The organism is Vibrio cortegadensis (assembly GCF_024347395.1).
GTDB lineage: Bacteria > Pseudomonadota > Gammaproteobacteria > Enterobacterales > Vibrionaceae > Vibrio > Vibrio cortegadensis.
The window spans coordinates 1,436,539-1,494,209 of record NZ_AP025472.1 but is presented as its reverse complement, the minus strand read 5'-3'; the positions used below and the strand labels follow the sequence as shown (position 1 = coordinate 1,494,209).

57 protein-coding genes and 1 tRNA gene (2 of these 58 only partly in view) are annotated in these 57,671 nt (G+C 41.3%); 18 read left to right on the top strand and 40 right to left on the bottom strand.

Annotation, left to right across the window (positions count from 1 at the left end; translation table 11 throughout):
* Positions 1-265: the end of a glycerophosphoryl diester phosphodiesterase gene (locus tag OCV39_RS07200; RefSeq protein WP_261889427.1), read on the top strand. The gene continues 446 nt to the left of window position 1, outside the view; 265 of the gene's 711 nt are visible here — the last part of the coding sequence; its start codon lies off the left edge, out of view; it ends in the stop codon at positions 263-265.
* A gap of 109 nt (positions 266-374) precedes the next feature.
* Here the strand turns inward: OCV39_RS07200 and OCV39_RS07195 are convergent, their stop codons facing one another.
* A complete protein-coding gene (locus tag OCV39_RS07195; protein WP_113795603.1) occupies positions 375-1,676 on the bottom strand; it encodes a dicarboxylate/amino acid:cation symporter in 1,302 nt (433 codons plus the stop codon).
* Positions 1,677-2,059: 383 nt separating this feature from the next.
* Entirely contained in the window at positions 2,060-4,315 is a 2,256-nt protein-coding gene (locus OCV39_RS07190) for a peptidase U32 family protein (RefSeq protein WP_261889426.1), read from the bottom strand.
* A gap of 215 nt (positions 4,316-4,530) precedes the next feature.
* On the opposite strand from OCV39_RS07190, the gene OCV39_RS07185 reads away from it, so the two are divergent.
* From OCV39_RS07185 to OCV39_RS07175, 3 genes are all read left to right on the top strand, one after another.
* Positions 4,531-5,187, top strand: coding sequence for a glutathione S-transferase (locus OCV39_RS07185; RefSeq protein ID WP_390903243.1), 657 nt, complete (start codon positions 4,531-4,533; stop codon positions 5,185-5,187).
* Between the two features lie 377 nt (positions 5,188-5,564).
* On the top strand, positions 5,565-7,574 hold the full coding sequence (locus OCV39_RS07180; RefSeq protein ID WP_113795609.1) for a DUF885 domain-containing protein: 2,010 nt from the start codon (positions 5,565-5,567) through the stop codon (positions 7,572-7,574).
* Between the two features lie 152 nt (positions 7,575-7,726).
* Positions 7,727-8,671 (top strand): DUF3187 family protein, encoded by a 945-nt coding sequence (locus OCV39_RS07175; protein ID WP_261889424.1) that lies wholly within the window; start codon positions 7,727-7,729, stop codon positions 8,669-8,671.
* Between the two features lie 205 nt (positions 8,672-8,876).
* Here the strand turns inward: OCV39_RS07175 and OCV39_RS07170 are convergent, their stop codons facing one another.
* Together OCV39_RS07170 and OCV39_RS07165 are read right to left on the bottom strand one after the other, a co-directional pair.
* Complete coding sequence (locus tag OCV39_RS07170) at positions 8,877-9,638, bottom strand: RecX family transcriptional regulator (protein ID WP_261889489.1); 762 nt, start codon at positions 9,636-9,638, stop codon at positions 8,877-8,879.
* A gap of 229 nt (positions 9,639-9,867) precedes the next feature.
* Positions 9,868-11,652 carry a sensor domain-containing protein gene (locus tag OCV39_RS07165; RefSeq protein ID WP_261889423.1) on the bottom strand — a complete coding sequence of 595 codons (1,785 nt, stop codon included), beginning with the start codon at positions 11,650-11,652 and terminating at the stop codon, positions 9,868-9,870.
* Between the two features lie 486 nt (positions 11,653-12,138).
* Here OCV39_RS07165 and OCV39_RS07160 point away from each other — a divergent pair, with 486 nt between their 5' ends.
* On the top strand, positions 12,139-14,331 hold the full coding sequence (locus OCV39_RS07160; RefSeq protein WP_261889422.1) for a TonB-dependent hemoglobin/transferrin/lactoferrin family receptor: 2,193 nt from the start codon (positions 12,139-12,141) through the stop codon (positions 14,329-14,331).
* Positions 14,332-14,570: 239 nt separating this feature from the next.
* Here the strand turns inward: OCV39_RS07160 and hutZ are convergent, their stop codons facing one another.
* Genes hutZ through hutW form a run of 3 tightly spaced genes read right to left on the bottom strand, consistent with a single transcriptional unit; the run spans position 14,571 to position 16,996 of the window.
* Positions 14,571-15,098, bottom strand: a complete 528-nt coding sequence (hutZ, locus tag OCV39_RS07155; RefSeq protein ID WP_017051621.1) for a heme utilization protein HutZ — start codon at positions 15,096-15,098, stop codon at positions 14,571-14,573.
* 26 nt (positions 15,099-15,124) lie between these two features.
* Complete coding sequence (hutX, locus tag OCV39_RS07150; protein ID WP_261889421.1) at positions 15,125-15,616, bottom strand: heme utilization cystosolic carrier protein HutX; 492 nt, start codon at positions 15,614-15,616, stop codon at positions 15,125-15,127.
* Between the two features lie 21 nt (positions 15,617-15,637).
* Positions 15,638-16,996 carry a heme anaerobic degradation radical SAM methyltransferase ChuW/HutW gene (gene hutW / locus OCV39_RS07145; protein ID WP_261889420.1) on the bottom strand — a complete coding sequence of 453 codons (1,359 nt, stop codon included), beginning with the start codon at positions 16,994-16,996 and terminating at the stop codon, positions 15,638-15,640.
* A gap of 159 nt (positions 16,997-17,155) precedes the next feature.
* On the opposite strand from hutW, the gene OCV39_RS07140 reads away from it, so the two are divergent.
* The 7 genes from OCV39_RS07140 to OCV39_RS07110 all read left to right on the top strand — a co-directional run bounded on the left by OCV39_RS07140 (position 17,156) and on the right by OCV39_RS07110 (position 22,544).
* Positions 17,156-17,905, top strand: coding sequence for an energy transducer TonB (locus OCV39_RS07140; protein ID WP_261889419.1), 750 nt, complete (start codon positions 17,156-17,158; stop codon positions 17,903-17,905).
* Between the two features lie 13 nt (positions 17,906-17,918).
* Positions 17,919-18,599 (top strand): MotA/TolQ/ExbB proton channel family protein, encoded by a 681-nt coding sequence (locus OCV39_RS07135; RefSeq protein WP_261889418.1) that lies wholly within the window; start codon positions 17,919-17,921, stop codon positions 18,597-18,599.
* Complete coding sequence (locus tag OCV39_RS07130) at positions 18,596-19,009, top strand: ExbD/TolR family protein (RefSeq protein ID WP_017051626.1); 414 nt, start codon at positions 18,596-18,598, stop codon at positions 19,007-19,009. Before OCV39_RS07135 ends, OCV39_RS07130 begins: the two co-directional genes overlap by 4 nt.
* Position 19,010: 1 nt before the next feature.
* Complete coding sequence (locus OCV39_RS07125; RefSeq protein WP_113795628.1) at positions 19,011-19,874, top strand: heme/hemin ABC transporter substrate-binding protein; 864 nt, start codon at positions 19,011-19,013, stop codon at positions 19,872-19,874.
* A 9-nt stretch (positions 19,875-19,883) separates the two neighbouring features.
* On the top strand, positions 19,884-20,918 hold the full coding sequence (locus OCV39_RS07120) for a FecCD family ABC transporter permease (protein ID WP_136994595.1): 1,035 nt from the start codon (positions 19,884-19,886) through the stop codon (positions 20,916-20,918).
* Complete coding sequence (locus OCV39_RS07115) at positions 20,918-21,697, top strand: heme ABC transporter ATP-binding protein (protein WP_261889417.1); 780 nt, start codon at positions 20,918-20,920, stop codon at positions 21,695-21,697. The genes OCV39_RS07120 and OCV39_RS07115 overlap by 1 nt, the downstream gene beginning before the upstream one ends.
* Positions 21,698-21,824: 127 nt before the next feature.
* Positions 21,825-22,544, top strand: a complete 720-nt coding sequence (locus OCV39_RS07110) for an HAD family hydrolase (RefSeq protein ID WP_261889416.1) — start codon at positions 21,825-21,827, stop codon at positions 22,542-22,544.
* Between the two features lie 113 nt (positions 22,545-22,657).
* Here OCV39_RS07110 and OCV39_RS07105 read toward each other — a convergent pair whose 3' ends face one another.
* From OCV39_RS07105 to OCV39_RS06990, 24 genes are all read right to left on the bottom strand, one after another.
* Complete coding sequence (locus OCV39_RS07105) at positions 22,658-22,918, bottom strand: YdcH family protein (RefSeq protein ID WP_017051631.1); 261 nt, start codon at positions 22,916-22,918, stop codon at positions 22,658-22,660.
* A gap of 92 nt (positions 22,919-23,010) precedes the next feature.
* Complete coding sequence (locus OCV39_RS07100) at positions 23,011-24,138, bottom strand: HNH endonuclease (RefSeq protein WP_261889415.1); 1,128 nt, start codon at positions 24,136-24,138, stop codon at positions 23,011-23,013.
* A complete protein-coding gene (locus OCV39_RS07095; protein ID WP_261889414.1) occupies positions 24,138-24,755 on the bottom strand; it encodes a class I SAM-dependent methyltransferase in 618 nt (205 codons plus the stop codon). The genes OCV39_RS07100 and OCV39_RS07095 overlap by 1 nt, the downstream gene beginning before the upstream one ends.
* 245 nt (positions 24,756-25,000) lie before the next feature.
* Positions 25,001-25,077, bottom strand: a tRNA-Val gene (locus tag OCV39_RS07090).
* A gap of 253 nt (positions 25,078-25,330) precedes the next feature.
* Complete coding sequence (locus OCV39_RS07085; protein WP_261889488.1) at positions 25,331-26,218, bottom strand: metal ABC transporter substrate-binding protein; 888 nt, start codon at positions 26,216-26,218, stop codon at positions 25,331-25,333.
* Between the two features lie 2 nt (positions 26,219-26,220).
* Positions 26,221-27,096: a metal ABC transporter permease gene (locus OCV39_RS07080; RefSeq protein WP_113795655.1), complete on the bottom strand. Its 876-nt coding sequence runs from the start codon at positions 27,094-27,096 to the stop codon at positions 26,221-26,223.
* Positions 27,096-27,890, bottom strand: coding sequence for a metal ABC transporter ATP-binding protein (locus OCV39_RS07075; RefSeq protein WP_261889413.1), 795 nt, complete (start codon positions 27,888-27,890; stop codon positions 27,096-27,098). Before OCV39_RS07075 ends, OCV39_RS07080 begins: the two co-directional genes overlap by 1 nt.
* Positions 27,887-28,855, bottom strand: a complete 969-nt coding sequence (locus OCV39_RS07070; protein ID WP_261889412.1) for a metal ABC transporter solute-binding protein, Zn/Mn family — start codon at positions 28,853-28,855, stop codon at positions 27,887-27,889. The genes OCV39_RS07075 and OCV39_RS07070 overlap by 4 nt, the downstream gene beginning before the upstream one ends.
* An 8-nt stretch (positions 28,856-28,863) precedes the next feature.
* Positions 28,864-29,514: a DUF6162 family protein gene (locus tag OCV39_RS07065; protein WP_261889411.1), complete on the bottom strand. Its 651-nt coding sequence runs from the start codon at positions 29,512-29,514 to the stop codon at positions 28,864-28,866.
* Complete coding sequence (locus OCV39_RS07060; protein ID WP_136994578.1) at positions 29,511-29,828, bottom strand: hypothetical protein; 318 nt, start codon at positions 29,826-29,828, stop codon at positions 29,511-29,513. Before OCV39_RS07060 ends, OCV39_RS07065 begins: the two co-directional genes overlap by 4 nt.
* An 82-nt stretch (positions 29,829-29,910) precedes the next feature.
* A complete protein-coding gene (locus OCV39_RS07055) occupies positions 29,911-30,744 on the bottom strand; it encodes a DUF4198 domain-containing protein (protein WP_261889410.1) in 834 nt (277 codons plus the stop codon).
* Positions 30,745-30,845: 101 nt separating this feature from the next.
* Entirely contained in the window at positions 30,846-31,406 is a 561-nt protein-coding gene (locus OCV39_RS07050; RefSeq protein ID WP_261889409.1) for a DUF2271 domain-containing protein, read from the bottom strand.
* Positions 31,407-31,490: 84 nt separating this feature from the next.
* The gene (locus OCV39_RS07045) at positions 31,491-32,120 is read right to left on the bottom strand and encodes a PepSY-associated TM helix domain-containing protein (RefSeq protein ID WP_171756689.1); all 630 of its coding nucleotides are present in this window, start codon (positions 32,118-32,120) and stop codon (positions 31,491-31,493) included.
* A gap of 273 nt (positions 32,121-32,393) precedes the next feature.
* Complete coding sequence (locus tag OCV39_RS07040; protein WP_261889408.1) at positions 32,394-33,647, bottom strand: tetratricopeptide repeat protein; 1,254 nt, start codon at positions 33,645-33,647, stop codon at positions 32,394-32,396.
* On the bottom strand, positions 33,647-34,267 hold the full coding sequence (locus OCV39_RS07035; protein WP_261889407.1) for an energy transducer TonB: 621 nt from the start codon (positions 34,265-34,267) through the stop codon (positions 33,647-33,649). The genes OCV39_RS07040 and OCV39_RS07035 overlap by 1 nt, the downstream gene beginning before the upstream one ends.
* A complete protein-coding gene (locus OCV39_RS07030; protein WP_017052261.1) occupies positions 34,267-34,671 on the bottom strand; it encodes an ExbD/TolR family protein in 405 nt (134 codons plus the stop codon). Before OCV39_RS07030 ends, OCV39_RS07035 begins: the two co-directional genes overlap by 1 nt.
* Positions 34,668-35,219: a MotA/TolQ/ExbB proton channel family protein gene (locus OCV39_RS07025; RefSeq protein WP_261889406.1), complete on the bottom strand. Its 552-nt coding sequence runs from the start codon at positions 35,217-35,219 to the stop codon at positions 34,668-34,670. Before OCV39_RS07025 ends, OCV39_RS07030 begins: the two co-directional genes overlap by 4 nt.
* Complete coding sequence (locus OCV39_RS07020; RefSeq protein WP_390903239.1) at positions 35,219-36,607, bottom strand: MotA/TolQ/ExbB proton channel family protein; 1,389 nt, start codon at positions 36,605-36,607, stop codon at positions 35,219-35,221. The genes OCV39_RS07025 and OCV39_RS07020 overlap by 1 nt, the downstream gene beginning before the upstream one ends.
* Before the next feature lies 1 nt (position 36,608).
* A complete protein-coding gene (locus OCV39_RS07015; protein WP_261889405.1) occupies positions 36,609-37,472 on the bottom strand; it encodes a DUF3450 domain-containing protein in 864 nt (287 codons plus the stop codon).
* Between the two features lie 226 nt (positions 37,473-37,698).
* A complete protein-coding gene (locus OCV39_RS07010) occupies positions 37,699-39,828 on the bottom strand; it encodes a TonB-dependent siderophore receptor (protein ID WP_261889404.1) in 2,130 nt (709 codons plus the stop codon).
* 177 nt (positions 39,829-40,005) lie between these two features.
* Entirely contained in the window at positions 40,006-41,415 is a 1,410-nt protein-coding gene (locus OCV39_RS07005; protein ID WP_261889403.1) for a sensor histidine kinase, read from the bottom strand.
* Positions 41,412-42,077: a response regulator transcription factor gene (locus tag OCV39_RS07000; protein WP_261889402.1), complete on the bottom strand. Its 666-nt coding sequence runs from the start codon at positions 42,075-42,077 to the stop codon at positions 41,412-41,414. Before OCV39_RS07000 ends, OCV39_RS07005 begins: the two co-directional genes overlap by 4 nt.
* A 105-nt stretch (positions 42,078-42,182) precedes the next feature.
* Positions 42,183-42,989 carry a hypothetical protein gene (locus OCV39_RS06995; RefSeq protein WP_017052268.1) on the bottom strand — a complete coding sequence of 269 codons (807 nt, stop codon included), beginning with the start codon at positions 42,987-42,989 and terminating at the stop codon, positions 42,183-42,185.
* Between the two features lie 394 nt (positions 42,990-43,383).
* Positions 43,384-44,049 (bottom strand): DUF2726 domain-containing protein, encoded by a 666-nt coding sequence (locus tag OCV39_RS06990; RefSeq protein WP_017052269.1) that lies wholly within the window; start codon positions 44,047-44,049, stop codon positions 43,384-43,386.
* 368 nt (positions 44,050-44,417) lie between these two features.
* Between OCV39_RS06990 and OCV39_RS06985 the strand changes: the two genes are divergently transcribed.
* Both OCV39_RS06985 and OCV39_RS06980 read left to right on the top strand, forming a co-directional pair.
* Entirely contained in the window at positions 44,418-44,609 is a 192-nt protein-coding gene (locus OCV39_RS06985; protein WP_017052270.1) for a hypothetical protein, read from the top strand.
* A gap of 169 nt (positions 44,610-44,778) precedes the next feature.
* A complete protein-coding gene (locus OCV39_RS06980) occupies positions 44,779-45,069 on the top strand; it encodes a hypothetical protein (RefSeq protein WP_017052271.1) in 291 nt (96 codons plus the stop codon).
* Here the strand turns inward: OCV39_RS06980 and OCV39_RS06975 are convergent, their stop codons facing one another.
* From OCV39_RS06975 to hppD, 5 genes are all read right to left on the bottom strand, one after another.
* The gene (locus tag OCV39_RS06975) at positions 45,070-45,894 is read right to left on the bottom strand and encodes a substrate-binding periplasmic protein (protein WP_017052272.1); all 825 of its coding nucleotides are present in this window, start codon (positions 45,892-45,894) and stop codon (positions 45,070-45,072) included.
* A 153-nt stretch (positions 45,895-46,047) separates the two neighbouring features.
* The gene (maiA, locus tag OCV39_RS06970) at positions 46,048-46,710 is read right to left on the bottom strand and encodes a maleylacetoacetate isomerase (protein ID WP_261889401.1); all 663 of its coding nucleotides are present in this window, start codon (positions 46,708-46,710) and stop codon (positions 46,048-46,050) included.
* Positions 46,711-46,755: 45 nt separating this feature from the next.
* Positions 46,756-47,778, bottom strand: a complete 1,023-nt coding sequence (locus OCV39_RS06965; RefSeq protein ID WP_261889400.1) for a fumarylacetoacetate hydrolase family protein — start codon at positions 47,776-47,778, stop codon at positions 46,756-46,758.
* 12 nt (positions 47,779-47,790) lie between these two features.
* Positions 47,791-48,915 (bottom strand): homogentisate 1,2-dioxygenase, encoded by a 1,125-nt coding sequence (locus OCV39_RS06960; RefSeq protein WP_261889399.1) that lies wholly within the window; start codon positions 48,913-48,915, stop codon positions 47,791-47,793.
* Positions 48,908-49,981: a 4-hydroxyphenylpyruvate dioxygenase gene (hppD, locus tag OCV39_RS06955; protein WP_017052276.1), complete on the bottom strand. Its 1,074-nt coding sequence runs from the start codon at positions 49,979-49,981 to the stop codon at positions 48,908-48,910. Before hppD ends, OCV39_RS06960 begins: the two co-directional genes overlap by 8 nt.
* A 586-nt stretch (positions 49,982-50,567) precedes the next feature.
* Here hppD and OCV39_RS06950 point away from each other — a divergent pair.
* Positions 50,568-51,677: a M20/M25/M40 family metallo-hydrolase gene (locus OCV39_RS06950; RefSeq protein WP_113795681.1), complete on the top strand. Its 1,110-nt coding sequence runs from the start codon at positions 50,568-50,570 to the stop codon at positions 51,675-51,677.
* 570 nt (positions 51,678-52,247) lie between these two features.
* Entirely contained in the window at positions 52,248-54,023 is a 1,776-nt protein-coding gene (locus OCV39_RS06945) for an EAL domain-containing protein (protein WP_261889398.1), read from the top strand.
* A 57-nt stretch (positions 54,024-54,080) separates the two neighbouring features.
* Here OCV39_RS06945 and OCV39_RS06940 read toward each other — a convergent pair whose 3' ends face one another.
* Both OCV39_RS06940 and OCV39_RS06935 read right to left on the bottom strand, forming a co-directional pair.
* Positions 54,081-54,503, bottom strand: a complete 423-nt coding sequence (locus tag OCV39_RS06940; RefSeq protein WP_017052280.1) for a DUF3859 domain-containing protein — start codon at positions 54,501-54,503, stop codon at positions 54,081-54,083.
* Positions 54,504-54,551: 48 nt separating this feature from the next.
* Positions 54,552-54,977, bottom strand: a complete 426-nt coding sequence (locus OCV39_RS06935) for an AAA family ATPase (protein ID WP_261889397.1) — start codon at positions 54,975-54,977, stop codon at positions 54,552-54,554.
* Between the two features lie 188 nt (positions 54,978-55,165).
* Here OCV39_RS06935 and metA point away from each other — a divergent pair, with 188 nt between their 5' ends.
* The gene (gene metA / locus OCV39_RS06930) at positions 55,166-56,107 is read left to right on the top strand and encodes a homoserine O-acetyltransferase MetA (RefSeq protein WP_017052282.1); all 942 of its coding nucleotides are present in this window, start codon (positions 55,166-55,168) and stop codon (positions 56,105-56,107) included.
* Between the two features lie 215 nt (positions 56,108-56,322).
* Positions 56,323-57,051: a type IV pilus biogenesis/stability protein PilW gene (pilW, locus tag OCV39_RS06925; protein ID WP_261889396.1), complete on the top strand. Its 729-nt coding sequence runs from the start codon at positions 56,323-56,325 to the stop codon at positions 57,049-57,051.
* Positions 57,052-57,156: 105 nt separating this feature from the next.
* On the opposite strand, the gene OCV39_RS06920 is transcribed toward pilW, so the two are convergent.
* Both OCV39_RS06920 and rlmF read right to left on the bottom strand, forming a co-directional pair.
* Positions 57,157-57,360: a hypothetical protein gene (locus tag OCV39_RS06920; RefSeq protein ID WP_084654949.1), complete on the bottom strand. Its 204-nt coding sequence runs from the start codon at positions 57,358-57,360 to the stop codon at positions 57,157-57,159.
* Positions 57,361-57,460: 100 nt separating this feature from the next.
* Positions 57,461-57,671, bottom strand: partial view of a 23S rRNA (adenine(1618)-N(6))-methyltransferase RlmF gene (rlmF, locus tag OCV39_RS06915; protein ID WP_261889395.1) — the final stretch only. 1,160 nt of this gene lie beyond the right edge of the window; 211 of the gene's 1,371 nt are visible here — the last part of the coding sequence; its start codon lies off the right edge, out of view; it ends in the stop codon at positions 57,461-57,463.

Below are 57,671 nucleotides of genomic sequence, written 5' to 3'. Positions count from 1 at the left end.
GCGTGAGCTGCACCAGCATTGCGGGGCTTATCGATTAGCCGTTATCAGTGAAAGGTTGAACGATAGCGTGCGTTTGTTACTGTCTGAAATCAATGCTTTTAGCTGTAACCTTAACTATTTCTGGTTAGCAGAATCTCATATTAAAGAGCTTCAAGACAATGGTTATCAAGTCTGGTGTTTTACGGTTAATACACCGGAGTCATTCCCTCTCCTAGAGAATGTCGATGCTATCTTTAGTGACTTTCCTAGTCGCTTTGACAAGTAAGCATGTTGCTCTCATAAAAACGAAGTACAAAAACAGAAAAAGCCAGCAAGATTGATCCTCACTGGCTTTTTCTTATTCTTTGTCTTATACGATTAATCGTTATTCACAATTAAGCACGAGACAGATGCACTTCTTCTTCTTTGGCACCCGCTTCTGGATTATTGAATCGTTCTAGATCTAATGCACCTTCAGATTTTGCTACGATACAACTTACCGCACTATCACCTGTGATATTGACTGCTGTACGAATCATATCAAGTAGACGGTCAACACCCATAATAAGAGCAATACCTTCTAGCGGTAAACCAACTTGGTTTAATACCATTGCTAGCATGATAAGACCTACACCTGGAACGCCTGCAGTACCTACTGATGCAATCGTAGCGGTAAAGATAACCGTTAGGTAGTCACCCATTGTAAGATCAATATTGAATGCTTGTGCGATAAATGCCGTCGCCACACCCTGCATAATAGCAGTACCATCCATGTTGATGGTTGCACCTAGTGGTACGGTAAACGAAGCAATCTTGTTATCAACACCTAAACGGTTCTTAACTGTTTCCATCGTAACAGGAATCGTTGCATTGGATGAGGCTGTTGAAAAAGCAAACATCACTGCATCTTCCATCTTACGTAAGAAGGTTATTGGGCTGAGGCCTGTGAATGATTTTAACATCACACTATAGGTCACTAGACCATGCAATATTAATGTTCCTGCCAATACTAGGAAGTACTCTGCAAGGTTAACAATTGCACTTAAACCTAATCCGGTAAACAATTTTGCCATTAGGAAGAATACACCGTAAGGGGCGATATTCATCAGCAACGCCACAAGTTTCATGATCACTTCATTTAGATCACTAAACACAGCCGCCATACGCTCACCAGGTTTACCCGCAGCACTCATAGCGATACCAAACAGAACCGCAAACACGATCACTTGAAGCGTTTTACCTTCTGCCATCGCATTGATAGGGTTAGTTGGGAACATACCTATAATCACTTGACCCAACGTTGGGGCTTCAGCTGATTGGAATGTAGTTGCAGCCGTTAAGTCAGCACCTGCGCCCGGTTGGAACACGTAACCCATTGTTAGAGCCAGTGTAATCGCAACAGCAGTAGTCGTAATGTAGAAAGCTAATGTCTTACCACCAAGGCGACCTAAGGTCGTGACATCTTTAAGAGAGCTTGTACCACATACTAGGGAGACAAAAACAAGCGGTACTACTAGCATTTTCAAGCTAGCAATAAATATTTTTCCGCCGACCTCGAATAGGCCATTAACAATATAAGCGTCGACAAATCCGTTTTCAGCAAACAGAGCTCGAATCGCGAACCCAGTCAAAATGCCTGCAATCATACCGACAATTACGCGGCCAGTTAGAGACATTGGTTTCTTAGTATTCTTCATGAACACTCCTTAAAATTCCACTTTGACAACATTACAAAGCGTGTCGGAGATTAGCAGGAGGATTTACTAAGATAGAAACAAAATTTTTCTTCACCACAGTCAATGTGACTTGAGTCACTATAAATCACAACCCAATTAACACAAAACAAACAAAATAAAAGCAAGACCAAAACAATGTAGCGTACAAATCACACAGACTGCTTATATGCAACACAATAATGCATGCATTAGTCCAAGATTTGACTTTAAGTTTACATTGAATTGATACTTACCGTATAACAAACCATCCCATCTCATCCGCAACTAAGTAACTAAGTAACTGAGTAACTGAGCAATTGAGCAACTTAGCCGTGGATGAGACAAATTCACTCTAAAACTTACATTTACAGGCCTTGAACATACTGCGCTTTAGTCGAGATCGTGACTAAATCGTCTAACTGTTCCTGAGAGCCTTGTTCGCCATTAAGTAAAGCTTCAAAAAGTTTGACCAATTCCGCTTTGTCGTGCATCTCTTTTGAGCCAGATCCAATATTAGTAAGGTCAATAAAGAACTCATCAAACAGCTCTGAAAAATCATTTACCGCATCATAGTTCAAAAATTGCTCATGGTTATAGATGCTAGGATATCCTCCCTTCTGTTTATCAACAGCGAATGAGACACCTTTAACATTCGTAATCGTGGTCGCTTTTTCACATTTGAGCATGCAACCCGCTTCTATACTCGGCTTATTACAACCGACCGTACGTTGGAAAAAGCACTGACGACTGGTCATCATTAGAATGGGGTGATAAATGCTGTAGAACATTTTGAAGTTTTCTGGACGAGTAATATTACGGATCTGACCACGGTTGATTTCATTTGAAATAAATGCACCAGCACAATTCAACTCTTCTTTTAATTCAAGTAGAGCATAAGAGTTTGTGGTATTCATAAATGGGCCAGCCACCCACTCTATACCCATTTCGTAGGCTTTGTATGCGATACCCGTATTATTAGTCACAATACGCGCTGGCTTCACCTGTTCCAGTACCTTAATCGCTTCGTCATAGTCCTTTCCGATCAGTACAGCAGGAAACCAAGGGATCAAACGTGGATGCTCAGATAGAATATCAATGTACTTAGTGCAATTACGTTTGAAGCTTTCAGGCAATTTAAAGTAGATATCAGCGTCGGTAACGTCACACAGGTGCAAATCGCTCACATCACTGATCAACATAGAAAGGGTTGGTTTCTTGTTTACCTTCTGATGTTTAACTAGCTTCGGCACCTCAACATGCTTAATGAGCTTAACGCCACCATTCAGTGCAGACGCTGCTTCATCTTTTAAAAACGAAATCTCTTTAAATGGGATACTCAAACCATTTTCAAATTGAGAAAAATCGAACCCTTTCAAAATGTAATTTGCATTATTGAAACCATTAAAACGACTTTCTAATAAAGCTTGAGTGATAGGCTTCTCATCTGCTTTCGCGAGGCATGATGTTGACTCAACAACTAACGTCTGTAGATCGTCCCCTCTTTGTAATGTCATAGAGAGTGTTAACGGCTCACCTTGCTTAGCGCTAAATGAGAGTGACAATGATGTTTTATCAATATCTAGAAACTTGATCTTCTCTTCTAACTCAGCCCCAAGCGCATTCTTTCCTGTGTATAATTCATCTTTCACGTCTTGTATCTGAACAACCGATATCGCGTTATTTTTCTCGATAGCATAATTCACGCTGTTATCACGCGGATTATCGATAAACATATCTTTGGTCAAGTTGCCTTTCAAAAATGAGTTCGTGAAATTACGGTTGAACACTTTGTGCAAGTTCGAATCATCTTCGATCAGATCGCCACTCTCAATAAAGCTATCAATCTGTTTTCTCCACGTATCGACGACGGTATAAACATAATGAGCCCCTTTAATGCGCCCTTCTACTTTAAGAGAATCAACACCTGCATCGACTAACTCAGGCAGATCATAGTAAGCCGAGTTGTCTTTGAGGTTTAGGGGGTACTTATTACCAGCAGCGGTGACTTCATATTCATCACGACAAGCTTGGCTACACCGGCCTCGGTTACCTGAATTACCGACACTCACCGAGCTTGAGTAACACTGTCCTGAGAATGCAATACACAGTGCACCATGAACAAAAACTTCTGTTAATACGTCATGATCGTGTGCAACAGCGGTCAGCATCTTTATCTCTTTGAGATTCAACTCTCTTGATAAATTAGCTCGCGTTGCGCCAATTTTTGAAAGGAACTTAATTTGCCCTTCATTGTGGGTGGTTAATTGAGTAGAAGCGTGAATGGCAAGGGTTGGGAAATACTTCTTAACCAGATTAAATAGCCCCAGATCTTGGACAATAATCCCATCAATCTTAGTGTTCACTAGCTGATTAAGTAACTTGGTAATGCTCTTTATTTCATGCTCAAGCAATACCACATTTAATGTCAGAAACACTTCACATCCATATTGATGGGCAAGTCGAACGACACCATTCAAGTCATCAAATGAAAGATTGGAGGCTCTATTACGTGCATTAAAGGTATCCAAACCACAGTAAATCGCATTGGCACCTGCCACAATCGCTGCTTTAATGGCTTCAACATCACCACCCGGTGCTAATAACTCAATTTTCCTACTCATTTTGAAGCTGCTCACTTTGTAATTTTGTAATATTTTTTTGAGCCAGCATTCTACCTGTATCACTTATTTATTACCACGAATAAGACTTTTATTGATTTACATCAGAACCTCAACCGATAAAATATAGTTATACAATCAATTTCAACCTAAGAGTTTTCGTGCCATTACCTATTTTGTACTCACTACGACGCTGCCCTTATGCCATGCGAGCAAGAATGGGCCTTCTGCTTGCAGAGCAGTCTGTGTTGATTCGTGACATTGTCACTAGAAATAAGCCAGCAGAGCTTCTAAAGGCTTCGCCTAAAGGCACGGTGCCAGTTTTAGTCCTGAATAACGGTGATATCGTTGACCAAAGCTTGGATATTATGATCTGGGCATTGACCAATAATGACCCAATGAACTTACTAAGACGCCCACGACGAGAAGCAACACAGGCTCCTGAAGCTTGCCTCCAAAAATCTTTGTCTCAATCTTTATATCCGTCTCAAGATCAGAGTGAAGAGATGATGGAGCTTGTGACCTATAACGACAGCATATTTATTATACAACTAGAACAGTACCGCGCGTCAGTCCGATACCACGATTCTAATCAAGCACAGTATCGACAACCCTGCCTAACCTTTATTGATAAATTAGAGCAACGTCTTTCAAGTCATCAATTCTTATGTGGGGAGACTTCTTGCTTAGCGGATTACGCATTATTTCCGTTTATTAGCCAGTTTTCACGAGCCGACCGTAAATGGTTCGTAGAAGCTGGTTATCTCAATATTCAGCGCTGGTTGACCAATCATTATCAAAGTCAGTTATACACAAAGACAATGGTTCAATACTCACAATGGGTGGAGAGTCGTAAAGAGTTTTTACTTAATTAAGTATCGTTAACAGCTAGCATTCATAAAATGGCGACGTATCTGTAAAGTCAGATACGCCTAAATGACCTTTCAATGACAATTTTTCTGTTTGTTTTTTGAACATATTTTGTGATCACCTACTCAATTACGACAAGATCGACGCTAAAATAATTAACCAGTTTTTGATGGGTAATTAGTTATATATTTGTATTATTTTTTATTAAGCAGTTGCTTACATTGCTTTATTAATGCAACACCAGAATAAAAACCCTTAACTTTTTTGGGATATTATTTCACAAATCGCCATATGCACACGTTCGCATTTATAAAGGTGGTGCATTTTTAATTGTGTTATTCAGCATTAGGATGATTGCAATTCATTCAATGAGGGAATAAGCATGAAAAACGGTAAGTTACATCTTCGCCCTATTGCTCTTGCAGTGATGGCTGTTACCGCATTAGCTGGCTGTAATGATGACACGACAATCATCGAGCAACCAACACAGGATTCTGCAGTACAAATGCGCGAAGTCTTCACGGATTACAAAAGTGCAATGAAGACTCTAGATAGTACTAATTTCGGTCAAGTTACGGATCAAATGGCTGCATCTCGGCAATCAGTTGACCTACTCTATCTTGATAAACTAGAGATGGTCGATCGAGACGCCTTATCGGATGAAGATAAGATTTATTACGACACCTTCTTGTTCGATCGTAATATCTCTTTACGCGGCGCATCCCTTGCGAATACGCGCTTCGGTAATTTTTCCGTCCCTATTACTCATTTCTATAATTACATCGAGTGGAATGCTGAATATGCAGGCGACAAACAAAAAAATCTTGAAGCATACCGCGATCAAATTCAAGTTATTCGAGAATACACCTCTTGGGTTAACAACCTGAAGGCTCTCTATTCCTTAGGTATTATTGATAGTGCGCAATTGCCAAAAGTGCTTATCACTCGTCTCGTTGATGCCACAAAAGAGACGGTAGCGAAAGATAACTACGCATTGCTTAAAGTCGGGCTTAATGACTTAAAAACATTATCTGGTAGCGACTTCACGCCTGAATATGAAAAAGCGGTCGACGACTCAATTGCGGCATTAGGCACATTAATTTCCTTCCTTGAAGGCGATTATTATACTGCGGCTCGTGGTCCTGTTGGTGACATATCAGATACGAACATTGGTTGGGGGGATCTTCCAAATGGCCAAGCTTGGTATCAATGGCAATTAGATAGAAACAGTACGACTGGCAAACCCGCAATGGAACTAAGCCAGCTTGGTGAAGAGCTCGTTGCCGATGCAAAAGCTGAGATGGAAAGAGTTGCAGCACTTATTGTTAGTAAACGCGGAGCAAAAATTACCGCAAATTGGCACAATGGAACCAGTGTCGTTAGCCGTGAGTTTGTTATTGATGACGGTAGCGGAAATATTAACCTAAGCGAGTTCTTTGATTATTTAAACAGTGAACAGTTCTTCTACGGCCGCGATGGTCGCACAATCACAGGCACTGAATACGCGACGTTATGTGCAACAGCATCAGATAAAAGTGCATGTGAAGCTGCATTAACTGACTACAACATTTTCAAAACTGATGCCAATGATGTTGTCGCTGGATATTTCAAACCAATTCAAGCGGATTATACCGTAGTCCCTACTCCTGCTTCACGAGAAGCTTATGCTGGTGTGGCATCTTATGGTAACAATGAATTTAACTTGAATACCAACCCAAACTACAGCTTACAAAAGTGGAATGTTTCTACTCTACTTCTTCATGAAGCAGCACCTGGACACCACTTTCAAAATGCTTACTCAATTGAGTATCCACCAGCAGATAAACCTGATTACATTAAAGGCGTATGGTACACCGCTTACGCTGAAGGTTGGGCGCTTTACACTGAATGGCTAGGGTTGGAAATGAAAATTTACGGGACGCTTAATGCTGATGGTAAACCAACGTTTGTTGATGCCACAGGTATGTGTAAAACCGGCCTTGATTACACGACCTTCCAAGGCGGTATTTACAACGATGTTGAAGAGTGTAACGCCCTACAGTACTTTGGTAGCTTGAATGAAGCGCAATTACGTAACATGCGCCTTGCGGTAGATACCGGTATCCACGCTAAAGGTTGGAGTATTGAACAAGCTCGTACATACATGAGTGCAAACTCTGCACTGGGTGTTGGCGATATTGAGTCTGAAACTTACCGTTATGCGGCATACGTAGGACAGGCGGTATCTTACAAATCAGGCTACTTAGTCATAAAAAGTTTGCTTGAAAAAGCTCAGACGGAACTTGGTGACAACTTTGATTGGGCCGCTTTCCATGATCAACTGTTGAAATATGGTGATCAACCGATGGAAGTCGTTGAAACCAGCATCGAGAATTGGATTAAAACACAATAACCCCGACGCACTGTATAAAAATACAGTTAAAGCCTACTATTCATCAGTAGGCTTTTTTTGTTGTAAGCCTAATCCGTTACAAAATAAAAAACAGTGTATTATTGTCTATTTTTAGCCCATAATATGGTTATTATTTACTCATTCATAAGCCAATGAAAAACCGTCAGTTACTATTCATTCTACCAATTATTTACTGTTCTCATGCATTCGCGAGCCAACCAATATACTCGTATGCACAATCGCCAATACACTCAAATGTATTATCTCTGCAACTTCGTGATTCCAATGCTCTCGCTCCCGGTTCATTTGAAGTAAAATCATCATACAATCAAGCTAGCGTTTGGGCAGAGACTAGTGACTATTTTCTAGATTTCTATCAAAACCAAGCAGATATTGCCATTCTTTGGCAAGTGAATAGCCGCTGGAAATCAGAGGTTGGGTTTAAAAGGATTGTTGCGCGTGATAATGGTTTGGATGAATTAACTCACAACTTCCACGATTTCTTTGGAATTGGTCAGAATGGACGAGATGAAGTTCCTCAAGATCAATTTCATATCTCAATTCCTGAGTTAGGAATTGAAATCAATGATTTTGAAGGGGAAACCCTAACTAATGCATTAACGTCATATAATGAGTACCGTTTCTACTCTGATACAAATCACTCTCTATCCGCTGGGTTCTCCATCTACTATAACTTTGTGAACTCAGGGCCGTTCAAGCGTGACAGCTTTGAGCAAGGTGTTCAGATCAACTACAGCTTCAGAAATGAAAAACATACTTTCCACTCTATGCTTGGCGTGGTTAATCGAAGTTCATCAGACATACCGAATGAACTACTAACTAAGCAAGCTGGAATGTGGGCTGTGGGTTACAACTACGCGTTCAATAATAAGCATAGCGTCATCATTGAATCACACAACTATAGTGGTTGGGCTGAAAGCAACGATGACTTTTCAGAGCCTTCAAATGAAGTAGTTTTGGGGTATCGTTATAGTTTGGAGAGGGTCGCATTGGATTTTTCTATGAGCGAAAACGCACGTAATATGGATAACAGTACCGATATTGCGTTTACTATTGGTTTACGTTTTATCATTTAGATTTATCGTTAGTACATATAACCATACGGTTGCGGCTAGTCCCAAAAAACTAACCGCAAATCTTTCATTGGCATTCTTGCTTAGGTACATAACGCTTAGATACGTAAAGCATAGATACATAATGCATAGGTTCATAATGCTTAGGTTCATAATGCTTTAGTACTAGAAGCTTGGATTTCCAAAAATCTAAACTTAATCACGAGTATTATTGGCCTATTTCACTCAATGCATAGTTAATTTCTTCAGATGAAAAACCTTTACGGGTCAACATCGCATAGGCCTTGCTTCGTTCTTTATGGTTAGCCACATCGTAGTTTTTCTTTTCTAACTGCTCTAGGCATGATGAGAAAAAATCCACCTCTTCAGTTGAGACCAATTTTTCAATCAGCGCATCGAGATCAGTAATGTCAATCTTTCTCTGACGCAGTTCTTGGCGGATGACCGTCAATCCCTTGCCTTTGCGAACGTATTTCAGCACTTCTTTTTCTAGATCAGCTTTGGCTGCCTTGATTTCTAAATTTGATTGCAGCTGTGAAGATTGGGGATGTTGAGCGATGGCCTCTTTTACTTGCGCGTAACTAAAACCTCTTTTTTGGAGCGTCGCTGTTAGCTTTTCTCTACTCATATTGAATTCAGAGTAATAGTTATTGATTCGCTCTGTCACAATGTCTTGTTCGTCTATCTGTTTATCTTCTTTGACTCTTTCAATTGCTTCAGAAATGACATCACTCTTAATGCCCTTTTTCTTAAGCTTCTCTGTAATGTAGCCAGATCCATATTCGCTGAAGAATGAGCGTTCAATAAATTGAATAGCAAAATCATTATCAGATTTTAAATATCCGAACCCACGAAGTTTTTCTAAAGTCTCATCAATCCAAGCTTGGTTGTCTGTCTTAACTCGTAATTTTGCTAACAGCTCACTCTCAGTCATATCTCTTTGAGCCAAGTGCCACATGGCGGAGTTCATGACACTTTCAACCCGCGTCGCTTTTCTTACTCTGTTTTGTTCATTGCTCATCGCTTATAAATACCGTTTCCGTGTCGCTACAGGTAAACTCTTGTTATCTCCATCATATATGAGTTCAAGCGGTCAGCAAGTACCAAAACCGTTACAGTCATCGATCTAATGGCGAATTTAGGTCTGAGGTTAACGACACGTTATTGCATCTATTGAAGGTTATCGAATTCCCTAGCTATTAATCAGGTATTTGGTGATTAATCGAAGATACCACTTGCTGTAGTTGCACAGGCAATACTGGTTGAGAAAAGTAATACCCTTGTATCATGTCACATCCAAGTAGTAATAAAGTTTTCAATTGATCTCTTGATTCCACCCCCTCTGCCAAGACTTTAATATCCAGGCTATGAGAAAGATTAATGATAGACTTTACGACAGTCCTGCTATTTCTATTTTGGTTCATCCCATCAATGAATGACTTATCTATCTTAAGAATATGTGCATCTAAAGTGGTTAAATAGGATAAAGATGAGAAGCCTGTACCAAAGTCGTCGATAGAGAACTTAAAACCTTCGTGGCTCAGCTTATTTATCACCTTTTTTACTTTGTCTGGGTGCTGCATCATTGCAGACTCTGTCACCTCAAACTCTATTTTCCTGATAGGCGCGTTCGTTTCATTTATGATATCCATAATATCTTGGTAGCACTCTTCATGCTCAACTTGATGTATAGATAAATTAATCGAAACACGCCCAGGAAAATCAAAACCTTCATTTTTCCAACGATTTAATTGAGTGCATGTTTCCCTTAGCACCCAAAAACCTATTTTCCGAATCATTCCTCGACTTTCAGCAATGGGAATAAACTCATAAGGTGAAATTGTGCCTAAGTCAGGATCATCCCAACGAAGCAAAGCCTCAGCACCCGCTACTTGCATTGTTTTTAAGTTAACTTTCGGTTGATAAACAAGAAAGAAATCTGCTTTAGTTATCTTCTTCGCTAATAAATATTCACGCTCTAATTTGTTCTTGAGCTTCTGATTAAATTGAAAAATATTTCTATTAGAATTCTTTGACTCATACATAGCAAAGTCAGCGGCGATGAGCAGTTCTTTCATCGAATTACCATCATTAGGCCAAGATGAAAAACCAATACTGGCGCTAATATTTAATTCGCTACCCGCCACTTTAAAATCAGGTACAAGTGAAGCAGTTAAGTGTCGAGCCAATGTTTTTGCACTGAATGAATCTGTGTGAATATGAAGGCAGACAAACTCATCGCCACCCACTCTGGCTAAGATATCGTTCAAATTACATTGTTGATTAAATCGTTTAGCCGCTTCAATTAATATTTGATCACCAACTTCATGCCCATAGCCATCATTTATTTCTTTAAAACGATTGAGATCAATAAACAGTATCGAAAAATCAGGCCTATCTTCTTTTGGGATCGTAAACAATCGCTCGACTGCCTTAATAAAATATCGACGGTTTGATAAGTTTGTTAATGAATCTAGATACCCTATTTTATGGCTTCGTGCCTGTTCCGATTTTAATTCAGTGATGTCTCTTTTTTCTGCAAAAAATCCCAATAGATGTTGATCTGTACTTTTAATAGGACTAATTACCGCATGTTCAAAATATTCAGTGCCACTCTTGTGAATATTAATGAACTCACCTTCCCATACCTGTCGATCAACTAATGCTTTTTTGAGGCTGTAATGAGTCTCTTCGGGGGTAAATTTTGATTTCAAAAAACGTGGGTTTTTCCCAATTATTTCACACAGTTTATAACCGCTTATGGTTTCAAATTGCTTATTTACATAAACAATTTCGACTTGATTATTGGTTATTAAAATAGCATTAGAACTGTTGTGTAATATAGAAAAAAAGAGTTCACTATCATACCTCAATACTTCAGATAAACGAGAGTTTGAGATTATCTGTTTATAACAAGTAGTCTGATTCATTTCTCTAATCGCATTCACAACTATAAATCCTATACCTTGAGCAACTAATTGCACTGATTCTAAATATGACCACATACAACCAAATGGATGTAGCTAATCAAACTAAGCTTATGAGTTTCACAGCTCTTACATTAGCAATAGTTAAATTACTCAAAATATGAATATGACATTCATTCTAAATTTTACAGAGAAATACACTGAAACGCTAAGGCCCATAATTTTACAGAAAAAACAATTCGAAACTACTTTGTATCAAAAGCAGACAATAGAACTAAACGCATCTTTGACTCAAATCATAAAATTCCAAGCTAATTTATAAATGGCAGTACGTAATACTCACTGCTAGTACCCTAATCGCAGAAAACAACCCCACCAAATGCCACTGGATGCACAGCGTTATTAATTGTGATGCAGCAAATATTCAGGGATCAATTCAATTATCACAATCTTTACAATTATTATAAATAACAATGATAGCAATTATCATTCGCATTATGTATCATCTTGCTGGATGAAAAAAGACACGATAAAGGAAAACATATGTCTGCCAAGAAAACCCTTTTAGCCGCTTCTATTTTTGCGGCTGTATCACCCAGTATTTACGCTCAAGATACATCAAACTCCCAAGCCACAATGTTTGATGAGGTTGTTGTTTCAGCGACGAGAACTGAACAAAATCTAAAAGATGTCTCCAGTTCAATTTCGACTGTATCCAGTAATGATATTGACAATACCATGTCGAACAGCATTCAGGATGCATTAAAGTACACTCCAGGCGTGACCGCGAACGGTGGTGGTCGATTTGGGCTATCTGGTTTTACTATTCGAGGGATGAGCGATAGCCGAATCAAAGTGTTGGTTGATGGTGTTCAGCAGCCTACTCCCTATAACCCAGGCGCTAACGAGCAGCGTAAATACCCTAGCAGTATCGAGATCGATACTTTGAAAGTGATTGAGGTGAATAAAGGTCCATCCTCAACTCTTTACGGTTCAGATGCGTTAGGTGGTACGGTATTGATGCAGACGAAAAACCCTGACGACATCTTAAGAACCGACAGCGACGAGAATGCGTTTGAAGCTAAGACTAGCTACAACAGTATCGATTCCAGTTCTAAAACCACTGGTACTTGGGCGATGCGTGAAGCCGATTTAGAAACACTGCTCATGCTCACATATAAAACGGGCAATGAGAGTGAAACTCACAGTAATGGTGCCGACATCGATGGCCCTACTCGCGGTGCATCAAACCCTGCCGATGCTGAAATGGGTAATTTATTAGCGAAAGCATTTTACAATCTAAATGAATCACATCGAATTGGTGCGATCGTTGAGTATTACACTTCGCAATATGATGAAGATGAATTGTCATATGAAGGCTATACCATCATGCCTGGTTTTAGCTATAAAGATAATTACAACAAAGATACAACCACAAGACTCAGAGTGGGTGTTGAACATAAGTGGACTGCGAATAATTCATATTTTGATACCCTTGAATCGAAACTGAATGTTCAGCAAACTGAGTCCTTATCTGAAAATTACGACACCTCTTACGGTAGCTCACCTTATACATCAGGCCGTCGTATGCGTGAACGTATTGCCAGTGATGATTCAATTCAATTTGATGCACAATTTGATAAATTGGCCGATGTTGGTGACAGTTTCCATCAATTAACCTACGGAATTAGCTATAAAGAAAATAAATTCTCAACGGAAAATACCGACTACAAATATGATTTAGGTACTGTCGCTCCAGGTCATACCGATATGCCCGATGCAACGATGACTCAATACGGAATATTCCTACAAGACCAAGCGTTTTTGTTAAACGAACAACTGGTATTAACAGCAGGGATTCGATATGACTCATTTAAGGCTGAGCCTAAAACGAATGATGGCTTTAGCACTGAGTACCCAGACAGTAAAAACGATGCATTCACAGCAAAATTAGGATCGGTTTACCATTTCAATAATAATTTCAGTGCATTAGCTCAAATAAGCCAAGGGTTTAAAGCTCCAACTCTGCAAGATATGTACTATTTCTATGATAGCGGTGCCGTTATCGATGCTAACCCAGATCTTAAAGCAGAAAGCAGCATCTCTTATGAAGCAGGTATCCGAGCACAATCAACTGCCGCTCAAATAGAGTTAATGGCGTTCTACAATGATTACTCAGACTTTATCAACCAAAAGTATCTTGGCAAAGTAGTTGGTGGTCCGAACGATGGTAAAGAGCATTACACAAAAGAGAATATCGGGTCAGTAGAAATTTACGGTGTTGAACTTAGCTCTACTTTCTTATTAGACGAAGCTTTTGATGCTCCAAAAGGAACCTACTCAAAACTTAGCATTGCATATGCAGAAGGACGAGACAAAGAATCAGGTGACTCAATCGACAGTGTTGCACCATTAACATCGAACCTTGGATTGGGTTATGACTCTGAAAACCACACGTTTGGTACCTTGCTAAATATCAACATGGTTGCAAGCAAAGACAAGTGGGCAAATAGCGGCTACGAAAATATTAATGTTGCAGGTTATACTCTTGTGGACTTAACAGCATATTACCGCCCAATGAATGACCTAACCGTTCGTGGTGGTTTATTCAACGCTTTCGATAAACAGTATTGGTTATATAACGATATGATTGGATCGGAGGCTGATGATAATGGCCTAGATCGCAAAGCTCAAGCTGGCCGAAACTGGGGTATAGAACTTGATTACAAATTCTAATCTTACGTAAATATTATTGTCTAACCGCTAAATGGCGACCTTTTTAGGTCGCCATTTTTGTATCTATATTGGGTTGAACAATTCTACTATTGCGTTCAACGATACGATTGTAAAACGATAAGATTACTATATATACGAGTTTTCACTTTTATATATCTGTAACCAGTTTACCCTACACCAAATAAAATAAACCCAGGTTTTACCCTGGGTTTATTTTTATATTGCTATTGTTTAATTTGTTAAGCTTTATGCTTTTTATGCCCTTGCTCTAAATGCACAAAATCAACTAAATCATCACCACTCACTTGGAATGCTTGGCCAAAACCTTTCACAAACAAGCCTTGAATAGGTTTCAAGCGGAACATTTTGAAATCCTCTAGAGAGCTTAAACCGTCAATAATATCGCCAAAGCGCGCTTTCATCTTTATCACCGCTTCCTGCCATTTCTCTTCGTCACGAGAAATCAAAATTGCCGTTGCATCAAAGGTTAATCTTTTTCTCGCAAACAGTTGCTTAGATGATTCTTCATCTTCGACAAGCATCAGGGATACATCTGGGTTTTGTTGTAAATTTCTCGCGTGCCTTGCTACTTCCGATATCAAAATATAGTAACCATCATCCAATAGTACAAACGGCGCATAACTTACATTGGGCTTGTTTTCGCAATCAACCGTTGCGAGTTGTAACGTCTTACGTGAGTCTCTGAACTCCTGAATTTCGGGTTCAAGACGATTTTGTAAACGTTCTTGTTTAACTGCTGAGTTCATTATATTTCCTTTAAGCTGACTTTTTATTATTTGTATTTTTGTTTAAGTAATGTAAATGCGCTGATCTGTTCTGGAAGAAGTTGACGTTTTTTATCGCGACCTAGATAAATTTTAAATATCGAATCACCACCCTCATTAAAGAAACCGAAGTAATGGCTCTCTGTTCCTCTAAATGGCTTACTGACTAAAGCGATATCTGACACTAGATCCAGCTTTAAATGGCCATGAAGTTCCCCGTTTCTCCCCATCAAATTGTAGTAGCCGTGTGCCACTTTTCCTTTTGGAAACGGTGCTTTTACTTCAAAAATTGAGCCGAAGGAATGAATGATCGTCGTAACATCACCAAAACCTACTAAACCTTCCAAAATGTTTTGTGCCTCGCCACCTTCAATCATTGTCACCATCTCTTCAGGCAATGACTTAACAACTTCGGCTTCTGAAATATCTAACTGCTTTGCAATATCACTTGGTAGCAAAGAAGGTTCTTGTTTCAATAACTCTAGTACGTCTTTATTCACGGTTAATACTCTTAAATCAATTTATGCGGCACGAACATTGACGTTCGCTAATGCTGAAATAACGCCTTGCGCCAGCGTTACTGCCCAAAACTCACCGGCTAAGGTCAAGCTTAAATAATCGTTACTGACTTTCACCAAACCATTTTTCTGCCAGTGTAAAAAAAGTGGCATGAGGTAACTGAACAGGTCTTGTGGTGCATGTTGAAGCAGTAATCGCCTAGACAGCACACCACGGTCAAATCCAGCTTTGATCATAGAATAGAGATCAGATGAAGCTGCTGATTGAGTCATCATTGCGATTGGCATCTCTCCCGCTTTGATCGAGTCAATATAGCCATCGAGTGTTCTGTGTTGCATTATTCCAACACCGCCAACATTGCCACCGGCACCACACCCGACAGGCAATACTTCTGCTGTTGTTTTGGCTAAACTGTTGTAAATGCTGCGCTCTCTGTTATCTCGAGCCCAGTGATTCACGCTCAAGCGATTTAGATGATGTTCATTCATAAAATCAACACCATATTTATACATGTAAGCTTTCTCTTCTGTTGATGCAGGTTCCGGAAGTTTTCCTTTTTCAATCAACCCTTTCATCGGCGTGCCGCCCATCTCGATTAACTGATAAAGATCGACCCCATGAGCCCCGGTTTCAAGAAAATCCTCCAAATCTTGTTGCCATATTTCATTGGTTTGGAAAGGTAGTCCATAGAGCAAATCGACAACAATTGGCGCTTGATCTGAATGGCTCAATTCTTGAATTCTATTTAATACGTACTCTTTATCATCCAGTCGCTTGGCTGCTCGCCTTACTTTGGAATTAAAACTCTGCACACCAAATGAGAAACGATTGAAGCCTCCTTCAAGAGATTTATCGAACATTTCATCGTCGAAGCGGTTAATTCGCCCTTCTAATGTCATTTCGCAATCCGTTGTTAAGGGGAAAAGCTGTTGAATCCTCTTCCCTAGTCTTTCAATTTGAGTCGCAGTTAAGTCCGTAGGCGTACCACCACCAATGTATACAGCATGAAATGGCGCCGCTTGAGTCCAAGGTTGTTTTGCTTTCCATTCAAGCTCAATCATTAGCGCTTCAAAGTAATCTTCAACCAGTTGCTTGCTCGAGGCGTGTTGGAAAAAATTGCAATATGTGCAACGCACACGACAAAATGGAATATGGACATATAAACATCGATTTTTACTGATGTTTACCGTTTCAGATAATGCGCTTGAAAATCGTGGTTTAAACTCATTTGGTTTAATGGGGATAGCACCACTACCTGCATGCGCTGAGGATTTTCGATCAAAGGAAAAAAGCAGTGGTTCAGGCGTACTTTTTCCTAATATACTCGTAGGTAATTGGCTTAAATCTATTTGTTTGCTCATGAGGTTCTATCTAATTGTCTCGCTCTTTACTGCTAAGAGCTTCGTCATTGTCGTTATCATAAATTATTTTTTAATGATAATGCAATTGATAATTGATCTCATTCTTATTCTGTTTATAATAATCCCAATAGCATTGATTTATTTTAAACGGAGCTCTTCGTGCTTAACTTTCGTTATCTTACAGCCGCAAGCATATCACTTGTCATTCATACCGCTGTGATTTGGGCTACTCCAGAGAAACAAGCTTTTGCCATGCCTGTTGGAAGCCAGTCTTCGCAAGTTAATATCAAGCTCGTATCCCAAAGTAGACCTGTCGCCCCTGCATCTACTCCGAGCCCACAATCCAAGACACCTGAAACAGTTAAAGCTGAATCGGTGAAAACGGAAGCAACTAAACCTAAACTGAATAAAAGCAAATCTGTTAAGACTAAGAAACCTCTACCACCCAAAAAGACCACGACAAAAAAGCCTGTCGTTGAACAGAAGGTCGTTAAAACTGAGAAGGTAGTTTCAAAAAAACAGACTGCTGAACCAAACCAAAAAACAGTCAAGACTGAGAAAAAAGTCACTGAACCGCAAACTGAAGCAAAACCAGTCGCCTCTAAATCTGGCGCAACAGAAAAGCCGCAGCTAATCACCAAACCTAGCTTTCTAAAGCGACCAAAAGCACCTCGTTACCCTCGTATTGCACAGCGTAAAGGGATTCAAGGAACGGCTTTATATGAGATTTGGCTTAACGAGCACGGAAAACAGGTCAAACAACAGTTGGTGACCTCTTCAGGGACCCCAATTCTAGATGAAGCTGCACTTAAGGCGATCCGTGGCTGGCAATTTTCTCCCCAAGTTATTGATGGACAAGCTATTGCACACAGAGTGCAGATCCCTGTTCGATTTTCTTTAAATAAGTAGTATTGGAAACAACATGTTCAACTTTTCACATTTGTATTCGCAGCTCGGCATTGTCGCCTTGCCTCTATTGTGCTGTTCAGTCATCACCCTCGCACTCTTACTTGAGCGTACGATTCAGTTGTTGATTTATTCAGGCTGCTCACACAATTCCATCCGTAAATCATTATCTCAACTCGATCCCACGAACGGATCTGGCATTGATTCACTGGTTGATTCACTTAGAAAACGTCGCGCTTTATCTGCGAAGGGAAACGCGATGCTTTTATCGCACCGTCATATCAACAAGGCTCTACGTGAAGATGTGGCTGGCTTATGGCTGCAAGAAAAACGTTATAAGTTACGTTCTGGGCTGAAGATCCTTGGCTTAATAGGCATGATCAGCCCACTATTCGGCCTTTTAGGTACCGTTCTTGGTCTCATTGATATGTTCAAAAGTGTTGCCGCAACCACAGGCTCTATCACTCCAAATATTCTCGCCGACGGATTAGGACTTGCCATGCGAACTACCGCGATTGGTCTGATCATCGCGTTACCCGCTATTTCTAGCGCCCAATTATTGGGACTGTGGGCAGATCGAATCTTAGCGCGGTTAGAACACTCGCTCAATTATACCAACTTGTGGATTGATGGCGTGTTCGTGACTCCATTAACCAATGAAACCAACCTGACGGTTCCCTCGGGGGCGAGTACATGATTAAGCGTCCTCACATCGAGGCGTCAGAATCACAGCAGCCCGATTTAACGCCCCTTTTAGACATCATTTTCATTGTAATGGTTTTTCTACTTCTAACCGCGACAGTCAAACTTCAATCTCTGGAAGTTAACCTACCGTCGGCAGATACCGAGTCCGTTTCTGAGGTTGATAGTCAGTCCATCACCATCAACATATTACAAGAAGATCCCTACTGGGGGTTGAATGGCAAATCCTTTCTGACATGGCAAAGCTTCACTTCGGAACTGCTTGAACAAGTGAAAACCAAGCCGAAGTTTCAAGTCGTCATCGCATCAGACAAAGCCGCTGAAATTCAGCATATGGTTAAATTACTCGCTTTCTTACAAGACAATAATATTAAAGCGACTCAAATTCTAATGGACGAAAAATAGAATGCTCAACAACCTCAAAACATCCCGTAACCTTGCCTCTTTAGTTTTGGCTCTCACATTCATATCTGCTCCCTCAGCCGCATTTGCGAAGGAGCGAATTATTAGTGCAGGCAGCGCTGTAACTGAACTGATTTTTGCCCTAGACGCTCAAGAGTCGCTGGTTGCCGTGGATGTCACAAGTAAAATGCCTCAAACCGAAAACATGCCGAAAATTGGCTATCATCGACAGCTGTCTCCAGAGGGACTTTTAGCATTAAAGCCGACGCGCATTATTGGCTCGGATGAAATGGGGCCTCAATCGACACTCGATTTATTGGCGCAGTCATCCATCAATGTCAATGTGGTGAACACCAAGCCTACCATTCAAGGCTTATTAGATCGCATTGATGAGATTGCAAAAATAACCAACCAGACCCAAAAAGCCGCCAGCATCAAAGCAACGGTTAATCAAAAAGTAGCGAAACTAAATAGCAATATTCCACAGGATAGCAAACAGAAAAAAGTTATCTATTTATTACTTCATGAAGGCAGAGCGCCTTATGTTGCTGGTAAAGAAACCACCATGGATGAGCTTATACGCCTAGCTGGCGGCATAAACCCGGCAAGCGATTCAATCTCATCGTTCAAGCCAGTGTCAATGGAAGCCATGCTTTTAATGCAACCAGATGTGATTTTAGTGAGCAATCGCAGCATCAAAAAACTCGAAGGTATCGACAATATTATCAAGTCAATTCCAACCTTATCATCGACTCCAGCAGGTCAGCACAAACAAGTCATCGGAATTAAAGGTTCAGCTTTGGTCGGCGGCTTAGGTCTTGCAACTCTCGACGAAGCAGAACGTCTAAACACCCTTCTATACCAATAAGCTATCACTATGTTGTTAAAGTACATCTCATATTCAAAACTGTTGTGGATAAACGGGGCTCTGCTTCTGTTTATTGCTTTAAGTTCTATAGCAACGGGCCCAATGGCAATTACATTGTTCGATAGCTTCAGTAGCCTTAATCCATGGCTATCGGGCACTCCTGCCCATGTTGATCTCATCATTCACCAAGTACGTTTGCCAAGAACCTTGCTATGCATGTTGGTCGGAGCAATATTAGCGATATCAGGGGTTGTCATGCAGGGGCTATTTCGTAACCCACTAGCGGAGCCGGGGATTATTGGCGTTTCTGCCGGGGCGGCATTAGGGGCAGCACTTGCGATCGTGCTGTTTTCATCCGTAGCTCAAGAATATCCAATGCTGATGGATTTTGCTGCCGTGCCAGTTTTTGCTTTTCTTGGTGGCGCAATAACGACATTGATAGTCTATCGTCTAGGTACCAGTAAGTTCGGAACGTCGATAACCGTAATGCTATTGGCTGGCGTGGCTATCAGTGCGCTTTCTGGTGCGGGTATCGGTTATTTAAACTTTATCGCCGACGATCAAATGCTGCGCGACCTCTCTTTGTGGTCAATGGGATCGCTTGCCGGTGCTAAATGGACTGATTTAATCTTCGCCTCTGTTGGCCTTCTGATATTGCTAACGATATTCATCAGAAATGCATCTGGCCTCAATGCTCTTCTTCTGGGGGAAGCGGAAGCCAAGCACCTGGGTGTTAATGTTCAGTCACTTAAAAAGCGGATGATCGTACTGAGCGCTGTCGGCGTTGGGATCACTGTCAGTTTATCTGGAATGATCGGATTTATCGGACTCATTATCCCCCACCTTGGCCGAATGCTTGCTGGTCCAAACCATAAAACTTTACTTCCATTATCGGCCTTACTCGGTGGGTTATTACTGACTGGTGCTGACATGTTTGCAAGAGTTGCGGTCAGCCCTGCAGAGCTTCCAGTAGGGATTGTTACCGCCATCATCGGTGCCCCTTTCTTTTTGTATTTACTGTTCACGCAAAGGGGAAAAATTTAATGAACTCCCATTCAACCGCGATTTCCGCATCTAATATTTCCTATCAAATAAACAACCAATTGATTTTGGATAATGTCGATATTGAACTTCAATGTGGGCAAGTAACGACCTTACTTGGACCCAATGGTGCAGGAAAAAGCACACTCTTAAAAATTCTGTGTGGCGAGATCGAAAGTAATAGCAATATTCACTATTTTGATCAGCATAAACAGCGTTGGAATAGCCAAAATCTTGCAAAGCAGTTAGGTGTCCTTCCGCAACATAGCACTTTATCTTTCGCTTTTAATGCGCAGGAAGTTGTCGAACTTGGCGGCTTACCTTTAGAGTTGCCGAACAAAGAACTGCAAGCCATAACTTCAAACATGATGGAAAAAACGGGCATTGGTCATTTGGCGCAGAGGCTCTACCCTTCACTTTCTGGAGGTGAAAAACAGCGAGTTCATCTTGCGAGAGTGCTAACGCAAGTCAGCCAAAGTTCACGTAAGATCATCATGCTTGATGAACCGACCTCTGCATTGGATCTTGCCCACCAACATAACACCCTTCGCTTAGCACGCCAGTTAGCAAATGAGGGGGCTGCGGTCATCATAGTGATGCATGACTTAAATTTAGCCGCGCAATATTCAGATCGAGTTATTGTGTTAAAGAGTGGCAAGCTTCAAGCTGACGGAACACCTTGGGAGGCGATCACACCCACAATGATTGAACACGTTTATGGTCACCAGACATTTGTTCAATCGCATCCTACTCTCGATTTTCCAACGGTTTATGCTATTTAGATAGGTTGCGTCATATTATGAAGTAATTCACAGCACAAGTGCTTGTTTCTAAAACTGAGTTGATCCAATCTAGATAATTACAGTGCGATTTTTCGCTTCTATAGTTTTCTAGAGTGGTATTCAGCCGATGATTAAGATGTTGATATGTGATTTTGATGGGACTCTTGACGGAGGATCATCAATGGGTGTGACTCAGCTTTCCAATTACCTAAGCGAGCAGCCTGATCTGCATTTTGTCATCGCCACAGGTAGAACGTTACCTTCTATAAAAGAGGGACTAGCAGGTGATAACTACCTCTCTCCCTATTGCATCATCAGTGATATCGGGACTCAAATTCATCACAATTTTGATGTCGATTTAGCCTGGCAGAATAAGCTCCAATCAACATGGAACAAGCCAAAAGTTGAAGCTGTCATTCAAAACTTCGATTTTTTAGGTCAATGCAGTGAGCAACATCAGAGCCCCTACAAAATCACCATAGAAGGGACGATAAACGAGCATCAATTCGCTGAACTTGAGAGCGCATTAAAAGACAACGCTATTCATGTTAGTCTTACCTACTCTCATGGATGGTTTCTGGATATAACACCAAAAGGTATTACAAAAGCCGCAGCCATTCATTACCTTTTAGAAAAGAACAATTTAACGCCTGAAGAAGTGTGTGTTGCAGGTGACTCTGCCAATGATACGTCTATGCTCACAATTGACGGCATTAATGCTATTTTAGTCGCTAACCACTACCAAGAAGTGGCTCACCTTAGCAGTAGGGAAAATGTATACACAAGCCAAGCAACTCATGCTCAAGGCGTTTTGGAAGGGTTGAGATATTGGCAAAATTTATCTTAGCATTTACGATTAATGCCCAGTAAATGACTACTGGGCATTAGTGACTACAAAAGCTATCGAATATCTTTAAAAAGGCTTAAAACTCATTGATATCGAGTTAACCAGAAACGATGTTATTCTTGCTTTGCCTCTTGATGATGTTTTGTTAGTTGCTGATACAGTAAATCTTTCAACTCCATTCTCTGAAGCTTAAGTGTATGCATATTTTCGTCATCAATTGGGCTACCGGAAACTTCAAGTTCACGGATGTTGTAGTCTAACAGGTGGTATTTTTGTAGGTCGGCTTTAAATGTAGGGTCATCATGATTGAGCTGAACAATGTCTAATTTAAGATCTGGAAAATCTAAAATAAAGGCATGATTTTCATTGAGCATCGGCATTCCCTCTTCTGATTAATTATTCACAATTATAGAGGTTAATGACCGAGATTTATGTGCCAGTCAGCACAAAGTATTGAATCAACTAATTAAAGCCCTTTAAATAGCTCCCCTCGATGATATCTAAGGTATGGCTTGTGATCTGGCATGATATTGAACGACATATCCTCTTTTAAACCAATCACATCTGGCGATTCCAAGTAACTAGAGATGAGAACCTTTCCGTGATCATCAAAGGAGATGAAACCAAGATCAAAGGCTTTATCTAGGTTGGCTAGAAGCAATAAACCGTTGAACCTGTCTAAGCGTTCCTCGTTGTTAGAGTCTCGCCAAGGTTTAATGTGTGATGCCAATAACAACTGAGTATTACGATAGCCTGTAACGGCACAACCACCCCACATTTGAATCAGTTTGGATCTGAAATGTCCTTGCCCGACCCTTGTATTAACCAAGATGGTCTTTTCGGTTTCAGACAGAGTCTTATCAGTCATAACCTGCTTGATATCTGCATTAACGTCAACTTGGGATAAATCAGCTAAAAACTTGTGATAGTGGGATAAAGCGGCGCTATACATCCCCTTCCCTCTAGAATCACGAATTTGAAACTGTTCCAGTTTTCTTGCCTTCTCTTCATAACTGACAAATTTACGATATGAATTGACATCAGTGAGTGGCACTTCTAATTCACCCTCCTCCATCAACCAATTAGATATCGAACCTCTTATCGCTCCAAGATAATTACTCGCTGTTTTTTCAGACTTTCCAATATCAATCAACCACTGATGATATAGCGTCGCTAAATCCGATAGATTCGAGACAAGTCCCTCTTTTAGCTCATTAGAAACAATATAACTTTTCATATAGCTAAACAGTTCATCGTCAATATACGCATAAGAGACTGCTTTTGCTGAATAGCGACTGGTTGAGGCTTGATCGTAACCGTCATGGTAAGAAAGATACCAAAAGCCTTCACTTCTTAAATGAAAGAAAGGATTTTCGGGTGTGTTTTTATCTTTACTCTGGGCTAGATTATCAAAATGATGAGTGAACTGATCTTTAAGAATTTGATTCAAACAGATCTTGTTGGTTGCTATGTGCCCTGCTTGAATCAAGTCCATAACAGCAAGCAGCATACACACTTTATGAGGACTTTTTTTGCCGCCAGCACTGTTCATTTTCAGGTTTTGAAAGCACTCTAAATAGTATTCTAATGCCATCAACTGCCCTTATCATTATTAGCGCTTGCGTGTTCTAACACCACGGTTTGCCAAGAAACATTCCTTCTATTCAAAGAATCTGCGCCTTTAGCTACATGACATACAGCCAGTCTTGAAACTATACTTAATTTCTCTAGCTGTTCGACAGAAACGTTGTAAGCATTGCGTCCATCATCAAAACCACCATGGCGCAATGTGATAATCAGTTTTCCATTATCAGAAAGAAGTTCAGACAGTACGACAAGCGACTCTTCACGTTCCATTGAATTTAAGTGCATCCATACTGCTGAAACCAAAATCAAATTATATTGCTGACATACGTTTCTTGTGTTGGCTAAAGCAGGTAATGAATCATCTAACCACTGAATTTGAGAAGAGGAGTTTGAGGTTCCTAATTGACGAAATTCACTTGCTGGTTCAACGGCTATAACCGAGCAACCTTGCTTTGCAAACCATCTAGCATCACGCCCTGAGCCTGCACCGATATCAAGAACCTTTGCATCTCTACAAGGCCAATACATAGACCACGAACCGTGAACATTTTCAAATGCTAAAGAGTCATATTTTGTGGCTAGCTGAACAGCGTTTTTGTTGTAAAAAGAAGTATTTATCGACATAAACCAACCCATATATCAATTAGACTTGATAATATATCGGTTGGTTGCATATGACGATTAAGTATTAGAAAAGCATTAGTAATTGTGATGAGTATCGCGCAATTTCGACCAGCTGATTGGAAATAAACAATGTTTGAGACTAAATTGATCCGCAAAGCAAACCACAACAGTTAGCTAAGCATCTGATAAAACAAGGAATTACAGGCACAAAAAAGCCCACACTAGGTGGGCTATTTCGTCGAATTTGGTGCCCGCTACTGGACTCGAACCAGTGACACCTTGCATGTCATGCAAGTACTCTAACCAACTGAGCTAAGCGGGCTTTCCCTTGGGAACGAGATAGATAATAGCGACTGTTCCCTATCCGTGCAAGCATAAATTCACAGTTTTTGATCGTTTGCTGAAATCATCGCCAACTTGACCATTTATCATTCAAATCATCGTGTTAGAGCAATATCAAATGTGATTTAACTCTCATAAATATTCAGTCAATACTTTGAAAAAGAGCGACCTCACGTTTAAATCGAAGTTAGACAACCATAATGTCACATTCACAAACAAAGAATTTCCTGTGACTAATGTGTGGTTGGTATCATCCACCGCTCCAATGGATTTTCGACGCTAATTCCGGCACGCCCCCAACGATCAACAGTATCAATCTGCAAAATACGGTTATCTGGCACCAACTTCCGCAGTTTTTTTGATGGTTTGGAAGAGGTTAATATCCATAAGTTCGGATCCTCTTTGATGCTGCGCTCTATTATTTGCTCCTCAGCTTTAGTCCATTCCAACTCGGCTTTCGTTAAACGATCGACGACAAACAGTTGATTACCTGAAGCAAAATCTTCGAGTGACGATGAAAGTAAAAGAACTGAATCAATCTCCGAATCAATTAATGTCTTTTGTTGGGCATTAATAAGGTGCCTCACCGATAACATAAATTGTTGATGATTCTTCTCTATTTGGTTCGCTTTTTCTGGCCATAATCGTTTGAGGTCATCACTTACGATTGCGGACATTCGATTCAAGTTAGTTGGGTTTAACCACGAATATTTAGATACCTCTCCATCGGGCAAGGTTAACGCGGCTACGCCTTGAGACCTTGGGGAGATGGCTTGCGATGCATCGATTTCAACGAGACGGATGTTCCCTTGACGAGCCAATTTAAACAATGGTTCTTGTCGCCAAATAGCACTAAGAGTGATGGCGACACTGGCGGGTTTCGCCTGCTGTAGTACTTGATCTTGCCCTTTCCCAGCGAACCAATTGGGTAGCCTCTCTATCCCATAACGCTTAGGTGGCAAGTATGTGGTGGTTATGCTGGTATCTTTAGTTAACTCTGTTGCAAGCATATAAGTAACGGGAGTTGCTGTGAGAATATCGGCAGCAAGGAGGTTTGGGCTTAGTAATGCACTCATCAGAGCCAAACTCGTAGTGATTGCCCCAATCATTTTACGTTTCATCATTACGCCTTTTTCGCTATTCGGTAGACAGTTGCACTTAAAAAGAAGCTTGCCGAGACGATAATAATCGATGCTCCAGAAGGGACAGGCAATTCAAGTTCCATTGGTAATACAGTACCGACAACGCAAGCGATTGTTGCTAAACCTCCGGACAATAGAACAAAGCTCCCCATTCTTTTTGTAAGTAAACGAGCCGTTGCGCCTGGAATAAGCAGCAGAGCGCCAACTAATACCGCTCCAACAATTTTTACTGATGCGATCGTCACTAGCGTAATCATTATCACGAACAAGTAGTCATAAAAATTCGTGTTATAACCACGCACTCTTGCAATATCAGGGCTGATGCAGGTCAACAAGATTCGGTTAAAGGTTGGGATGAGCAGTAGAGTGATCACCAAGCAGCATATCGCAAGGACAATAATGTCTTGATCCGTCACGGTTAGAATAGAGCCAAACAGCACGTTCTCTAACATATGTATATTAATCTTCCTTGCGACATACATTAATAAAGCGGCACCCACAGCCAGAGCTAAGGCAAGAAAGACGCCGACTAATGTGTCATATGGCACGTTGGTACGATTACGGACAAAGTGAAGTAACAAGGCAAAAATCATACAAAAACTAAACAGACCTATAATAGGATTTTCGGCGGGCTCTCCAAGCAATACTCCAAGCGCAATACCCGTTAAAGCCGCATGGCCCACCGCTTCAGAGAAAAAGGCTAAACGCTTTGCAATCACCAACGTGCCCAAACCACCTAATAATGGCCCTAACAAGAATGCAGCAACCACTGCATTAACCATGAATGCATACGAAAAACTGTTACTGAGCCAACCATTTTCAACAGCCATTTGTGCAAGTTGTCGTAACCACTCCATTACGCCACCTCTTTTTGGTTCGTCGTTTTTGAATCATCTGAAGGTATTGCTATTTCAGGGGCGCTGTAATGATTAAACAATCGCTCAATCTTTTCAGGTTGCAGTACCTCTTGATAACTTCCACTATCGACCAAGTATCGATTCACCACATGAACTTGCGCTTCTAAACGTCTTACTGCTGAGACATCATGATGTACTGCAAGCACGGTTTTCCCATCCGCCACATATTCATGAATCAAAGACTCTAGGTAGCGAACCCCCTGCTCGTCCATCCCTGTGGTTGGTTCATCTAAAACTAATAATTGCGGATCATCGAGCAACGCTTGGGCGAACAAAACGCGCTGCTGTTCTCCACCGGAAAGCTGCCCCATTCGGCGATCTGCTCGACCCGCCATTCCAACGCGATCTAACTGCTCTAGTGCATGTGCGGTATGCTTTCGGTTACGCTTCCAAAACAGTGGCGAACGAGTTTGATTAAGCAGAATGAAATCCATCACCGTTAATGGCAGACTTGATTCAAACATCGCTTTTTGTGGCACGTAACCTATCTTGCCAATTTGCTCTGGCCACTGGATATCAATGTGTCCTTTAAAAGGCGTAAAACCCAAAATCGAACGTAATAGAGATGTCTTACCTCCGCCATTCGGGCCCATGATTACATGACTCTTTCCTGCATCAAGTGACAAATTAATCTGCTCTAAGATCACATTATCGTCATAACTTAATCCAACCTGTTTGAGTTCAATCTTTGGCCCTTGAGATGGGTATTTTTTAGCATTGAGATCCTGCATCATGATTTATCTCTCGCAGCCGCAAACTTCATCGCTTCAATTAATGTTTGTAAGTTCTTTTTCATTTCGACTTCGACTTTGTCGTCTTCATACGGCCCATGGGTCATATGGGAAAAACGATAGAGTTGAACCCCAGTCGCCTGCTCAATGGTATCGACAAAACGATTTGGCATATTCAATTCATAGAAAAGCACATCGATATCGGATGCTTTGATCTTTTCGATCGTATCTTGTAGCTGGCTAGCACTCGGTTCTACGCCGTGAGCAGGCTCAATCACTGCTTCAACATCCACACCAAATTCCTGTAGGATATAGCCGTATGCATTGTGTGTTGTGGCCACTTTCATTCCAGCCGTATCAAGCTCTCCAAGTGATAACATTGCTTCGCGCTTCATCAAGCGGAACATCTTTGCGTATTTACGTGCATTTTTACGATAGAAGCTTGCGTTCTCAGGATCGATTTTCGATAGCTCACTGGCGATGGTGTACACCTTCTGAATGGTGGTCGACAGGCCTACAAAAGTATGTGGGTTTACCGCACCTTTACCGACAGATTGTCCCATCGCAGGCAGTAACGGCACGTCTTGGTTTGCTTTCAACACCACAAGATCGGTTCGATTGGCAGCATCGATGACTTTAAGAGCAAAATCATCATGTCCGATACCATTAATTACGATGACATCCATCTGCGCGAGTCGGCGCAAGTCATTAGGTTGTGGCAAGTAATTATGTGGATTGAACCCTGCATCAACCAAAGGAAGAATCGTTGCTCTGTCACCAACAACGGCTTTTACATAGCTGTAATAAGGCTGAAGTGTGATACCGATGGTTAGTTTTTGAGATACAGCTTGTTTTTCAGATATAGCTAGATTTTGTATATCAGTTTCAGTGGCAGCATTTGCATTAATGACTGAACACAGCCCTGCTATCAATATCAGGACGCGACGGTAAAGTGATTGGTTCATCATTAGCACTCTTAATGTGTTTCTGTGGATACGGTAAACGCAACTTGTTTCCAGCGTTTATCGAGTAAAATTTGTAAACTGATCGAGCCGTCAATATCAAGTAAAGAGGCTTCATTCGCTAGCCATATATCAGGGCTTGAAAGTTGAGTATTGAGAACAACATTGGCAGCGCCATCACTTGCTACTCTTCGCCCGAAATAGAATCCATTGCCTAGATTCGACCAATGGTGTTCACCTTTCCTTACCCAGCTTTTATCGTGCACAAATGGTGCAATCCAGTTTTCTTCTAATTCTCTGACCGATGGCGAAAATGCGAGCACTTTTCTGCTAGAGGCGTTTGATAGATCACGATTACCTTGATGTTGTTCACTACTATTTAGCGGCTGTTCGCGATTACTTAGCTGCTCGTTGTTAATCGATACAGCATCAAGCCGTAAATCTTTGATCTCTTCAAACGCAAGGCGTAATTCAGCAATCATCGCAAGATCATCTTGATGTAAGTCCTTCACCGAGATTTGATGTGACTCTAAGCCATACTGTTTACTGGATTGTTGATGAAATGGAATTGCGATCGTTGCAACAAGCAAAATTACTGCAATGATGCCTCCAACCCAACGACCTTCACTGCTGCCAGTATTCGATTTAACGGTTTGCACTATCATTTTTGTGAAATCTCAACGACATCAACCTCTACTGGGTTTTCATGGCCCGAATCAAACACTAAGTAGAAATCGGTTTGTGGGTGACTAAATTGTGCAATTGAGCGTTTATCGGTGGTCGCTTTAGCAATTAAATTATCGTCGTAGTCGAACATATCAACGTTATAATCTACAGCCTTGCTTCCATCGCTATAGCCCGCTTCACAAAGCACGTAATCTGCTTCTAACCAGCAACTCATTAACGGAAAGTGCGCAAAAGCAGAAGATGAGAAACATAACGCAATGAACGCGCCAATCAGAGAGCAATTTTTTTTCATAAAGATCTTTTCGGTGATGAGAACTAAACAAGGATTAATGCATGACCACTAATCCTTTATTTGTAAATAGAGTGGGTTAGACTTACGGCAATAGAGCTTCAAAGGTTAAATGGACATTGGTACTCGCTTTTTCAGCCATCACATTATCGATCAACTCACCTTTGTAATTCGCTTTCATTACGTATCGACCTGCAACATTAGGGTTGAATGTAATGCGCCCTTGTTCATCACTGGTCACGTCAATCTGTTCCTGATGATTGCGGTAAAGCGTTCCTTCGCGAGTGATCTCAGCGACGACGCCAATTTGAGGTTGACCGTTATAGAAAAATTGAAATTCAACGTCTTCACCAGCCACGATGTCAGCGGGATGAGTAATGGGTTTCATCTCAAGTAGCTTGCCTTCAATTTCAAATACAGAAGAACTTGGCTTTCCTACGGTGATGTAACTTTCTGCACGAGTAAAGCTAAGCTGTGTACTCACGTCACGAGCTTTCTCTGGCAGCAATTGATCACGTTCCGCTTTGCTTGCTTTAAGCCACTTAACCGTGTCTCGACGGCCAGCTTTGTATTGAGTGTAATAAGTCGGGGTGTTATTGATCTGAACTTTATGCGTGCCTTGCTCTTCAAAATAGAAATCGAAAATTGAACGGCGTTTTCCTCTAATGACAAAGTTAGGGCGCTCTTTTCTACCGTCTGGCATGACGACTTGTGCCGACTCGCTGCCCGCAGGTTTATCAAACACAAAAGTGCCATGAGACGCGGTCACGTCAAACGTTAGCCAGTCGCCTCCCTCTTTTGACACGGTAAAGTGTGACGGTAAAACCCAACGTGGGTGCGCGTTAGCTGTCGTTGCGGCGGCCATACCAACCGCCATCACACTGGCAAGTAGGGCAACTTTCAGTTTCGTAGTTTTCATTCTGATTAAATCCATAAATTGAGGTTTATTTAAATTAATGACTGTTGGTTTTTGTTTTTATTTCCAGGCTTCTTATTTATAGGTTTCTTAGTTATAGGTTCCTACTGAGGCCGATAATGAATGTCGATTAACCCAGTCTCTTCTGTTGGCTGGATTTGGTATGAATTCGCGCTATTCCCCAGTTCTAATTTCTGACGTAGATAGTTCCGCCCACCATGCTCGCGCACGACTTCAATGTGGAAGGTGTAATTACCTTGCGCGACCTTCTGTCCGGCGTCGTTAGTACCGTCCCATACAAATCGATAATCACCAGCAGGACGAGTGGCCGATGTCACTGCATCAACAAGCGATTTATCGTAACGCCCTACCTTTCTCCACCAACTGCGTAAGTCTTTCAGCCATTCGTCTTTACCGACCCAAAGTTGAACCGTTTTTACTGATTTTCTTTGATCATTTTCAATCCAAACTGCAACGTATGGTCGAGCATATGTCGTGGTCTTAATGGTCGGAATTTGTAAACGGATATCCACTTTTGCGCTTTCATGAACCAGTTGTTCTGTCACTCCATCGCCTGATGCTGCATGAGTGAATATGGGTAAAATTAATGCCGCAATAACAAGTACTGGTTTTGCCCATGCGAGTGTTCGCCTGTTATGTTTCATGAGTTTCTCAATCGTTGGATTAATGGTTTTTACTACATTGCCTGCGACGCTAAACATCAATGAATAGCGAGAACAGCAATCAGATTAAGGGACGGCAAGATAGAAGATGCTTAACGTGATAATCGATCCAAATGCAGTCCATTTAAGTGAGGTGTTCAATGTCTTCTTCTTTGGCAGCAGCAGACAAACCCCAGTTAATACAAAGAAGATCATCAGCAGTGCAGTAATGTCGATAAACCACTTCCAAACTTCTCCGCTATTACGGCCTTTATGTAGGTCATTGAGCAGGGCGACAACTCCATAATTTGTTGACTCTATTTCCGCCTCACCCGTCAACAGATCAATGTAAACGCTAGCGTTGTACCCAGGTCCTTTAAAATCGAGAGACGCTTCTCCTTCAATTAGCTCCCCTGCTTCAACACTCGTAAACACATCTAAGTTTGATGGCGAACCATGTAACCCCAAATTTGATGTTAAAAAGTCGATTAACTCATCTTCATTTGGCTCATAACCATCATGTGAGGCTTTTAGTATTTCATTGGGGATGATCGCCGTCTGCTGCTTGATATTTGGCTGACTACTTTCAAACCATTCTGGTCGATTCAGCGTGATTCCGGTTACTGAAAAAAACAGTACAATCAACAATAAGGCCATTGAAATATAGATATGTAATCGACGGGCCCAGATTTGAACGCCTTTTCTTTTTAACAACATGAATGGTTAACTGATATAAATAGGATGGACCGCAATGTAATTGATAATGGTTTTCATTGGCATTCAATTTACATTATTTACGTTCACTTACACTAGTGTGACCTACCTAATGAGATTGCCCCTAGTAAGACAAAATAAAAAATCCCCATAATCAGAGACTATGGGGATTGTTATAGGGTCTATGGAGATTGGGATTTAGTACTCAAGTTCTTTTAAATCTGGACGTCAAATAAAGCTAAGAAAACAGAACCAAGCTAGACAGGACGAAATAAACTAGGAGGATTTTGAATCCGATACCACTCTCAACTGAGTCAGATATTTCATCCAATTTTTTGCTTCACTGGAAGGTTCAATATTATCCGCTCTCTTTGCATTGGCTAACGCTTTGTCGAGCTTATTCAATTTGTAATAAACACGCACTTTCGCCAGCGCTACATCAGCTTTTCGCTCCTTTTCAGTGACTTTATCTAACTCCGTTAATGCACGCTGATAGTGTCCCTCTTGCACCAATAATTGTGCAACTTGCCAGTGATATTTAGGCTCAAGCTTAGCCGCAAGCGACCACGTAGAAATCGCATGTTGCCACTCTTTTGCTTGTTGCCAATAAGCGGCCTGTTGACTCAGCAAGGTGACATCTGATTCTGCATCAGCCAGTTCACTCAATATTTGAGCAGCGCGTTCCGGTACGCCTCTTTTCGAATAGAGTTGAGACAATAAAATCAGATCTTGTTGTGACAACGCAACGCCTTGCAATTTAGCTAACGCCAGCGAATCTAACGCTGAATCCGTTTTGTTCAATTTAAGTTGAAGCCCAACAAGCTGTCTCCACCAGCTCACTTTATTAGGCTGTAAATGGATGAGTTGCTCTAAGGTTGGAATCGCATCCTTCCAACGCTTAAGTTGCATCTGCGCTCCGAGTTTTAATGATAGAGATGAAAACTTATCCGTCAGTTCATTAGTGTCAGCATTCGTATCTTTGTTGTCTGAAAGAGCTCCTGTATGGGCGTTAACTCGATTGCTGCGATCAAACTTACTAATTGAAACCAGCACCCTTTCCCATTGAGATAACTGGTAATAACTCTGTGCAACTCGCAGCCACAACTCCGCGCCTTTTTTGTCATCTGGTCGTGTTTTCAATAATTCATAATAATGGGAAATTGCTTTCTCAAAGTGCTGTTGACTCAATAAAATATCAGCAAGCATACGCCTAGTGACCCACGCTTGAGCGTCTTCAAGTAACTGGCTGTTTACCGCGAACGTGAGCTGTTCAATCGCCAGTTCCTCTTGCTCATTTTGCCAATAGAACACTCCCAGCATCCGCGCTACAAACGCTTTATCGTAATCTCGATTGATCTCTAAATCATTTAGAGTACCAATCGCTTCCGATAGTTTTTCATCTTGCTGGAGTTGATGCGCTCGCTGTACGCGATTTGCAGTGTACTGACTGAGTTCCGCAGAAATCCCCATCGGTACAACCAAAAACTGAACCCAAAATGCAGTAAGAAAAAGCTTAAATACTCGTTTCATTATTTATCCATTTTAAATTCTATTCTAACGGTCTGTCCTAACTGCTCAACAGATTGACCATCAACAATTTTAGGTTGATACTTCCACTTCCTAAGCGCTCTCCTTGCTGAACGATCAAACATTCGTGCAGGTTTAGCACTCGTGATTTTTATGCCCGTAGGTCGGCCTGTTTTGTCGATAGTAAATTCCATCTCAACAAAACCTTCCACCTTACGTTTTTTTGCTTTTTCTGGATAACGTGGCTCCACTCGGTACAGTGGCATCGCTTTTTGATTGGATCCAAAATCACCAAATGTCGGCATATTGATCGCTAATCCATTGGCGACGGTGTTAAGTCCTAAATCTGGCAGTGACAATTTCGGATTACTAACGGTGGCCTCTGCTTTAGCCTGATTCATTGCTGATTTAGGCGGCATTTCTGGCGCTTTAGGCTGCTCTGGCACACTTCGCTTTCTACGCTGTAACGCTTCTTCTTGTTCTATCATCAACATATTAAAACTGAGCGTTTCAGCTTGCTCCGGTGTCCGTTGGTGACCGCTGTCTACCATCCAAGCCATAAAGGTGAATAGCCCAATCGAAATCGCTACCGCAAACGGCAACGCCATGAGTAAACGTAGCATTAGAGCTTCTCCGCCGCCAACGCGATACTCTTCACGCCAGCACCTTTTGCAGCATCCATCACTTTGACTACCGTGCCGTTATACGCATGTTCATCCGCTTGGATCACCAACGACGCTTCAGGTTGTTCTAATAATAAGTGTTCCAGTGTTGCTTCTACTCGTTCAGCGTCCACCAGTCGTTTATCAATATAAATATCGTTCGCAGAGGTGATGGCGACAAAAATTCCGGCCTCTTTCTGACTGGTCACGTTTGAAGCTTGCGGGCGATTAACGTCAACCCCCGACTCTCTAACAAATGAGCTTGTCACAATAAAAAAGATCAGCATGATAAAGACGATATCTAACATAGAAGTCAGATCGATTTGTGCTTCTTCATTTTTTACGTGACGTCTACCGAGCCTCATTTCTGACTCCTTAAAGATTTTTCTAATTTCAATTCAGACAAGTTGCAGACCTTTGCCAAACGCGCATGTACAAACATTCCCGCTAATGCAGCGACCATTCCAGCCATTGTCGGCAATGTCGCGAGTGAGATACCTGACGCCATCAATTTTGGGTTACTACTGCCTTGAGTCGCCATTACATCAAATACTGAAATCATACCCGTCACAGTTCCAAGCAAACCAAGCATGGGGCAGATCGCCACCAAGAGTTTGATCATATTCAGATTCTGATTGAGTGCGATATGCGCTTGAGACACCCAGCCATCTCGTATTGCATGAGCATGCCACGAGTGATGGTCTTCCCTTTGCGACCATTGTTTTTGAAGTGCTTTTCGTTGCTTAGGGAAATAGAACGCGAGGTAAATCACTCTCTCAATCACTAGTAACCAACAAATTCCAACGACTGCCGCTAACCACCATAGGATCTGCCCGCCCTGTTCCATAAAATGAGACAGAGCAAGTACCCAATCGTGGTTCTGGATAAACTCAGGAATTACAAAGCCATTCATTACGCTGCATTTCCAACAGAGTGAGCAATCGGAGCTTGAGGGTTTGTTTTTTCAGCTTGTTCAGCCACTAAGCCAATTCCTTGCTTCTCTAAAATAGTGCGTATGTTCTCTGCCTGAGAGCTCAATACGTTATGTGCAAGCAACAGTGGCATTGCAGCAACCAGACCAAGTACGGTCGTGATCAGTGCCATTGAAATGCCACCTGCCATCACCTTTGGATCGCCGTTACCAAACTGAGTAATCACTTGGAACGTCTCAATCATGCCTGTTACTGTACCTAGCAGACCAAGCATTGGTGCTAAAGCCGCCAATAGTTTCAGCATTGATAAACCCGTCTCTAACCCTTGCTGCTCATCAACAACGGCTTCTAGCAATCTAAGTTCTAGCGCTTCAACACTACGATTTTGCTCACCATCGTATACGGCTAGAATTCGACCTAGTGGGTTATCTCCAGCTTGTGTTGGGTTCTTCAGTTGTCGCTTAATTTTTTGTTGTGCGATGAGTAATGCGACACCACGATACAGAGCGATAATCAAACCGACTCCAAGTAGACCTAAAATGATTTTGCCAACCACACCACCCGCTTGAATGCGGTCTTTAAAGCTTGGAGTATTCGCCAATTGTTCGAGCATTACGCCACGTGATGGATCAACAACGATATATTGAATACCACCATCTCGAAGAGTTGAAACAGTCGAAAGTGTCGGTCCATTGTCTGGCTGTTTTAAGTAGTGAGTGGCGGTTTGACGCTTGCCATTCCAATTCATGTAACCTTGTTCGCCTATCAGACCAAATACACCTAATCGTGCTGCCGCGACTTCTGAACGTTCCCCGTCACCATTAATATAGGTAATGCTTGTTTGTCCAAGTTCGCCACTGGCACGGATCTGTTCGACCATGCTTAACCACAGCCCAGTCAATTGAGTCATTGATGGTAGTGATTGAGCATCCACAATATCGGTAATGGTTTGCGAATATCTCGCTGCGTCCGCTTGAGTGATAGACGAATCAAGTTCTCGTTTTAAATCCTTTGCCGATTGCCTGACAACACCAAACAGCTCACCTAGGCTACCTGCATCCAGACGTAATGTTTCTTCCAATTTTGCCAATCGGTTTTCATTCGCACTAAACTGGGTTGATAATTTATCCGTTTCAGCTTGGAGTTGCTTACGTTTAGCCAACAACTCATTTTTCTGTTGTTGGAATGTTTGTTCAGTCTGCTTAAAACCTTTTTCACGTTGAACGTTATGTGATTTTTGCTGGGTATTTTCGATTTTAGCTTGGTGAACGAGAGCATCCGTAGCCATAGCGTTGTGACAGAAAAGAACCAGTGATAGCCCTAGCACTCGAAGGCTAGAAAATGTTGACGTTAGAGATACATTGATCATCTTAATTTATCTCCGAATTACTTGCTGTCACATTGGTTTTTATCATGTTGGCTTGGTTTTTTATCATATTAGCTTGCGAACGAGAGGAGGTATGCAAATTTAGCTGTTGAGCATTCGATACAGACACTGGCAGCGTAATCAGACTTGGAGCCGCCTGTTTTGAAGCGATATCATACGCTTTGTCTAAATCGCTATTAACCGATGCGTCGAGAAGTTGCCACTGCTTTTCTGTTTGATCCCAAGCCCAAAATTGATCGCCTTTAAGGTTGCGGGCCACCAGCGAAACACGACCTAAATAGAGAATGTCGGCATCAATCACTTGCTTAGACGCGAGCATAACCTGCCCTTGGTAGCTGCCTAATTTGGTGCCGTAGTCCATTTCAATTTGGTAGGCTTCTAAGATTCGACGATATTTTTCAGCATCACTCACATTCGCTCGACTCATCATGGTTTTGAGCTTAGTGAGCCGCTCTATGCGTAACTCCGGCTTAATCGGCCTATCGTTTGTAATAATCTGTTCTAGACCATCAATCATTTTATACATCAATGGCACCACGCCCTGACGTGTATGCTTAATCTCTTCAATTTGAACATTCAAACTGTCCGCTTCTTGGTTCTGGTTATCGACCAAGGCTGATAGATGATTTCGGTACACCTCAAGGTTATCAACCTCTTCTTGAAGTTGTTCTATTTCAGCTTTTAAATTCAGTGTCATTTGAGCACTTTGATCGATCTTTTTCTGGCTGATAGCAGAAGCGGCATTTGTTTTACTTTCAATAGAACGCGCCGTATCCAAACTGTTCGCTTGTACGGGGGTAACACTCGCGGCGATGATAAGCATTAAACTGGTTTTAAAATGATTCATAGTTGTAGTCAATTGTGTGAAAAGAGAACCAAACAGACGTTAATCTATAACGATGTTCATTGGCTAATGAGTACTGCTCAAACCTATTGATAACAATACCCATTATCAATACCATCCATTTTGCATGATGATGTAAACTCTTGCAAAATTTATAACCTAAGAAAGGGAAAGTATGACCTTTCCCCTCAATTAGTATTTTACTGCACTAAATGGCTAAACCCCATTATCAGTATTTAACTTGTAACGTTGCCATGTAGTTGCGACCTTCACCGACAACGACACCACTTGTGCTACCGCCTTCTAGGTAGTCGGTATCAAATAGGTTTTCAACGTTAAATCGAGCAACGAAATCAAGATTTTCATCGTACTTAACGGTATGTGAAACACCCATGTCGACACGAGTATACGCATCTTTCTTAAAGGTGTTAGCGCTTTCCGTGTAGCGCTCACCTACGTGGTAAACACCTAAGTTCACGTCTGTGCCATTATTGAACGCATAAGTTGACCAAATACTTGCTGTAAATTCAGGAACATCAGCAGGCGTCTTACCATTCAAGTCAGGATCATTTTTGTATTCAGCATCTAAGAACATCGTTGATGCGCTTACCGACAAAGAATCCATAACGAAACCTGTTGCCGAGAGTTCAACACCAGTATGTACTTGTTCACCAACTTGCGTCGTGATCTGGTCTTTTCCATTGATTGGGGTATCAAAATCTTCCGTCACTTGCATGTTCGATTGAGTGATTTGGAACAGCGCACCAGAAACAAACAGGCGTTCATCAAACAGATCCCATTTTGAACCTACCTCGTAAAGCGTGCCTTTTTTTGCATCTTGGCTATCACCAAAATTCACATCATCTTGGTTAGTGATTTCACCAACAGGCTGAAAACTTTCTGAGTAAACCGCGTAGATAGACCCATTTTCAGCTGGAGAGTATATTAATCCAAGCTTTGGAAGAACATTGTTGTAACTCTCTTTTTTGCCGCTGCTGCTTTCTGTTTTGTCATGCGCAAAACGGACACCCGCTAGAACTTGCCATTGATCATTAAAGCTGACTAGATCCTGAACGTAAACACCATAATGTTTGCTTTGAGAGTGCGATTCTGTTGTATCGTTGCGGTAGCTGATGTCTGATGGTTTATCGAAACCATTGCCACACTCGTTGATCGCTTCCGCTTCTGTTCCGTTAACACAGGTATACCCGGCTTCGTACAAACGCTTGTAATCGTAGTGAAGACCGTTTGCACCCACAAGTAATCGGTGATTCACACCTAGTGCATCAAAATCACCGGTGAAATCAACATAAGCGGTATCGAATGTCCACTCATCATGTCGATCTGATACCTTGTAACCGAATTGATTATTGCCCGCACCACGGACGGAGTTGTTCGATTCTGTTCGTTGGCGCTCATAAAACTGACGGCTGATTCCACTCTTAACTGACCATTGATCATTTAAGTTTGCTGTAATGGCGGCACCATAGTTGGCAACATCATTATCAGTACGAGCAAAACGTTGATCATTTACGATTGAAGGGTCAATCACCTTACCTGTTGTGGTATCAATTTTTGAGCCATTGTCTAAGTCTCCAAGCTCTTGAGTACGATCGTAATGAACAGATAGCATCGTATCTTCATTAATGTCGTAATCAACAAATAGACCACCGACGAAACGCTCAGTTTCAACATCAGTTCCGTCAAAACGTGTACGCCATGAGTCCTGGTTTTCTTGAGATACAATCACACGAGCACGCAATGTCTGATCTTCATTGAGTGAACCACTTACATCTGCAACCGTTCGTGTGTAATTGTCTGAACCGATGTCTTGGCTCACATTCACTTGAGTTTCATACGTTGGTTTCTTAGCAATCATATTGACTAAGCCACCCGGAGTCGATTCACCATACAGTAGACCTGCAGGGCCTTTTAATACTTCTACACGTTCAAGCAATTCAACTGGCTGGCGGTAGTGAGACCAGTGTTGTACACCGTCACGCAAGTAGCTTGCGCCACTATCTAATGAGAAACCACGTAAGTTAAAACGCTCGCGGTTGGTTGATTTTGAACCCGCTGAAATTGAAGCATCATTTTTAAGGACTTCACCTAACGTACTCGCGCGTTGTTCATCAATAACTTGTTCGTCAATGACACTAACTTGTCCTGGCGTTTCTAACTGAGTCATCTCCATGCGCATTGCAGTAGAGTTCGTATCAGCTTTGTAGCCGTAATCGTGTCCTGTAACCACTAGCTTTTCATCAACGTCTGTCTTTGTTACTTCTGTACTTGCTACACCACTTGGTGCTGCGAGAACCGCGCCGATTATTAATGCCAAATGGCTCTTTGAAAATGTCATCCTACACTCCGAATATTTTAGGTGAGCCTCTATTTGAGCTCTGTTTCAACCGTTGCCGGTGTCCTTGTTTGATTTCGGAGGTGAATATAAGTGATAATTATTATTATTTGCATTAAATTTACATTCTTTGCGTTTGTAAATTTATGTAAAGGATTGCTGAGGCAGCAAAAACAGATATTAATGAGAATACTTAAAATAGAGACTGATTTTTAAACCACCTGTGATTTCACTATTTTCTGCCACGATCTTACCGTCCATTAAGTTCATTGCCTCTTTCACAATCGCTAAGCCTAAACCATAACCTCCTGACTGCTTATCTCTCGCAGACTCAAGGCGAGTGAATGGATCAAAAATAGACTTTAATTGATGCTTAGGAATACCAGGTCCGTCATCCTCGACCGTCACAACCACAAAATTTTGCATGCCAGTTTGAAGCTTACTTTTGTCAGCAGTAAAAGCATTACTCACCGACACTTGAATCACCGCATCTTGTCCTGCATATTTAATCGCATTTCCAATCAAGTTTTTTAATATTCGCAGTAACAGACGGGCATCGGCGTTGATCATTGGTGTTTGGTTATTCAAGTGAGTCTGGATCTGTTGATTCCCAATTAACTCCATTTTGCTTTGACTGGCTTGAATTTCACAATAGCTTTCAAGTTGTAACGGTAGGTATTCCGCATCGTATTGCGAATTCTCCAAGCGGCTGAACTGTAAGATCTCCCCTATCAGATCATCCATCTCGTTAATTTCAGTCTCTAACCGAGTGATTAAATGCTGCTCGCTGTCTTGTGATTTCTTACGTAACAAGTGTAACGCCAAATTTTGCCTAGCCAACGGTGTGCGAAGTTCATGGGACACATCTCTAATGAGTCTTCGCTGTTTTTCCGCTAATGAGTGTATCTTCTGCGTCATGTGATCAAAATCAGTGGCAAGCTCGTGGAATTCTGTGGTTTTAGAGTTCAGCTCATTAACCACACTAACGGAAAAGTCACCTTGGGATAACCGACGGCTCGCCTCTCTTAACCTATCGAGCGGTTGCTGAAGAAAGCGCAGCATGATACCGGTAAACAGAGTCAGAATCACAAAAGCGATCACTACTTTGATTAAGGTAAAATAGTAGACAAAATTTTTGGCTGGATGAACTTGATGAGGCAACTGGATAACCAACGTATTTCCATTTTCAAGCGGTAGGCCGATCAAAGGACGGTTGACTCTATCGTCCAACTGAACATCGATCGTACGCAAATAGCGAAGCTTGAATTCAAAATGCGGGTGCATACTTCGATGAGTAATCGGACGTTTATTGTCATCAATAATAAACAGATAATAGGGCTGTGCATTCGCCCAATCCGCTAACTCATCCATATCGCCTTCATTGATAAGTATGTTCGCTTGATAGGCCAAATCCTGCATATCGCGTTTTACTTCTGCAGGAATTTTTAGCAATGCTTTCACTAGAGCTTTCTCTGCAAGCGTTTGAACCACTAAGATCGATATCAGTATTGCCGCTAAGTAGCCAAATAATTTAAACGCTAAACCTGAACGATGCTGCTTAAGTGTTAATGCCATACCACTTAATGTCATGAGCCAGCCACCTCTAAGTAGCTATAACCCCTTCCTCTGATGGTTTTAATGTGCTGCTTAGATAAACCCGCTTGAACTATCTTGCGTCGAATGTTGCTGATATGCATATCTAAATTTCGATCGAACGGGCTCAACTCTTTCTTTAATACATTTTTTTGTAGATCCGCTTTTGAAACAATGACGCCACTGTTATTGATGAGATAATCCAATAATTCTGATTCAGTGCCCGTTAATGGAATACGAGCGAGTTGATCCGCAATTTTCGACGGTACTGAACTCAGGCTCTGCCTCTGGCGCTCTAAACCGACTCGACGCAAAATCACTTTGATTCGAGTGAGCAGCTCAGGCACTTTGAATGGTTTTGCAATGTATTGATCAGCTCCGGCTTGGTAACCATCGAGCATTGACGCTTCATCGTTCAGCGCGGTTAACATTAAAATCGGAGTAGCAAAGCGTTGGCAAATTCTTCGCGCGACTTGCAGGCCGTTCAGGTTTGGTAGCATGACATCGAGTAGAACCAGATCAACGGGATGAGATTGAATGAACTCTAGTGCGCTCTCACCACAATGAACAGAGCTGACATCATAACCTTCTTCGATTAAGACTTCGGTGAGTAATTCACACAGTTGTACATCGTCATCGACAACCAAGATAGAAGACATAATTAAACCACATCGTAATAAAAATGGTTCGCATTCTAATCTTGAGGTTTACAGATAGCAATATGATCTCAATAAATCGATCAATTATTCGCGTTACTGACTCGATTATTGACGGCTGACTGGGCTATCTGATGAAAGTGGGATGATACGACGAGAATCTAGATTGAGAGCATCGAAGTCATCGCTCCAATGTTTTTCTATCAAAGCATTCATCAAACCTGTTTCTTTAGCTCGCACTAAGGCTTTTTCAATAAGCTCTCTATGCACTGAGGCCCCTTCACTCAGATAGAATTGAAAATCTCGGTGATACTCAAGTAACAAATACTGTTCGATATCGAGTGCGGGATTAAATTTGGCTTCTCCTACTACTTCATTTACGCCTCTTGGAAAATAGTTCACTTCTCCGTCAACAGATAGAGAACCATATAGGTTTCGCCACTCTCCATCTTGCAAGAAAACATTGAGTTGATTTTGATGCCACACTTCAACATCAAACCAATTAATACCTAGACCTGCAATTAAACCAGAACGCTGTAAATCTTTAAGGTCATAAATATGTTCGTAGGCCTCTTGCGCCCCTTTAGGAATGAGTAATACGCGCTTACCGATAAGACCTGACGTCAGTGGGACTCTTACAGGGGTCAGTTGAGCATCTCGTCTATCTGTTTGAATCAACCACATTAATGAGAGCTGATTTTTCCTAACCATTTTTACCGCACGTTTTTGGGGGATATGTTTATCAGGAGTGATGATATTTAATTGGACGTCAACATCATTCAGAGCTTGAGTGAGAAGATCATGAAAGTAAGCATGACCACCATCTTTTTGTGACGGTAACGCTAACGTGAGTGATGACTGTTCTGCGAACACAGAACAACTAAACAATAAAGCAGCACTCCCAATCCATCGCATAGCCTCTCCTTTACTGTTATCGGAAGATATCACAACTAAAGTAGTTTCATTCTATGACCTCGACGCTCTTACTTCTAATCTTTAGCCTCAGACTTTACTTGAGCCAGCCATTGATCGTAGTAGTACGAAGCGGAAGCCATAAACTTTAGGATGACCATTAAACTATAGATGTAAAAAGAGAAAGTGACTCAGGTTTCTTAGTTACGAAGATGAATGAATATTGCGAGGATGAATGAACATACTGCGCCACATAGATGATGGCGCAATGGCCGAAAGCTTTTGAATTGCCGGTTTTGAGTAGTAGTTATTCGAATCATAGCTGTTCGAGTATAGCTGTTTGAGACTAGCGGTTTGGATTGTAGCGTTTTAAGCTGTAAATAAAGAAATGAGTGACTTATTCTTCGCTATCCATTTCAAACACAACATTGTAGTTTTCAGTATAGGTACAATTTGGCTGACGACTACAAGTGAAGAAGCGGCGTCCTTTAAATTCGCCTTGGCTTGCCACTTTAATGATCATTGGGCTGCCACATTTTCGACAAAAACGAACCTCTTTTTCGGGTTCAATTAGATCAATATGCGCGGCCAGCAATCTCTTCAACCGACTCACTTGATAGCTATGGCGAACAGACGCCCCAATCAAAGGAATGTTTGCTGTCTTACAGACATGCATCAATAACTTTTCGCGTTCGGCTTTGCCTTTATTAAGCTCTTTGCCATTATCTAACGCGATGACGACTCGAATTTCCATTGAACGAGGATCACACACAACAAAGTCAAAGTAGCTACGTGAAATTTTGTTGTTTGCGATAAACCAATCTTTCTTATTTCGGGCTTTTGCTGGCGTCACAACACTAGACATATTGACCTTAGCAAACACGGCACCATGCTCACCAACGGCTGATTTTAAGGCGTTATAAAAGGCCCCTTCCTGCATATTAAGAAGGTTACTTTTCTTTTGATAATTATGATCTTTTGTATCATCCGACTTCACGACATATTTCTGAATGATGATAAAAAACAAAACAAGTACAGCAACAATTATAAATATATTAGTCATGATCCAACACTGCTTGTAAAACAAAAGCTTAATCGAGATTTTATGTTATCTAAGCGTATGTTTAAACGTACGTATTGGCAAGAAGAAACTCTTGAGAGCCAATAATACTTGGGTTTGAGATGATCCAAACATAGCTCAGAAACCACCTCCTAGAGTTTGCTAACGTGAGATAAAAATGAATATCGGCTTCTCATCGAAAATGGCTTCAATGCTATACCATCAACTTCATTTAAAATTATCCTTAAATAACAAAGAATTATATCTCATCAATTAGCCAAGGTCTTTATTGTTGATCTAGATCATTTTTGATGTTTTGCAGATGCATTATGGTTAAAAGTGTTAAGCAAATGTAATTAATAGGTGGCAATATGGAACTAAAACAAGACCCGAGATGCTATACGGATGTGTGCGTAAATGGTAAGTGGTTTCATTATGATCACTGTGGAACCAGAGCTTACATGCTTAAAGGTGGTGCTTCAGCAACAGTAGAGCTAGCAAAAGAGCCTTCAACAGAAACTGAGCTAATTGATATGCTCGAAAGTATGTCTCAAATGATCTAATTTTCAGATACTCTGAGCCAAAATTACTGAGGGGCTTCTGCTCCTTTTTATTTGCAATAAAGCGGCTAGATCTTCCCCTAGCCTTTCTCCTTATTTTTAAAAACCTTTTTATTGATTGTCTTCTCAATTGAGATAAAATCGCGCTCCCATTCGTTTAGGCAAGTTTTACATGACTCAGAACACCGCACTTACTCAGAAACCCGATCGCAAAACAGCAATGCTTAACATTATTACTGCGGTAAGAGCCGATTTTCCATTTGATGCACCTGAAGCTCAGATCTGTGGGGATACTTGTGTCGGTTGCCCACGCAAGTTAATTGAGCTGGTGGAAAGTGATGTATTGTACTGGGAGGCTCAACTTCAACGTGAAGAACTGCCCAATATGACGGAAATTAGACAGTTCGGTAAGTTATGCAAAAATGTGCGTCGTAGTTTAGTGAGAAACGGATTGATTACGTAGCTATTGATAGCGGTTCAAAATGGTTTGATAGTGGCTGACATCATCTTCATTATGTACTGACTTTAAAGCGTCTAAACCCGCTTGCAATGAATCGATAGTGTCATCATCAATATGTGTATTGAAGGCATAAAATAACTCACCTTCTTGTAAAATATAGACGGGTTCAAAATCACTCGCTTTGTAGCCACTCACTTGAATCCACCATTTTGCTACATTCTCTTCATATGCCCATAAATCAATCCGCCCTTTATGTAACTGTTCTGCCAACGTCACAGCATAAGAGCTCTCTTGCATCGAATCTCTTGGGATCCCATGACTGATCAGCAATTGTTCTCCTACGTCATCTCGTATCACGCCTATTTTAAACTGTGCTAAATCCAAGCTTTCATTAATTACAATTTCATTCGACTTTTTAGCCAATACCACAACTCTCGTTTTACTTATTGGGCCAACCCACTTAAACAATGTTTCCCTACTGGGCGTTCTTGTCATCGAAAACAGTGCCACATTCGGCTTCACAAGTGCATCACGATACGCTCTCGCCCAAGGTTGAATCGTAATGTCCTTATTGTTTAACACGACCCCAGAGTGATGCGCCGCTTCAATTAACAGGTCGACTGATATTCCTTTTACCACGCCATCTTCACTAAAGTTGTAAGGGGGATACTCTTCAGTTAGATAGTTTAAAGAAGATAATGAAGCCGCATTGGCAAACGTAACACTGAAAAGTAGCGTACTAAAAAGCCATTTTTTTACGCTCAACACCCTTAAAATCAGGGCATTTAATACGCCAATAATCAGCGTTAATCTTGATATGAGTAACATAATCACTCCAAATATATTTATATTATTATCATTAATAATGTAGGAGTGATTATAAAATTCGTCTAGCGGGGTCAGTACGATATCTTTAAGCTTTACCGCGATTCGCTTTACTCAGCAACTCGCTTTGCCGTAATCGTTATTTCTACCTCTTACTTATTCAGCATCAATTTGATTTTCAGGCATGGCATCAATGAATGCCGCTTGCTGATTACATCGTTCATAGATGCTTTCAATGGTAGGAAATGGCGTCATATCAACCCCAAAACGTATTGCGTTATACACTTGAGGTACAAGACAAATATCAGCGAGCGTGATCTCGTCACCAACGCAATACAAACCAGAGGAGTGTTTAAGTTTGGTTTCGAACGCTTCAAACCCAATGCCAATCCAATGTTTGTACCAGCTCTGCTTGTGCTCTGCTGTCATTTCGCACTCTTGCTCAAGATATTGAAGTACTCGCAGATTGTTGATGGGGTGAATATCAATGGCGACATCTTGTGCCAGCGCTTTAACGGTATAACGTTGTTCACCATTTGAAGGAATTAATGGATGACCACTATAGGTTTCATCTAAATAATCCATAATTGTCATTGATTGATTCAGAACGAGATCGCCATCTTTTAATACCGGAACAAGCTCGTTAGGATTCATTTCATGAAATGCCTCAGAATGCTGATCTCCCCCATTCTTAATCAGATGAACAGGGGTAGTTTGATAGTCTAATTGTTTCAAATTCAGCGCGATTCTGACTCGGTATGCCGCCGATGATCGCCAATAGCTATAAAGCATTATCGTCGTATTGTCTTTATTGTTCATATCGGCGGTATTCCCTAGCTTAAGTTTATATAAAGTAAGTTCACATTAAGACGGTTTATCATGACGAACGATGGTCTGCTCGATCGTACCAAACAAGTTATTCCCTTCAGAGTCATGCATCTCCATCTTTATACTGTCTCCAAACTTCATGAATTCAGTACTCGCTTGCCCATCACGAATAGTCTCTATCATCCTCACTTCAGCGATACATGAATATCCAACACCACCTTCAGAAATGGATGTTCCATACTGAGTCCCCTGCTTATTTGAAACCGTACCAGAACCAATAATCGCTCCACTTGCTAAGGGACGAGAGCGTGCGGCATGAACGATCAAGTCAGGAAATTCAAACGTCATATCGGTGCCAGCATTAGGGCATCCAAATAAATTGCCATTGAATGTGGACTCCAATGGCAACGATAATTTCCCACCATCCCATGCCTGCCCTAATTCATCGGGAGTCAGAGCTACAGGTGAAAATGCCGATGATGGTTTTGATTGAAAGAAGCCAAAACCTTTGCCTAATTCAGCAGGGATTAATCCACGTAGCGATACATCATTCACCAACATCACTAAACGGATACTCTCTTTTGCTTGTTTGATGGAAGCGCCCATTGGGACGTCACTAGTAATCACAGCGACTTCCGCTTCAAAATCTATTCCCCACTGTTCGCTTTCCACTGGAATATCATCTTGAGGACCAATAAAGGAGTCCGATCCACCTTGGTACATTAGTGGGTCCGTCCAAAAACTTGGTGGCATTTCAGCTCCGCGAGCCTTTCGTACTAACTCGACGTGATTGACGTATGCTGAGCCATCGGCCCATTGGTAAGCTCTTGGCAGCGGTGACTCACACTGTGACTGAATAAACTCCACAGCATCAGATAACTCACCCTTGTTCAGAGCTTGATAAAACTCGTCTAGCTGTGAGTAAACCTTATCCCAGTTATCCAGTGCATATTGTAAGGTTTGAGCAATATGAGTGGGCGCAATGCACTTGGTTAAATCTTTGCTTACAATGACTAATGCACCGTCTCTTGTTTCATCTTTGAGTGTGGCTAATTTCATTTTCTCCCTCCATTAACGCCAGCTATAAACATACTGCTTGTTCTCTGCTTTTTTTGCTGCATCGCCAAATTCCAATGCTTGTCGAGTATCGATCATCACCGCGACTTCATCGGTAAACTTTTTCTTATGTTCTAATCCGGCTTTAAATGCTTTGGGGTGAGGCCCGTGGGTAAATCCTGCCGGGTGAAAGGTCACCATCCCCGCTTCGATGTTGTCTCGGCTAAAGAAATCACCCGCGTGATAAAACAGCACCTCATCATAATCGTCATTGTTGTGATAGAACGGAACTTTCAATGCTCCGGGATCGCTCTCAATGGGACGAGGCACAAAAGTGCAAACCACAAAATCTTTCCCAACAAAAGTGGTATGAGCGGAAGGTGGCAAATGATATCTGTGGGACATTAAAGGACGAATATCACGCCAATTCAGTTTGACTACCGCCAAATCACCGTGCCAGCCCACAGCATCAAGTGGGTTAAACGGATAGGTAATCACACTCTTTTTTTCATGGCGTTTTATATGAACTTTGGTCGTATTCTCTGAGTATTGAGCTTTGAATTGATCATTAATGGATGGCACTTCGAGAATAGCAGGGTCAAATACGGCATGATGACCAACCATCCCTTTCTCAGGTAGCGAATAGGAGCCATCGGTGCTTTCAATCATCAAGATGAATAGAGGCTCCTTCACTTCCAAGCGCCAAGAGGTCGAGCGAGGGATCAAAACATAATCCCCTTCAGAAATCTGAATATGTCCATAATCACAGAACATATCTGCCTTACCCGCATGAATAAACAGTAAGTCATCACCATCAGCATTTCGTACTAGGAAATCCATCGTGTTACTGATTTTCCAAGTTCGAATTTTACAGCTGCTATTATGCAGAATATGAGGAGCAGACCACGGACTCGCTTGTTCTGACTCGTCAATAAGGTTGCAGTCAAATGCACGTGGCCTTAACTCACCTTCCCATTCACTCCATCCCGTAGGAGCATGTTGATGATGGAAGTGTGCCGCAGGACCGAAGAAACCTCCGCGCCCCGCTTCCCTTTCGTAGATAGCCTCGCTTGGGAAGTCGGCATGTGCTTGCTTAGAGCACACTCCCTCCCGATGAGGAAATGTGATCCATTTATGCATTATCTAGTACTCCTCGACGAATTTGATCTTCTTCGATAGATTCAAACAGCGCCTTGAAGTTACCTTCACCAAATCCTTCATTGCCCTTGCGCTGAATGATCTCAAAAAATACGGGCCCAATGACGGTCTGAGTAAAGATCTGCAATAGGATGCCATCTTTCATCGGGGCACCATCAATCAGCACGCGCAAATCTTTAAGATCTTGAAGATTTTCATTATGACCCTCGACCCGTTCATTCACTTTGGCATAGTAAGTGTCTGGCGTCGGCATGAAATCCATCCCACGCTCACGTAACGTTCTGACGGTCTGGTAAATATCATCCGTTGACAATGCGATGTGTTGAATGCCTTCACCTTTATATTCACGTATAAACTCTTCGATTTGTGATTTATCATCTGAAGATTCATTAATTGGAATTCGAATTTTTCCACACGGAGCGGTCATCGCTCGGCTTACTAGCCCAGTGAGTTTGCCTTCAATGTCGAAATAACGGATCTCTCTGAAATTACCAATACGCTCATAAAATCCAGACCACACGTCCATATGCCCTTGCTTAACATTATGAGTTAAGTGATCGATATCAAGTAAACCGACCCCTTGAGTCTGTAAACGCAGTTCAGCATCGTCATAGAATTTGAAATCAACGTCATAAATGTTTTGGCTTCCGTAGCGATCAACAAAGTAGATCAAACTATCGCCAATGCCATAAATAGCAGGGATGCTTAGCTCCATTGGGCCAATTTCAGTTTTGTAAGGCCTGCCTCCATTTCCGACAGCATGCTGATACGCAGCGCCAGCATCAGAAACTCGAAAAGCCATGCCACAAACAGATGGCCCATGAATGGTAGAAAATGCTTCAGCTTGGCTATGCGGTTGAGCATTGACGATAAAGCTAATGTCACCCTGACGATATAACCACGCCTCTTTAGAACGATGCTTGGCTATTTCAGCAAAACCAAGAGATAAAAACAGTGCTTTAAGCTTGGCAATCCCTTCAGGATCCGCCGCAGTATATTCTACAAATTCAAAACCATCGGTACCTAGTGGGTTAAATGAAGTGGTCATGCTCTACTCCTTTAGAGAACTACGATTTCACTTAGGCGAACTAGTGCCTAAGAGAATGTTTAATTAACATATTATTAACCTTGAGGGAGTTTTAGCCATTTGAGAAGTCATTTGATTTAAATCAATGTTTGGTAATAGACGGGCGACAATGTAAATTTAATGTTACACAAAGACCAGTGATAGGATGAATCGTTTAAAACCGTCTATTTTCAGCCTGCTACCCCATATTTATCTGTCCATAGATGGCTACAATAGCGCTTCAACATGTAAATTAGATTCGCCATTTATGCCTCTTTTATTTCTAATCGTTACTCAGTTGTTCCGGCTTTAGCTCATGGTTGTCGCAAGTGAGTAAATGAATAGGCTTATTTTTCACAGCGCTGACTTTGTTTATCAAATTTGTTGCTCAGATCGCCGGTAACCGCTCCATTCTTTGATTTAAAACAGGCATAGGTAACAGAAATTAGAGCTATATTCGTTGCCTGTTCCCTGTTCCCAACTTGCTTCATTCATGGTTTTCACGCTGGCATCGTCTCTCTTTCAGCACTCTATGAATAAGTAAGTTATTAATAATGAGAGTTAACCAATGACTGATATCAATCAACAACGTCTAGTTGAGCACTTTTGCCAACTTGTGAAAATCGACAGTGAATCACGCAATGAAAAACAGATCGCTGAAACGTTAGCCGAGCAATTAAGCGCACTTGGGTTTGAAGTACATAAACTAGCAGTGCCTGAGGAAGTGTCTAATGGCTTTAATGTTTACGCTCGCCTTGAAGGTAAAATTGATGACAGCATCGTACTAAGCTGCCACATGGATACGGTAACTCCTGGTATTGGCATCGAACCTATTATTGAAGATGGCATTATTCGTTCTAAAGGCAACACTATTTTAGGTGGCGACGATAAATCTGGCATTGCAGCGATCATGGAAGCCGTTCGTTGTATTCAAGCAGATAACCTTGAGCACAAGACCATTGAAATTGCATTCACTGTGTTTGAAGAAGGTGGATTATTTGGCTCTAAAAACTTCGACATGTCTTACATTAAGTCAACCAATGCGATCGTTCTAGATACGGGCGGTCCAGTTGGTACTATTGTTAACTCTGCGCCAGGCCAACAAAAAATCGTAGCGAAAATCACAGGTCGCCCTGCGCATGCGGGTCTTGCTCCAGAAGAAGGTATCAGTGCGATTGCAGTTGCTGCTGATGCGATTACTCAAATGAAGCTTTTACGTGTCGACGAAGAGACAACAGCTAACATCGGTATCGTGGAAGGTGGACAAGCGACTAACATCGTGATGCCTGAATTACGTATTGTTGCGGAAGCACGTTCATTGAACGACGACAAACTAACAGCTCAAGTGGATCACATGATCAACACTTTCAAAGCCGCGGCCGACAAACATGGTGCTGAAGTAGAAATTGAATCAACACGTGCTTACAACGCATTTGTTATTGCTGATGATCACCCGCATATCCAAAACGTTAAAGCAGCGTTTGAGAAAAATGGATTAACGCCAATCACTAAAGGTACAGGTGGTGGTAGCGATGCAAATAACTTCAACGAGAAAGGTTTAACCACAGTCAATATTTCTACTGGTATGGCTAAAGTTCATACTACTGAAGAGCATATTGCCATCGATGACATGGTAAAAGCAGCAGAGTTTGTTAAAACATACCTAACAACTGCATAAAACTTTTAGTCAAATCAAAACAATATACAGCACATCTTTACAACCTAAGGTGTGCTGTCATTTAAATGTACATCGTTCTCTATAACCGTGTTAAACTGTCTTCGTAACGGTTAAGTGAGACAATTGATGACACAAGTATTTTTGCCACGACTAAGAGAAAATCAGTGCAAAATAATACCTGAAGTGCTTTTGCAGATGACGGTATTTATAGTTTTAATTGCAAGTTTCTACATTTCTATTTTCTTCACACTGATTGAAGAAAAAAGTCAGGTTCTCTCTTTCACATCTGCTTTCATCTTCGTGTTTCTTTTTACTAAAGGCGCTAAAGTTCTACCTGTAGTGATCCTCAGTTTATTTAGCTATTATCATTTTATATCAGGTAAAGGTTTAGTTCCGTCCTTAGAGTTTTCAATTTTATTTCCTTTAATTTCATATGCTTTTGCCACGTTATTTCAATATATCAAGTCGAAAATTGAGCCTTATAATTACACTCTCATTTTAACCAGTTACGTTATTGTTGTAGGGTTTCTTTACCCCGTAGTTAACAGTTCCTTATACTGGCTACAGAGCGTGAAGCAAACCTCTTTAATGCCAGCTCCGGATCTAATGTTACTGGCGATTATTGGTGGTAATCTCACTCATCTCATTTTAACACCACTACTCATCATAACGGTTAGTACGTTAACAAGAAAACGTACAGTTCCCTTTCTAGACATCGATAATGAAATGCTCAAGTCGAGGTTTAAAAGTAGCCATTACTGGTATTGGTTAGCAACCTGTTTGGCAGGCATGTTGACGATTCTGTTTATTAATAACAGCATCATCTTAAACACCGTATGTTTAATATCACTGTACTGTGTTGCTGTTGGCCTAGGACGATTTGGTCTCATTCGTCCATTCGCTATCGCCGCCACCGTGGTTGTGCTTGCTGTTCACAACTCTGTGCAACGATTTAACTTAAAAGTGATTGATACTTATCAGTTCTATGATCAACTTTTAGTTTTCGCGATTATTGCAGCCTTGATTTTCCTTCTGGCTGGGCATTCAATCCGAACGTATTTAACGACAAAATCCGCGATTGAACACGAGCGCCGAGATCCCTATACAGGCATCTATAACTTATCTCAGCTGAAAGAAGATCTAAATCAACATACTAAAGTGGTGCTTATTTATATCGATCTCGAAGCTACATTGTCAAAGACATTATGTTTGGGCCACAAAGGTAGAGCTCAGTTTTTAAAGAATTTAAGTGAACATTTAGGTGACAGAATAACCTTTATTTCTCGAAGCTATCTGCCCCCCTTTTCAAGCGGTCTATTATGTTATTTGCCAGTTAATGAAAGAGTTAATGTTCAAAATGAAATAGACGCGTTGTTGCTCTCTTTGAAACACTTTCAATTTATCAAAAGCGGTCACTCAATCGAATTAGTAAAACGTTCTTTGATTTGCACCGAAATATCAACCAATAACAATATTGAGTCTATTGTCTCATTACTATGTGAGCAATATACGAACAACCGAACAAAGGTACTCTGGCTTGATAGCTGTAAATCCAGTTCAACTCAAGTTGATAAACTGAGCTTTATTCAAGAAGCATTTAAAAATGACGACTTTGAGCTTTTCTGCCAGCCATACAAAAAGCTAGGGTCTAACAATAATCAAGAATATTTCGAAGTGCTTCTAAGGTTAAACTCAGCCCACCAGCGTCATATGATACCGGCCAGTTTTTTTCCTTTGATATTTAAGTTTGGCTTAGAAAAAGAGCTGGATAAGTGGGTGGTAGAGCACACCTTCAAATCGCTCAATGAATACGTTATCAACTGGTCTCAAATTGGTCGCTGCTCAATTAACCTGACCGCCACAAGTTTGAACTTTGTGGAACTGGCCGATCAAATTATTGATTATGCAAGAATTTATTCGGTTCCGTTGAATAAGATATGTTTTGAAATCACCGAATCTATGGCACTACATAACGAAGATATTGCGATACAAACAATAGAGAAGCTTAGAGAGGCGGGTTGTTGCATCGCTCTAGATGATTTTGGTACTGGTTACGCGAGTTTCGATTACCTGCGTAGGCTGCCACTTGATGTACTAAAAATAGATGGATCTTTCATCAAAAACATCACCACTAACCCTACCGACGTGAAACTGGTTCAGGCAATGAGCCAAGTAGCTTCGAGTATGAACCTAGTAACTGTGGCTGAGTTTGTTGAATCTGAGCAGCATACTCAGATTCTCGAACAGTTAGACATTGATTTTGCTCAAGGCTTTGGGATTTCAAAGCCCTTACCTCTTAAAACACATTTAGATCAAACTCAAACAGCCAATACACGTTGTGCGTAAAACCTTTTAAACCCTATAATTTATTAAACTCAATATTTTTTAAAACCTATAAGCCTTTTAAAAGCCTCTGCGCTTCCAAAATTGACCTTCATCTTTAGCGGTTAAATCGAACGTTTTATCCGCTACGACCTGACCTTTTAATTCAACGGTCATTCGCCACTTGCCAATTTTGTTTTCAATTGGGGCCCAGATAGTGTCGCCTAAGTAAAAATCCCAATCATTGTTACCAACATATTCCTCACCATCAAACGGTTCTAATACTTCACCTTTATCTGTCGTGATATCTGGATGATATATGCAGTAGCGAATCTTCTCACCCTTCGCTTTTTTAATGTTCAAGATGAAACCGAATTCGACATCAAGCTCAGCAGGTACTTGAGTCGTGAACTCTTGGATCTTCGGAAGATCTTTAGATTTTGAATCCCATGTTGAGTAGATCCCATAAGAGACCATATCGACGATTGAAGAACGTTTTGCCATGTTTATAATCACTATTTTAAAAGTTAAAGTCTTGGAATTCTGTACGTTTTACTCTTGCCACTGACGCTTCATTCTCGCAACCGTAGCGGCATCGACACCATGAATATTGTTATAGCTCTCTCTGCACACTATTATGCAAAGTTCTACTCGATGCTTCTTCGCAAGTCGCTGGTAAGCTTTCATTTCCCAGTGACAAACAAAAGTATTGGCGACAACCACACTCTCACCGGCTTTTAGCCATTCATCAGTCTGCTTTTGACACCATTCATGCGCTTGTTTCAGTTTTGATGCATTAAACTCATAGGTACCGGCATCATTAACGAAATACATATCGGCTTCGACATGTTTAGCTGGTAATGATTTTGCTAAAGTCGATTTACCTGAGCCCGGTAAGCCTCTAATCAAAGTTAAGGTTTGCACACATAATTCCCTATCAATTTCAGTATTATCAGCCGCGTTGTATTCTAATCGCATTATACCTTGGTACCACAGAATATAACCCTATTTTATAACACGTCATACACTGTTTGTTTTTGTGATCCCATCGACCGCTCTTCGAAAGTATTAAAATCAGATTAAGTTTGCATACGATGTCGACATCTCCCTCTAATTAAGTTAGGTTTAGATGTATAGACGTCCAAAAATAGCTTAGGGAGCAAGCTGTGCCAATACGAATCCCCGATCAATTACCCGCATCCGATGTGTTACGCCAAGAGAATATCTTCGTGATGCCTGAATCTCGAGCTTCTACTCAGGAAATTCGACCTCTGAAAGTGCTGATCCTTAATCTGATGCCTAAAAAGATTGAGACTGAAACCCAATTTCTTCGCTTACTTTCAAATAGTCCTTTGCAGGTTGATATTGAATTACTGCGCATCGATGATCGCCCAAGCAAAAACACACCAACAGAACATTTAGACAACTTCTACCGCCAATTTGAGATGGTTAAGAAGCGTAACTTTGATGGTTTGATCATTACAGGTGCGCCACTCGGGCTAGTCCAATTTGAAGATGTTATCTATTGGGAACACCTTGAAGATATTATGTCTTGGGCGAATAAACACGTCACTTCAACTCTGTTCGTCTGCTGGGCGGCTCAAGCGGGTCTCAAACTGCTCTATAACTTGCCAAAGCGAACACGCAAAGAGAAGTTATCTGGTGTTTATCACCATAAATTACACCAAGAGTTCCACCCAATTCTGCGCGGGTTTGATGATACTTTCCTTGCACCACACTCTCGTTATGCTGATTTTTCACCAGAATATTTAAGTGAGCATACCGATCTTGATATCCTCGCGAGTTCTGATGATGCTGGTGTCTATTTGGCAGCAACCAAAGATAAACGAAATGTGTTTGTTACCGGTCACCCTGAGTATGACGCTTTCACCTTGCATCATGAGTATGTCCGTGACTTAAGTGAAGGCATGGAGCCTGTGATTCCAATTAATTACTACCCTAACGACAATCCGGACAATAAGCCGAACGCAAGTTGGCGAAGTCACGGGCATTTACTGTTCTCAAATTGGCTAAATTACTGTGTTTACCAACAGACGCCATATGATCTTGATGCGTTTAGCGAAGCAAATTTCACTCATGATGAGTAATCATTAAGGACGAATTCCAATAAAAGAAAGCCGCGTTGTTCGCGGCTTTCTTTTATCTTATCCGGTTTACAGCCTTTTTATCTAGCTTCCAACCAATTTGACCTTTTCCATCTAACTTAAGATTGCTTACTGTCTCGCAATATCTTCACTCCTACCACTTAATAGGGACCAATTTGCATACTATATCTGCATAATTGTTTGGAGAGTGACTATTGATGAAAACCGTATCGTATAAAGTGAGCCTTTTAGCCACCACGGCTTTGCTTCTATCTGGCTGCGTGACTGTAACCGATGGAGAACCACAAACTACCTCAGATCCAATCGCAATGGCTGAGTCACGGATCTCGCTAGGTCTGGGATACTTAGAAAACAGAAACATGGTTAAAGCACGAGAGAATTTAGAGCTCGCCGTCAGACACTCACCAAATTATTATCGCTCCCACCTTTCAATGGCACATTACTATGAGGTGGTATCAGAATATGACAAAGCGCGTGCATCTTATGAAGTCGCACTTAGGCATGATTCACGAAATGGGAATGTCTTAAACAACTACGGAACTTTCTTATGCAAGCAGGGAGAGTTTGAACAAGCAGATCGCTACTTCAACAAAGCCATTCAACAGCCTTATTATTATCTCGTTTCAGCCAGTTACGAAAATGCGGGGTTCTGTGCTCTAAAAGCACAACACATTGAAAAGGCAACGGCGTATTTCCAACGCGCATTAGATCATGACCCCAACCGAGTAAGATCAACATTACAGCTCGCCAATTTAGAGGTAACCAATGATCAATATAATGACGCTCGCTTACGCCTGTTACGTTTCCACAAACGATATGGCTATCAAATAACCTCATTACAAATTCTGATTAGATTAGAGTCGCTAGCAGGAAACACAGTATTGGAGAATAAATACCGTGAGCAACTTACGAAAATGCAAGGATAAGCACATCGTCATAGGCTCATGTTGCGGAAAGGTATTGTTATGGAAGCTGTTATGGAAAACATAGTTATAGAAGCTATTGTTAAGAAAGACGTGCGATGGAAAGAACTACTTTCTGTCGCGTGTCCGTCTTCTCTCTCTACCCATACCACGTAAACGACGCACTTTTGTACGTCGTTTTATCTTCTGAGATTCACGGTAGATAATGCGAATAAATAGAATAAGCCCAATCAGCAACAAGACTGAAAATACGCTCATAAAACTTTCGCATAACCAGTCTGGTTTACAAGGAAGGTAAATTTCAAATTCCATGAATCCTCCTAACCTATTTAGTGGCTAATTAATGGAATTATTCATTAATTAACTCACCTCTTAACCTGTTGACTCTCAGTGATGTCTTTGTGGTATTGATTTACTCTTGTTCTTCACCTAGCAACCAATCTTGTCGCTGCTGTTTGTCTAAAAATGTCCAAGCCACAAAACGGCTGACTTTTTGGCCTTGGCTCATCTCTACAAATTTAACTGATCGTGCCCCTACTTTTTCAAGTAGCACTCGCGTTTGATCAACATGTTCACCTTTCGACATCAAGGTAGTAAACCACAACACTTGATGTGCATAATCC

Bases quoted from the DNA above. Each gene is read 5' to 3' on its own strand.
- OCV39_RS07195 (WP_113795603.1), bottom strand. From the start codon at position 1,676: ATGAAGAATACTAAGAAACCAATGTCTCTAACTGGCCGCGTAATTGTC.
- OCV39_RS07190 (WP_261889426.1), bottom strand. From the start codon at position 4,315: ATGAGTAGGAAAATTGAGTTATTAGCACCGGGTGGTGATGTTGAAGCC.
- OCV39_RS07185 (WP_390903243.1), top strand. From the start codon at position 4,531: ATGGGCCTTCTGCTTGCAGAGCAGTCTGTGTTGATTCGTGACATTGTC.
- OCV39_RS07180 (WP_113795609.1), top strand. From the start codon at position 5,565: ATGAAAAACGGTAAGTTACATCTTCGCCCTATTGCTCTTGCAGTGATG.
- OCV39_RS07175 (WP_261889424.1), top strand. From the start codon at position 7,727: ATGAAAAACCGTCAGTTACTATTCATTCTACCAATTATTTACTGTTCT.
- OCV39_RS07170 (WP_261889489.1), bottom strand. From the start codon at position 9,638: ATGAACTCCGCCATGTGGCACTTGGCTCAAAGAGATATGACTGAGAGT.
- OCV39_RS07160 (WP_261889422.1), top strand. From the start codon at position 12,139: ATGTCTGCCAAGAAAACCCTTTTAGCCGCTTCTATTTTTGCGGCTGTA.
- hutZ (WP_017051621.1), bottom strand. From the start codon at position 15,098: ATGAACTCAGCAGTTAAACAAGAACGTTTACAAAATCGTCTTGAACCC.
- hutW (WP_261889420.1), bottom strand. From the start codon at position 16,996: ATGAGCAAACAAATAGATTTAAGCCAATTACCTACGAGTATATTAGGA.
- OCV39_RS07135 (WP_261889418.1), top strand. From the start codon at position 17,919: ATGTTCAACTTTTCACATTTGTATTCGCAGCTCGGCATTGTCGCCTTG.
- OCV39_RS07130 (WP_017051626.1), top strand. From the start codon at position 18,596: ATGATTAAGCGTCCTCACATCGAGGCGTCAGAATCACAGCAGCCCGAT.
- OCV39_RS07125 (WP_113795628.1), top strand. From the start codon at position 19,011: ATGCTCAACAACCTCAAAACATCCCGTAACCTTGCCTCTTTAGTTTTG.
- OCV39_RS07120 (WP_136994595.1), top strand. From the start codon at position 19,884: ATGTTGTTAAAGTACATCTCATATTCAAAACTGTTGTGGATAAACGGG.
- OCV39_RS07115 (WP_261889417.1), top strand. From the start codon at position 20,918: ATGAACTCCCATTCAACCGCGATTTCCGCATCTAATATTTCCTATCAA.
- OCV39_RS07110 (WP_261889416.1), top strand. From the start codon at position 21,825: ATGATTAAGATGTTGATATGTGATTTTGATGGGACTCTTGACGGAGGA.
- OCV39_RS07105 (WP_017051631.1), bottom strand. From the start codon at position 22,918: ATGCTCAATGAAAATCATGCCTTTATTTTAGATTTTCCAGATCTTAAA.
- OCV39_RS07100 (WP_261889415.1), bottom strand. From the start codon at position 24,138: ATGGCATTAGAATACTATTTAGAGTGCTTTCAAAACCTGAAAATGAAC.
- OCV39_RS07095 (WP_261889414.1), bottom strand. From the start codon at position 24,755: ATGTCGATAAATACTTCTTTTTACAACAAAAACGCTGTTCAGCTAGCC.
- OCV39_RS07085 (WP_261889488.1), bottom strand. From the start codon at position 26,218: ATGAAACGTAAAATGATTGGGGCAATCACTACGAGTTTGGCTCTGATG.
- OCV39_RS07080 (WP_113795655.1), bottom strand. From the start codon at position 27,096: ATGGAGTGGTTACGACAACTTGCACAAATGGCTGTTGAAAATGGTTGG.
- OCV39_RS07075 (WP_261889413.1), bottom strand. From the start codon at position 27,890: ATGATGCAGGATCTCAATGCTAAAAAATACCCATCTCAAGGGCCAAAG.
- OCV39_RS07070 (WP_261889412.1), bottom strand. From the start codon at position 28,855: ATGATGAACCAATCACTTTACCGTCGCGTCCTGATATTGATAGCAGGG.
- OCV39_RS07065 (WP_261889411.1), bottom strand. From the start codon at position 29,514: ATGATAGTGCAAACCGTTAAATCGAATACTGGCAGCAGTGAAGGTCGT.
- OCV39_RS07060 (WP_136994578.1), bottom strand. From the start codon at position 29,828: ATGAAAAAAAATTGCTCTCTGATTGGCGCGTTCATTGCGTTATGTTTC.
- OCV39_RS07055 (WP_261889410.1), bottom strand. From the start codon at position 30,744: ATGAAAACTACGAAACTGAAAGTTGCCCTACTTGCCAGTGTGATGGCG.
- OCV39_RS07050 (WP_261889409.1), bottom strand. From the start codon at position 31,406: ATGAAACATAACAGGCGAACACTCGCATGGGCAAAACCAGTACTTGTT.
- OCV39_RS07045 (WP_171756689.1), bottom strand. From the start codon at position 32,120: ATGTTGTTAAAAAGAAAAGGCGTTCAAATCTGGGCCCGTCGATTACAT.
- OCV39_RS07040 (WP_261889408.1), bottom strand. From the start codon at position 33,647: ATGAAACGAGTATTTAAGCTTTTTCTTACTGCATTTTGGGTTCAGTTT.
- OCV39_RS07035 (WP_261889407.1), bottom strand. From the start codon at position 34,267: ATGCTACGTTTACTCATGGCGTTGCCGTTTGCGGTAGCGATTTCGATT.
- OCV39_RS07030 (WP_017052261.1), bottom strand. From the start codon at position 34,671: ATGAGGCTCGGTAGACGTCACGTAAAAAATGAAGAAGCACAAATCGAT.
- OCV39_RS07025 (WP_261889406.1), bottom strand. From the start codon at position 35,219: ATGAATGGCTTTGTAATTCCTGAGTTTATCCAGAACCACGATTGGGTA.
- OCV39_RS07020 (WP_390903239.1), bottom strand. From the start codon at position 36,607: ATGATCAATGTATCTCTAACGTCAACATTTTCTAGCCTTCGAGTGCTA.
- OCV39_RS07015 (WP_261889405.1), bottom strand. From the start codon at position 37,472: ATGAATCATTTTAAAACCAGTTTAATGCTTATCATCGCCGCGAGTGTT.
- OCV39_RS07010 (WP_261889404.1), bottom strand. From the start codon at position 39,828: ATGACATTTTCAAAGAGCCATTTGGCATTAATAATCGGCGCGGTTCTC.
- OCV39_RS07005 (WP_261889403.1), bottom strand. From the start codon at position 41,415: ATGACATTAAGTGGTATGGCATTAACACTTAAGCAGCATCGTTCAGGT.
- OCV39_RS07000 (WP_261889402.1), bottom strand. From the start codon at position 42,077: ATGTCTTCTATCTTGGTTGTCGATGACGATGTACAACTGTGTGAATTA.
- OCV39_RS06995 (WP_017052268.1), bottom strand. From the start codon at position 42,989: ATGCGATGGATTGGGAGTGCTGCTTTATTGTTTAGTTGTTCTGTGTTC.
- OCV39_RS06990 (WP_017052269.1), bottom strand. From the start codon at position 44,049: ATGACTAATATATTTATAATTGTTGCTGTACTTGTTTTGTTTTTTATC.
- OCV39_RS06985 (WP_017052270.1), top strand. From the start codon at position 44,418: ATGGAACTAAAACAAGACCCGAGATGCTATACGGATGTGTGCGTAAAT.
- OCV39_RS06980 (WP_017052271.1), top strand. From the start codon at position 44,779: ATGACTCAGAACACCGCACTTACTCAGAAACCCGATCGCAAAACAGCA.
- OCV39_RS06975 (WP_017052272.1), bottom strand. From the start codon at position 45,894: ATGTTACTCATATCAAGATTAACGCTGATTATTGGCGTATTAAATGCC.
- maiA (WP_261889401.1), bottom strand. From the start codon at position 46,710: ATGAACAATAAAGACAATACGACGATAATGCTTTATAGCTATTGGCGA.
- OCV39_RS06965 (WP_261889400.1), bottom strand. From the start codon at position 47,778: ATGAAATTAGCCACACTCAAAGATGAAACAAGAGACGGTGCATTAGTC.
- OCV39_RS06960 (WP_261889399.1), bottom strand. From the start codon at position 48,915: ATGCATAAATGGATCACATTTCCTCATCGGGAGGGAGTGTGCTCTAAG.
- hppD (WP_017052276.1), bottom strand. From the start codon at position 49,981: ATGACCACTTCATTTAACCCACTAGGTACCGATGGTTTTGAATTTGTA.
- OCV39_RS06950 (WP_113795681.1), top strand. From the start codon at position 50,568: ATGACTGATATCAATCAACAACGTCTAGTTGAGCACTTTTGCCAACTT.
- OCV39_RS06940 (WP_017052280.1), bottom strand. From the start codon at position 54,503: ATGGCAAAACGTTCTTCAATCGTCGATATGGTCTCTTATGGGATCTAC.
- OCV39_RS06935 (WP_261889397.1), bottom strand. From the start codon at position 54,977: ATGCGATTAGAATACAACGCGGCTGATAATACTGAAATTGATAGGGAA.
- pilW (WP_261889396.1), top strand. From the start codon at position 56,323: ATGAAAACCGTATCGTATAAAGTGAGCCTTTTAGCCACCACGGCTTTG.
- OCV39_RS06920 (WP_084654949.1), bottom strand. From the start codon at position 57,360: ATGGAATTTGAAATTTACCTTCCTTGTAAACCAGACTGGTTATGCGAA.